The 56381-nt window shown below is 60.2% G+C and carries 55 protein-coding genes and 1 pseudogene (1 of these 56 running past the window's edge); 33 read left to right on the forward strand and 23 right to left on the reverse strand.

Annotated features, from left to right (window positions below; translation table 11 throughout):
• Positions 1–217 precede the first annotated feature (217 nt).
• A complete protein-coding gene (locus KGB21_RS18485; protein WP_034149776.1) occupies positions 218–1711 on the reverse strand; it encodes a CoA-acylating methylmalonate-semialdehyde dehydrogenase in 1494 nt (497 codons plus the stop codon).
• A 74-nt stretch (positions 1712–1785) separates the two neighbouring features.
• The gene (locus KGB21_RS18490) at positions 1786–3135 is read right to left on the reverse strand and encodes an aspartate aminotransferase family protein (RefSeq protein ID WP_034149775.1); all 1350 of its coding nucleotides are present in this window, start codon (positions 3133–3135) and stop codon (positions 1786–1788) included.
• A gap of 138 nt (positions 3136–3273) precedes the next feature.
• Here KGB21_RS18490 and KGB21_RS18495 point away from each other — a divergent pair, with 138 nt between their 5' ends.
• From KGB21_RS18495 to KGB21_RS18530, 8 genes are all read left to right on the forward strand, one after another.
• Positions 3274–4194, forward strand: a complete 921-nt coding sequence (locus KGB21_RS18495; RefSeq protein WP_034149774.1) for a LysR family transcriptional regulator — start codon at positions 3274–3276, stop codon at positions 4192–4194.
• A 168-nt stretch (positions 4195–4362) separates the two neighbouring features.
• On the forward strand, positions 4363–5013 hold the full coding sequence (locus tag KGB21_RS18500; RefSeq protein ID WP_034149773.1) for a TetR/AcrR family transcriptional regulator: 651 nt from the start codon (positions 4363–4365) through the stop codon (positions 5011–5013).
• A 7-nt stretch (positions 5014–5020) separates the two neighbouring features.
• A complete protein-coding gene (locus KGB21_RS18505; RefSeq protein WP_223506213.1) occupies positions 5021–5602 on the forward strand; it encodes an IMPACT family protein in 582 nt (193 codons plus the stop codon).
• Positions 5603–6182: 580 nt separating this feature from the next.
• Positions 6183–7748, forward strand: a complete 1566-nt coding sequence (locus tag KGB21_RS18510; RefSeq protein WP_223506215.1) for an ABC transporter ATP-binding protein — start codon at positions 6183–6185, stop codon at positions 7746–7748.
• Positions 7749–7759: 11 nt separating this feature from the next.
• Positions 7760–8866 (forward strand): ABC transporter permease, encoded by a 1107-nt coding sequence (locus KGB21_RS18515; protein ID WP_034149770.1) that lies wholly within the window; start codon positions 7760–7762, stop codon positions 8864–8866.
• A complete protein-coding gene (locus KGB21_RS18520; RefSeq protein WP_223506217.1) occupies positions 8866–9792 on the forward strand; it encodes an ABC transporter permease in 927 nt (308 codons plus the stop codon). Before KGB21_RS18515 ends, KGB21_RS18520 begins: the two co-directional genes overlap by 1 nt.
• 189 nt (positions 9793–9981) lie before the next feature.
• A complete protein-coding gene (locus KGB21_RS18525) occupies positions 9982–10671 on the forward strand; it encodes an SDR family oxidoreductase (RefSeq protein ID WP_223506219.1) in 690 nt (229 codons plus the stop codon).
• A gap of 233 nt (positions 10672–10904) precedes the next feature.
• Positions 10905–12263: an 8-oxoguanine deaminase gene (locus KGB21_RS18530; protein ID WP_034149767.1), complete on the forward strand. Its 1359-nt coding sequence runs from the start codon at positions 10905–10907 to the stop codon at positions 12261–12263.
• Between the two features lie 84 nt (positions 12264–12347).
• On the opposite strand, the gene KGB21_RS18535 is transcribed toward KGB21_RS18530, so the two are convergent.
• Positions 12348–13439: a calcium:proton antiporter gene (locus KGB21_RS18535; RefSeq protein ID WP_223506220.1), complete on the reverse strand. Its 1092-nt coding sequence runs from the start codon at positions 13437–13439 to the stop codon at positions 12348–12350.
• A gap of 63 nt (positions 13440–13502) precedes the next feature.
• Entirely contained in the window at positions 13503–13721 is a 219-nt protein-coding gene (locus tag KGB21_RS18540; RefSeq protein WP_155292767.1) for a hypothetical protein, read from the reverse strand.
• Between KGB21_RS18540 and KGB21_RS18545 the strand changes: the two genes are divergently transcribed.
• The 3 genes from KGB21_RS18545 to KGB21_RS18555 all read left to right on the forward strand — a co-directional run bounded on the left by KGB21_RS18545 (position 13716) and on the right by KGB21_RS18555 (position 16928).
• Positions 13716–14798: a BMP family ABC transporter substrate-binding protein gene (locus tag KGB21_RS18545; RefSeq protein WP_034149765.1), complete on the forward strand. Its 1083-nt coding sequence runs from the start codon at positions 13716–13718 to the stop codon at positions 14796–14798. The two genes, KGB21_RS18540 and KGB21_RS18545, sit on opposite strands and share 6 nt — an antisense overlap.
• Positions 14799–14926: 128 nt before the next feature.
• Positions 14927–15892, forward strand: a complete 966-nt coding sequence (locus tag KGB21_RS18550) for a 2-oxoglutarate and iron-dependent oxygenase domain-containing protein (RefSeq protein ID WP_223506222.1) — start codon at positions 14927–14929, stop codon at positions 15890–15892.
• 82 nt (positions 15893–15974) lie between these two features.
• Positions 15975–16928 (forward strand): adenosine deaminase, encoded by a 954-nt coding sequence (locus tag KGB21_RS18555; protein ID WP_034149763.1) that lies wholly within the window; start codon positions 15975–15977, stop codon positions 16926–16928.
• Positions 16929–17060: 132 nt separating this feature from the next.
• On the opposite strand, the gene KGB21_RS18560 is transcribed toward KGB21_RS18555, so the two are convergent.
• The gene (locus KGB21_RS18560; RefSeq protein ID WP_034149762.1) at positions 17061–17795 is read right to left on the reverse strand and encodes an ArsR/SmtB family transcription factor; all 735 of its coding nucleotides are present in this window, start codon (positions 17793–17795) and stop codon (positions 17061–17063) included.
• Positions 17796–18108: 313 nt separating this feature from the next.
• The gene (locus tag KGB21_RS18565; RefSeq protein WP_034149761.1) at positions 18109–19038 is read right to left on the reverse strand and encodes a LysR family transcriptional regulator; all 930 of its coding nucleotides are present in this window, start codon (positions 19036–19038) and stop codon (positions 18109–18111) included.
• 117 nt (positions 19039–19155) lie between these two features.
• On the opposite strand from KGB21_RS18565, the gene KGB21_RS18570 reads away from it, so the two are divergent.
• The 3 genes from KGB21_RS18570 to KGB21_RS18580 all read left to right on the forward strand — a co-directional run bounded on the left by KGB21_RS18570 (position 19156) and on the right by KGB21_RS18580 (position 20890).
• Positions 19156–19449, forward strand: a complete 294-nt coding sequence (locus tag KGB21_RS18570) for a putative quinol monooxygenase (RefSeq protein ID WP_034149760.1) — start codon at positions 19156–19158, stop codon at positions 19447–19449.
• 28 nt (positions 19450–19477) lie between these two features.
• Positions 19478–20491, forward strand: coding sequence for a zinc-binding alcohol dehydrogenase family protein (locus KGB21_RS18575; RefSeq protein WP_034149759.1), 1014 nt, complete (start codon positions 19478–19480; stop codon positions 20489–20491).
• Between the two features lie 228 nt (positions 20492–20719).
• Positions 20720–20890, forward strand: coding sequence for a hypothetical protein (locus KGB21_RS18580; protein ID WP_172668693.1), 171 nt, complete (start codon positions 20720–20722; stop codon positions 20888–20890).
• Positions 20891–20898: 8 nt separating this feature from the next.
• Here KGB21_RS18580 and KGB21_RS18585 read toward each other — a convergent pair whose 3' ends face one another.
• Positions 20899–22095, reverse strand: a complete 1197-nt coding sequence (locus tag KGB21_RS18585; RefSeq protein ID WP_223506224.1) for a multidrug effflux MFS transporter — start codon at positions 22093–22095, stop codon at positions 20899–20901.
• Positions 22096–22188: 93 nt separating this feature from the next.
• Complete coding sequence (locus KGB21_RS18590; RefSeq protein WP_223506226.1) at positions 22189–22386, reverse strand: heavy-metal-associated domain-containing protein; 198 nt, start codon at positions 22384–22386, stop codon at positions 22189–22191.
• Positions 22387–22547: 161 nt separating this feature from the next.
• On the opposite strand from KGB21_RS18590, the gene KGB21_RS18595 reads away from it, so the two are divergent.
• From KGB21_RS18595 to cueR, 3 genes are all read left to right on the forward strand, one after another.
• Entirely contained in the window at positions 22548–22931 is a 384-nt protein-coding gene (locus tag KGB21_RS18595; RefSeq protein WP_034149756.1) for a hypothetical protein, read from the forward strand.
• A gap of 163 nt (positions 22932–23094) precedes the next feature.
• Positions 23095–25488: a heavy metal translocating P-type ATPase gene (locus KGB21_RS18600; protein WP_223506228.1), complete on the forward strand. Its 2394-nt coding sequence runs from the start codon at positions 23095–23097 to the stop codon at positions 25486–25488.
• Positions 25485–25883, forward strand: coding sequence for a Cu(I)-responsive transcriptional regulator (gene cueR, locus KGB21_RS18605; RefSeq protein WP_034149754.1), 399 nt, complete (start codon positions 25485–25487; stop codon positions 25881–25883). The genes KGB21_RS18600 and cueR overlap by 4 nt, the downstream gene beginning before the upstream one ends.
• A 166-nt stretch (positions 25884–26049) precedes the next feature.
• On the opposite strand, the gene KGB21_RS18610 is transcribed toward cueR, so the two are convergent.
• On the reverse strand, positions 26050–26943 hold the full coding sequence (locus KGB21_RS18610) for a PA4780 family RIO1-like protein kinase (RefSeq protein WP_223506230.1): 894 nt from the start codon (positions 26941–26943) through the stop codon (positions 26050–26052).
• 445 nt (positions 26944–27388) lie between these two features.
• Between KGB21_RS18610 and KGB21_RS29645 the strand changes: the two are divergent.
• Positions 27389–28477 (forward strand): annotated as a pseudogene (locus KGB21_RS29645) (cache domain-containing protein); the annotation flags it as partial.
• Between the two features lie 129 nt (positions 28478–28606).
• Positions 28607–29335, forward strand: coding sequence for a methyl-accepting chemotaxis protein (locus KGB21_RS29650; protein WP_371917492.1), 729 nt, complete (start codon positions 28607–28609; stop codon positions 29333–29335).
• 149 nt (positions 29336–29484) lie between these two features.
• On the opposite strand, the gene KGB21_RS18620 is transcribed toward KGB21_RS29650, so the two are convergent.
• Positions 29485–30276 (reverse strand): AraC family transcriptional regulator, encoded by a 792-nt coding sequence (locus KGB21_RS18620; RefSeq protein ID WP_034149751.1) that lies wholly within the window; start codon positions 30274–30276, stop codon positions 29485–29487.
• A gap of 186 nt (positions 30277–30462) precedes the next feature.
• Positions 30463–31740, reverse strand: coding sequence for an acetyl-CoA C-acetyltransferase (locus KGB21_RS18625; RefSeq protein WP_223506233.1), 1278 nt, complete (start codon positions 31738–31740; stop codon positions 30463–30465).
• 205 nt (positions 31741–31945) lie between these two features.
• On the opposite strand from KGB21_RS18625, the gene KGB21_RS18630 reads away from it, so the two are divergent.
• Both KGB21_RS18630 and KGB21_RS18635 read left to right on the forward strand, forming a co-directional pair.
• Entirely contained in the window at positions 31946–33298 is a 1353-nt protein-coding gene (locus KGB21_RS18630) for a 3-oxoacyl-ACP reductase (protein WP_223506235.1), read from the forward strand.
• 2 nt (positions 33299–33300) lie between these two features.
• Positions 33301–34152 (forward strand): MaoC family dehydratase, encoded by an 852-nt coding sequence (locus tag KGB21_RS18635; protein WP_034149748.1) that lies wholly within the window; start codon positions 33301–33303, stop codon positions 34150–34152.
• Here KGB21_RS18635 and KGB21_RS18640 read toward each other — a convergent pair.
• Complete coding sequence (locus KGB21_RS18640) at positions 34149–34562, reverse strand: response regulator (RefSeq protein WP_223506237.1); 414 nt, start codon at positions 34560–34562, stop codon at positions 34149–34151. The two genes, KGB21_RS18635 and KGB21_RS18640, sit on opposite strands and share 4 nt — an antisense overlap.
• A gap of 85 nt (positions 34563–34647) precedes the next feature.
• Positions 34648–34845 carry a Flp family type IVb pilin gene (locus tag KGB21_RS18645; protein WP_223506239.1) on the reverse strand — a complete coding sequence of 66 codons (198 nt, stop codon included), beginning with the start codon at positions 34843–34845 and terminating at the stop codon, positions 34648–34650.
• 313 nt (positions 34846–35158) lie between these two features.
• Here KGB21_RS18645 and cpaB point away from each other — a divergent pair, with 313 nt between their 5' ends.
• The 8 genes from cpaB to KGB21_RS18685 are packed head-to-tail and all read left to right on the forward strand — an operon-like array spanning position 35159 to position 42644.
• Positions 35159–36112 carry a Flp pilus assembly protein CpaB gene (gene cpaB, locus KGB21_RS18650; RefSeq protein ID WP_223506241.1) on the forward strand — a complete coding sequence of 318 codons (954 nt, stop codon included), beginning with the start codon at positions 35159–35161 and terminating at the stop codon, positions 36110–36112.
• Positions 36113–36133: 21 nt separating this feature from the next.
• Positions 36134–37396 (forward strand): type II and III secretion system protein family protein, encoded by a 1263-nt coding sequence (locus KGB21_RS18655; RefSeq protein ID WP_034149744.1) that lies wholly within the window; start codon positions 36134–36136, stop codon positions 37394–37396.
• The gene (locus tag KGB21_RS18660; RefSeq protein ID WP_034149743.1) at positions 37393–38580 is read left to right on the forward strand and encodes a CpaE family protein; all 1188 of its coding nucleotides are present in this window, start codon (positions 37393–37395) and stop codon (positions 38578–38580) included. Before KGB21_RS18655 ends, KGB21_RS18660 begins: the two co-directional genes overlap by 4 nt.
• A complete protein-coding gene (locus KGB21_RS18665; protein WP_223506243.1) occupies positions 38577–39854 on the forward strand; it encodes a CpaF family protein in 1278 nt (425 codons plus the stop codon). Before KGB21_RS18660 ends, KGB21_RS18665 begins: the two co-directional genes overlap by 4 nt.
• Positions 39855–39864: 10 nt before the next feature.
• Positions 39865–40749, forward strand: a complete 885-nt coding sequence (locus KGB21_RS18670; protein ID WP_223506245.1) for a type II secretion system F family protein — start codon at positions 39865–39867, stop codon at positions 40747–40749.
• A complete protein-coding gene (locus KGB21_RS18675) occupies positions 40746–41636 on the forward strand; it encodes a type II secretion system F family protein (RefSeq protein ID WP_034149740.1) in 891 nt (296 codons plus the stop codon). Before KGB21_RS18670 ends, KGB21_RS18675 begins: the two co-directional genes overlap by 4 nt.
• Before the next feature lie 10 nt (positions 41637–41646).
• Entirely contained in the window at positions 41647–42357 is a 711-nt protein-coding gene (locus tag KGB21_RS18680) for a hypothetical protein (protein WP_223506247.1), read from the forward strand.
• 11 nt (positions 42358–42368) lie between these two features.
• A complete protein-coding gene (locus KGB21_RS18685; RefSeq protein ID WP_034149738.1) occupies positions 42369–42644 on the forward strand; it encodes a DUF3613 domain-containing protein in 276 nt (91 codons plus the stop codon).
• A gap of 3 nt (positions 42645–42647) precedes the next feature.
• Here KGB21_RS18685 and KGB21_RS18690 read toward each other — a convergent pair whose 3' ends face one another.
• Together KGB21_RS18690 and KGB21_RS18695 are read right to left on the reverse strand one after the other, a co-directional pair.
• Complete coding sequence (locus tag KGB21_RS18690; protein WP_223506249.1) at positions 42648–43430, reverse strand: response regulator transcription factor; 783 nt, start codon at positions 43428–43430, stop codon at positions 42648–42650.
• A 112-nt stretch (positions 43431–43542) separates the two neighbouring features.
• Complete coding sequence (locus KGB21_RS18695) at positions 43543–44013, reverse strand: prepilin peptidase (RefSeq protein ID WP_223506251.1); 471 nt, start codon at positions 44011–44013, stop codon at positions 43543–43545.
• Positions 44014–44088: 75 nt separating this feature from the next.
• Here KGB21_RS18695 and KGB21_RS18700 point away from each other — a divergent pair, with 75 nt between their 5' ends.
• Together KGB21_RS18700 and KGB21_RS18705 are read left to right on the forward strand one after the other, a co-directional pair.
• Entirely contained in the window at positions 44089–44529 is a 441-nt protein-coding gene (locus tag KGB21_RS18700; protein ID WP_223506253.1) for a TadE/TadG family type IV pilus assembly protein, read from the forward strand.
• Positions 44526–47276 (forward strand): ATP-binding protein, encoded by a 2751-nt coding sequence (locus KGB21_RS18705; protein ID WP_223506255.1) that lies wholly within the window; start codon positions 44526–44528, stop codon positions 47274–47276. Before KGB21_RS18700 ends, KGB21_RS18705 begins: the two co-directional genes overlap by 4 nt.
• Here KGB21_RS18705 and KGB21_RS18710 read toward each other — a convergent pair.
• The 5 genes from KGB21_RS18710 to KGB21_RS18730 all read right to left on the reverse strand — a co-directional run bounded on the left by KGB21_RS18710 (position 47261) and on the right by KGB21_RS18730 (position 51632).
• Positions 47261–49186: a pilus assembly protein TadG-related protein gene (locus KGB21_RS18710; protein ID WP_223506257.1), complete on the reverse strand. Its 1926-nt coding sequence runs from the start codon at positions 49184–49186 to the stop codon at positions 47261–47263. The two genes, KGB21_RS18705 and KGB21_RS18710, sit on opposite strands and share 16 nt — an antisense overlap.
• Positions 49187–49326: 140 nt before the next feature.
• Positions 49327–49890 (reverse strand): DUF4136 domain-containing protein, encoded by a 564-nt coding sequence (locus KGB21_RS18715; RefSeq protein WP_223506259.1) that lies wholly within the window; start codon positions 49888–49890, stop codon positions 49327–49329.
• Between the two features lie 54 nt (positions 49891–49944).
• Complete coding sequence (locus KGB21_RS18720) at positions 49945–50568, reverse strand: DUF4136 domain-containing protein (protein ID WP_223506261.1); 624 nt, start codon at positions 50566–50568, stop codon at positions 49945–49947.
• A 12-nt stretch (positions 50569–50580) separates the two neighbouring features.
• On the reverse strand, positions 50581–51330 hold the full coding sequence (locus KGB21_RS18725; protein ID WP_034149730.1) for a methyltransferase domain-containing protein: 750 nt from the start codon (positions 51328–51330) through the stop codon (positions 50581–50583).
• Positions 51330–51632, reverse strand: coding sequence for a MazG-like family protein (locus tag KGB21_RS18730; RefSeq protein WP_017336358.1), 303 nt, complete (start codon positions 51630–51632; stop codon positions 51330–51332). The genes KGB21_RS18725 and KGB21_RS18730 overlap by 1 nt, the downstream gene beginning before the upstream one ends.
• Before the next feature lie 174 nt (positions 51633–51806).
• Between KGB21_RS18730 and KGB21_RS18735 the strand changes: the two genes are divergently transcribed.
• Together KGB21_RS18735 and KGB21_RS18740 are read left to right on the forward strand one after the other, a co-directional pair.
• Entirely contained in the window at positions 51807–52100 is a 294-nt protein-coding gene (locus tag KGB21_RS18735; protein WP_034149729.1) for a hypothetical protein, read from the forward strand.
• Between the two features lie 162 nt (positions 52101–52262).
• The gene (locus KGB21_RS18740; protein WP_223506263.1) at positions 52263–53609 is read left to right on the forward strand and encodes an MATE family efflux transporter; all 1347 of its coding nucleotides are present in this window, start codon (positions 52263–52265) and stop codon (positions 53607–53609) included.
• A gap of 10 nt (positions 53610–53619) precedes the next feature.
• Here KGB21_RS18740 and KGB21_RS18745 read toward each other — a convergent pair whose 3' ends face one another.
• From KGB21_RS18745 to speA, 3 genes are all read right to left on the reverse strand, one after another.
• Positions 53620–54417 carry a DUF4123 domain-containing protein gene (locus tag KGB21_RS18745; protein WP_223506265.1) on the reverse strand — a complete coding sequence of 266 codons (798 nt, stop codon included), beginning with the start codon at positions 54415–54417 and terminating at the stop codon, positions 53620–53622.
• The gene (locus KGB21_RS18750) at positions 54414–55745 is read right to left on the reverse strand and encodes a type VI secretion system Vgr family protein (protein WP_223506267.1); all 1332 of its coding nucleotides are present in this window, start codon (positions 55743–55745) and stop codon (positions 54414–54416) included. Before KGB21_RS18750 ends, KGB21_RS18745 begins: the two co-directional genes overlap by 4 nt.
• Positions 55746–55977: 232 nt before the next feature.
• Positions 55978–56381: the final stretch of an arginine decarboxylase gene (speA, locus tag KGB21_RS18755; RefSeq protein ID WP_034149725.1), read on the reverse strand. 1510 nt of this gene lie beyond the right edge of the window; only the last 404 of its 1914 coding nucleotides appear in the window; its start codon lies beyond the right edge, outside the window; the stop codon is at positions 55978–55980.

Raw genomic sequence — 56381 nt, forward strand, 5'->3', positions numbered from 1 at the left:
TTTTGGCTTCGATGACCTGAAGCAACCTGCTGCCGAAAACTGCGTAACTCGTTGTTTACCAAGGAGTTTTCCGTTTCGACTGCGCCGGAAGTGGGGCGAATTATAGACACCTGAGATCTGCCGTCAACACCTATTTTCATAAATCTGTCATATAAGTCAAAAAGCCTCAAAAACAAAAAAGGCCGACCCCATGGGTCGGCCTTCTACGCCCTTCTACTTACAAGCTAGGGAACGCGAACTGCGAAGCCTCATGGCTCGCACGCTGCGGCCAGCGCTGGGTGATGGCCTTGCGACGGGTGTAGAAACGCACACCATCCGGACCGTATGCATGCAGGTCGCCAAACAGCGAGCGCTTCCAGCCACCAAAGCTGTGGTAAGCCACCGGCACCGGCAGCGGTACGTTCACACCGACCATGCCCACTTCGATCTCGTCGCAGAACAACCGAGCCGCTTCACCGTCACGGGTGAAGATGCAGGTGCCATTGCCGTATTCATGATCGTTGATCAACTGCATGGCTTCTTCCAGGCTGTTGACCCGAACAACGCACAACACCGGCCCGAAGATCTCTTCTTTATAGATGCGCATCTCCGGCGTGACGTTATCGAACAGGCAGCCACCCAGGAAGAAGCCTTCTTCATGACCGGCCACGGTCAGACCACGACCATCCACCACCAACTTGGCGCCAGCTGCTACGCCGTCTTCTACATAACCGCTGACCTTGTCACGGGCCTGACCGGTAACCAGAGGGCCCATGTCCAGACCACAATTAGTACCGGCACCAATTTTCAGCGCCTTGATTTGCGGAACCAGTTTGGCCACCAGCGCATCGGCAACCTGATCACCTACGCATACAGCCACCGAGATCGCCATGCAACGCTCGCCGCAAGAACCGTAAGCCGCGCCCATCAGTGCGCTGACGGCGTTGTCCAGGTCCGCGTCCGGCATCAACACCGCATGGTTCTTCGCACCGCCCAGGGCTTGAACGCGTTTGCCGCGCTTGGTGCCTTCGGAGTAGATGTACTCGGCAATCGGCGTCGAACCGACGAAGCTCAGCGCTTTGACTTCCGGCGCTTCGATCAATGCATCCACCGCAGTCTTGTCGCCATGCACCACGCTCAACACGCCTTTCGGCAAGCCTGCTTCCAGCAACAACTGGGCGATCAGCAGCGTCGAGCTCGGGTCACGCTCGGACGGCTTGAGGATGAAGCAGTTACCGCAGACGATTGCCAGCGGGTACATCCACAGCGGCACCATGGCCGGGAAGTTGAAAGGCGTGATGCCCGCCACCACACCCAGCGGCTGGAAGTCAGACCAGGCATCGATGTTCGGGCCGACGTTACGGCTGTACTCGCCTTTGAGGATTTCCGGTGCAGCACAGGCGAACTCGACGTTCTCGATGCCGCGCTTCAGTTCACCAGCCGCATCTTCCAGCGTCTTGCCGTGCTCTTCGCTGATCAATTGCGAAATGCGCGCTTCGTTCTGCTCCAGAAGTTGCTTGAAGCGGAACATCACTTGGGCACGCTTGGCCGGCGGCGTGTTGCGCCAGGCCGGGAATGCAGCCTTGGCCGCGTCGATGGCGCTCTGGATGGTTTCGCGGGTCGCCAGCGGCAACTTGTGAATAGCCTGACCCGTGGATGGGTTGAACACATCAACCGTGCGACCGTTCTCGGTCACCAGTTCGCCATTGATCAAATGCGGAATAACGCTCATGGAAGCTCCTGAAAAGTTGTCCACAGGCGCCCGTTTCCGAGCGCCCGTTGTTTATAGGTATATAGAAGGAGAAATCAGTCGATTTTGCTCAGCACTTCGCCGACCGCATCGAACAGGCGATCCAGGTCTTGCGGTTTGCTGTTGAAGGTTGGGCCGAACTGCAGGGTGTCGCCGCCGAAGCGTACGTAGAACCCGGCTTTCCACAGCGCCATGCCGGCTTCGAACGGACGCACGATAGCGTCGCCGTCACGCGGGGCGATCTGGATCGCACCGGCCAGGCCAAAGTTACGGATGTCGATGATGTTCTTGGTGCCCTTCAGGCCATGCAGTGCATTTTCGAAATGCGGCGCGACTTCGGCCACGCTCTGCACCAGGTTTTCCTTTTGCAGCAGGTCGAGGGCTGCCAGGCCCGCGGCGCAAGCCACCGGGTGCGCGGAATAGGTGTAGCCGTGCGGGAATTCGACTGCGTACTCAGGCGTCGCCTGGTTCATGAAGGTTTGGTAGATCTCGGAGCTGGCAATCACCGCGCCCATCGGGATCGCGCCGTTGGTGACTTGCTTGGCGATGCACATCAGGTCCGGGGTGACGCCAAAGGTGTCGGCACCGAACATGTTGCCGGTACGGCCAAAACCGGTGATCACTTCGTCGAACACCAGCAGGATGTTGTGCTGATCGCAGATCTCGCGCAGACGTTTCAGGTAGCCCTGTGGCGGAACCAGTACGCCAGCGGAACCGGCCAGAGGCTCGACGAATACTGCCGCGATGTTCGACGCGTCGTGTAGTTCGATCAGCTTCAGCAGTTCGTCAGCCAGGGCGATACCGCCCTGCTCCGGCATGCCACGGGAAAACGCATTGCTCGCCAGCAGCGTGTGCGGCAGATGATCGACGTCCATCATCGCCTGGCCGAACAGTTTGCGGTTGCCGTTCACGCCGCCCAGGCTGGTGCCGGCGATGTTCACGCCGTGATAGCCACGGGCACGGCCAATCATCTTGGTCTTGGTCGACTGGCCTTTCAGGCGCCAGTAAGCACGCACCATCTTCACGGCGGTGTCGGCACACTCGGAGCCCGAGTCGGTAAAGAACACGTGGTTCAGGTTACCCGGGGTCAGGTCGGTGATTTTTTCTGCCAGTTGGAACGACAGAGGATGGCCGTACTGGAAGCCTGGCGAGTAATCGAGGGTGCCCAGTTGCTTGGCAACCGCTTCCTGAATTTCCTTGCGGGTGTGCCCCGCGCCGCAGGTCCACAGACCGGACAGCGAGTCATAAACCTTGCGGCCCTTGTCGTCGATCAGCCAGCTGCCTTCGGCGCCAACGATCAGCCGTGGATCGCGCTGGAAGTTGCGGTTGGCGGTGTAAGGCATCCAGTGAGCATCGAGCTTGAGCTGGCTGGCCAGGGAAGTCGGTGCGTTTTCGGGCAAGTTCATGAGCGAAACCTCGCAAGGGCGATAAGCGGCGTAGGGATAAAATCCGTTCTTGCAGCTAAATTGCCACGGGGATAAAGTCGGTGAAATGCAACTCTTCTAACCTTCAGTCAGCCAATCACTAAACTATCGAGTAAGAGCATGAGCATTCGCCGCCCAGACCCATTGGCGCAAGTCAGCGACTTTGATATCCGCCTGCTGCGGATTTTCCGCAGCGTGGTCGAATGTGGCGGCTTCTCCGCAGCCGAAAGCGTGCTCGGCATTGGCCGTTCGGCCATCAGCCAACAGATGAGTGATCTGGAACAGCGCCTCGGTTTGCGTCTATGCCAACGCGGTCGCGCCGGGTTTTCCCTGACCGAGGAAGGTCGCGAGGTCTATCAATCGGCGTTGCAGCTATTAAGTGCCCTGGAAAGTTTTCGCACCGAGGTCAACGGCCTGCACCAACACTTGCGCGGCGAGTTGACCATCGGCCTGACCGACAACCTGGTCACCCTGCCCCACATGCGCATCACCCATGCCCTCGCGCAATTGAAGGAGCGCGGCCCGGACGTGCAGATTCAGATCCGCATGATCGCGCCCAATGAAGTGGAACAAGGCGTACTCGACGGTCGCCTGCATGTCGGCGTGGTGCCGCAGGCCAGCGCGCTGTCGGGGCTGGAGTATCAACCGCTGTACAGCGAACGCTCGTTGCTGTACTGCGCGGTGGGTCATCCGCTGTTTTACGTCGATGACAAGCAACTGGACGACGGGCGCCTGAATAGCCAGGACGCCATCGCCCCGACGTTTCGTTTGCCGGCGGAAATCCAGGCGCATTATCAGGCACTCAATTGCACTGCCAGTGCGTCGGACCGCGAAGGCATGGCGTTTCTGATCTTGACCGGGCGCTATATCGGTTACTTGCCGGACCATTACGCCAGCCTCTGGGTGCAGCAAGGTCGACTGCGGGCGCTGAAACCCAAGGCGCGTTTCTATGACTTGAGTCTGGCTTCGGTCACGCGCAAGGGTCGCCGTCCTCATCTGGTGCTGGAAAGCTTCCTCGAAAGCCTGGCTGCCACACGCTGAACAACCGCCCCCCTGTAGGAGCTGCCGAAGGCTGCGATCTTTTGATCTTGCTTTCAAAAATCAAAGTCAAAAGATCGCAGCCTTCGGCAGCTCCTACAGGGTTGTGGTGTATTGGGTTTTAAGCTATCAACGCACTGGATGCGCCCACTTATTTGTCCGGAAGTGCCTATGACCTTTGAAGTCCCAGCTCACGGCGGAAAACCCGCCAGCCGCATTCGTCAGAAGAACGAAGAGACCATCATCAAAGCCGCCGAAGACGAGTTCGCCCGTCACGGGTTCAAAGGCACCAGCATGAACACCATCGCCCTGAATGCAGGCTTGCCAAAAGCCAACCTTCATTACTACTTCACCAACAAACTCGGTTTGTATGTGGCGGTGCTGAGCAACATCATCGAGTTGTGGGACAGCACCTTCAACACCCTGACTGCCGAGGACGACCCGGCCGAAGCGCTGACTCGCTACATCCGCGCCAAGATGGAATTTTCCCGCCGCCAGCCGCAAGCCTCGCGCATATTCGCCATGGAAGTCATCAGCGGCGGCGAATGCCTGACCGAGTATTTCAATCAGGACTACCGCACCTGGTTCCAGGGTCGGGCGGCGGTGTTTCAAGCGTGGATCGACGCCGGTAAAATGGACCCGGTCGATCCGGTTAACCTGATCTTCCTGTTGTGGGGCAGCACCCAGCACTATGCCGATTTCGCCACGCAGATCTGCAGAGTCAGCGGTCGTACCAAGTTGACCAAGCAAGATATGGAAGACGCCGGCAACAACCTGATCCGCATCATTCTCAAAGGCTGCGGCCTGACGCCAACCATTTAAGACGCCTATGCCTTTTACCCTCAGCGACTTTTGCGAATACCGCGAAGAGATTCGCAAAAGCCGCTTCATCACCTTCGCCGTGCCGATCACCAGCCCTGCCGAAGCCCAGGCGTTCATCGAGCAGCACAGCGACCTCAATGCCACGCACAACTGCTGGGCATGGAAGCTTGGCGATCAATATCGCAGCACCGATGATGGCGAACCGGGCGGCACTGCGGGCCGACCGATTCTGGCGGCGATCGACGCGCAGGATTGCGATCAGGTCGCGGTGTTGGTGATCCGTTGGTATGGCGGTATTCAGCTCGGTACCGGCGGACTTGCCCGGGCGTATGGCGGTGGTGCAAACAAGTGTCTGCAAGCGGCGCCGAAGATCGAGTTGATCAGTCGGGTGCCGCTGCGGTGTGCCTGTGCGTTTGGGGAGTTGAATCTGGTGAAGCTGCGGGTGGCGGAGCTTGGAGGATTGATTGTGCAAGAGGATTTCACGGCTAATGGCGTGGAGTTGCAGTTGGCTGTCGGTGCGGGGCAGATTGATACGTTGCAATCGCAGCTTGCGGATTTGAGTCGCGGGCGGATTTTGTTGCAGCGTTAGAAGAGCAAAAGATCGCAGCCTTCGGCAGCTCCTACAGGGATCGCGCGGGGTGCGATCTTTTGGGGCGCGACCGTTTTTCACTTATTCCACACTTGCCCACATCAGCTGTGCACCCAACTGTGGATAACCTGAGCACATACCGCTGTAACCCTTCTGTCATGCGGCTTTGCGGGCTTTGCTCAATTTTTATCCAATTCGCCATCAAAACAGCTAAATCCACGTAAAAACAAATAGTTAGAGTGGTTTATCACCTTTAGAAGATAACCGCTGCTCGCTTATGCCCGACATTTGAGCTTGCACACAAATACTGTGGAGCAATCTGTGGATAACCCGTTCATGGCTGTCGCGGCACCATGCCGGATATGGTTTGCGTTCAACTGCTCATTTTTTGATCAAACGCTGACGCTTGAAACTGGAGCTTGGCCAACGATCCTGCCCCCAAGTGGTGCCGCCTTCGATACCGCTCCAGGCCAAGGGCCGCACTTAAGGCCTTGGCCTGTCTGACTTTTCAGTTTTCCTGACCTGATGGCCAGGAAATTGCTTTATCCACAGGCATAAATCCAAATCCCTTGAGCCTGTCATGCCCGATTCCGCGCCGATCCCCGATCAAACCCCGCGCCTGCAGCTGCGCAAAATCCGCAAACGTTATCCAGGCTGCCTGGCCAACGATGACATCGACCTGAGCATCGCCCACGGTGAAATCCACGCGCTGCTCGGCGAAAACGGTGCGGGCAAAAGTACGTTGATGAAGATCATCTACGGCGTCGTGCAGGCCGATGCCGGAGAACTGATCTGGCAGGGACAACGGGTGACCATGCGTAACCCGGCCCAGGCTCGCAGCCTGGGGATTGGCATGGTGTTCCAGCATTTCTCATTGTTCGAAACCCTGACCGTGGCGCAGAACATTGCACTGGCCATGGGCGCAGCGGCCGGCACACCGAAACAACTGGAACCGAAAATTCGTGAAGTGTCCCAACGTTATGGCATGGCGCTGGAGCCGGAGCGACTTGTCCACAGCCTGTCGATCGGCGAGCGGCAACGGGTCGAAATCATTCGCTGCCTGATGCAGGATATTCGCCTGCTGATCCTCGACGAACCGACCTCGGTGCTGACCCCGCAGGAGGCCGACGACTTGTTCGTCACCCTGCGCCGACTCGCCGCCGAGGGTTGCAGCATTCTGTTCATCAGCCACAAGCTCGGCGAGGTCCGCGCCCTGTGCCACAGCGCGACGGTGCTGCGTGGCGGCCGTGTGGCCGGGCATTGCGTGCCGGCCGAATGTTCGGATCAGCAACTGGCGCGGCTGATGGTTGGCGAAGCCGCGGAGCTGATCACTGACTATCCGAAGGTGCGCGGCGGTGAGACCTTTTTGCAGGTGAAAAACCTGTCCTGGCATAACCCGGACCCGTTCGGCTGTTCGCTCAAAGACATCGACCTTGAAGTGCGCAGCGGCGAAATCGTCGGCATCGCCGGCGTGGCCGGCAACGGTCAGGACGAATTGCTGGCCTTGCTCAGCGGCGAACAACGGCTAACCCGCGACGACGGTTCCACGATCAGTTTTGCCGTCGAACCGGTCGCGCATTTGCGCCCGGACGCCCGACGCCAACGCGGACTGGCATTCGTCCCCGCCGAACGCTTGGGCCACGGCGCGGTGCCGGAGCTGAGCCTGGCGGACAACGCCCTGCTCACGGCATTTCAGCAAGGACTGGTAAGTAACGGATTGGTGCAGCGCAGCAAAGTCGAAGCCTTGGCCGAAGAGATCATCCGCCGCTTCGGGGTGAAGACACCGGACAGCCAGGCGCCGGCCCGCAGCCTGTCCGGCGGCAACTTGCAGAAATTCATCCTCGGCCGGGAAATCCTTCAACAACCCAAACTGCTGGTGGCTGCGCACCCGACCTGGGGCGTGGACGTCGGCGCCGCCGCGACCATTCACCGGGCATTGATTGCCTTGCGCGATGCCGGTGCGGCGATCCTGGTGATCTCCGAAGACCTCGACGAATTGTTCCAGATCAGCGACCGCCTCGGCGCGCTGTGCGGCGGTCGGCTATCACCGCTGCGGGCCACCGCCGACACCCGTTTGATCGATGTCGGCGGCTGGATGGCCGGCCGCTTCGACGCCTCTCAATCATCCGCATCCGCAACGCTTTAACGGAGTGTCACATGCTGCTTTCTCTTGAACCGCGCGGCCAGCAATCGCGCCTGATGCTGTGGTGCTCGCCGTTGCTGGCGGCGGTCCTGACGCTGGGTTGCGGCTCGCTGCTGTTTATCGCACTGGGGCATGACCCGCTGCTGACCTTGCATACATTGCTGATCGCGCCGGTCAGCGATTGGTATGGCGTCTCTGAATTGTTGGTAAAAGCCTTGCCGATCCTGCTCTGCGCTTTGGGCCTGGCGGTGGCTTATCAGGCACGGATCTGGAACATCGGCGCCGAAGGTCAACTGCTACTCGGCGCGTTGGCCGGCAGTGCGTTGGCGGTGAACATCATCGACATGCAAAGCCGTTGGGCACTGGTGCTGATCCTGCTCACCGGCACCCTCGCCGGCGCCGCATGGGCGGGGCTGACGGCGTGGTTGCGCACGCGCTTCAACGCCAACGAAATCCTCACCAGCATCATGCTCAATTACATCGCCCTGAACCTGCTGCTGTACTGCGTCCACGGCCCGCTGAAAGACCCGGAAGGATTCAACTTCCCACAATCGGCGATGTTCGGCGACGCCAGCCGATTGCCGCTGCTGATGGAAGACGGACGCGTGCATGCAGGGGTGTATTTCGCTCTGCTCGCGCTGGTGGCGGTGTGGGTGTTGTTGCAGAAAAGTTTTGTCGGCTTCCAGATCAAAGTGCTTGGGCTGGACAAGCGCGCCGCCGGTTTCGTCGGTTTTCGCGAGAAGCGTCTGATCTGGCTGGCGCTGTTGATCAGCGGCGGTTTGGCAGGACTGGCCGGTGTCTGTGAAGTCACCGGGCCGATCGGCCAATTGGTGCCGCAAGTCTCGCCGGGATACGGTTACGCGGCGATCACCGTGGCGTTTCTGGGCCGGTTGAATCCCATCGGCATTCTGTTTTCCAGCCTGCTGATGGCGCTGCTGTACATCGGCGGCGAGAGCGCGCAGATGAGCATGAATTTGCCGCAGGCGATCACGCAACTGTTCCAGGGGATGATGCTGTTTTTCCTGCTGGCCAGTGATGTGTTGATTCTCTATCGCCCCCGTTTGAACCTGCGCTGGGCCCGCCGCGCACCCGCCACCGCTGTACATGCAGGAGCGCTGTGATGGATATCGATCTGCTGAGTAATATTTTCTTCGCCATGGTGCGTTGCGGTACGCCGTTGTTGCTGGTGGCGCTGGGTGAGCTGATCTGCGAGAAAAGCGGTGTGCTCAATCTCGGTCAGGAAGGGATGATGCTGTTTGGTGCGGTGATCGGTTTCATCGTCGCGTTCAAAAGCGGCAATCTGTGGCTGGGTGTGTTGCTGGCGATGCTCGCCGGGATGCTGTTGTCGTCGCTGTTTGCCGTGGTGGCGCTGGTGTTCAACGCCAACCAAGTGGCCACCGGATTGGCGCTGACGATTTTTGGTGTGGGCCTGTCGACCTTTGTCGGTGCAGCGTGGGTGGGTAAACCGTTGACGGGTTTCGAGCCGCTGGCGATCCCGTATTTGAGTGAGATTCCGCTGATCGGGCGAATGCTGTTTGCCCAGGACCTGCTGGTGTACTTGTCGTTCGCGCTGTTTGCACTGGTGGCTTGGGTGATTTTGAAAAGCCGCGTCGGTTTGATCATTCAGGCGGTCGGGGAAAATCCGGATGCGGCGAGCGCCATGGGCTTGCCGGTGTTGGGCGTGCGGGCATTGGCGGTGTTGTTTGGCGGGGCGATGGCCGGGTTGGCGGGCGCTTATCTGTCCCTGGCGTACACACCGATGTGGGCGGAAAACATGAGCGCCGGTCGTGGCTGGATCGCCCTGGCGCTGGTGGTGTTCGCCAGTTGGCGGGTGTGGCGTTTGCTGCTCGGGGCGTACCTGTTCGGGCTCGCCAGCATCCTGCATCTGGTGGCTCAGGGTTTGGGGTTGGCGATTCCGTCGAGTTTGCTGGCGATGCTGCCGTACGTGGCGACGATTGTGGTGTTGGTGCTGTTGTCCCGGGATGCGGTGCGCACGCGGTTGTATGCGCCGGTGTCGTTGGGACAGCCGTGGCAGGCTGGGCATTAAAGGTTGACTGGGCGGGCCTCATCGCGGGCAAGCCCGCTCCCACAAGGTTTGCGCAGATCCTGTGGGAGCCTGGCTTGCCAGCGATGGGGCCAAAACAGACAACAACGGACTCGACGCCTGACATCAGGCGTTGCAGCATAGGCCGCATCAACGTTGTCCACTGAACCTCTTTTACCAAGGAAGCCACTCATGTCTACGGCAAAAACCGCACTCATCATCGGCGCCTCCCGGGGGCTGGGCCTCGGTCTGGTGAAAACCCTGCTGGCCGATGGCTGGCAAGTCACCGCCACCGTGCGCAACCCGCAGAACGCCGAGGCCTTGCAGGCACTGGGCAAGGTGCGGATCGAGAAACTCGACATGGACGATCAGCAAGCGGTGATCGCGCTGAGCCAGCAACTCAAGGGCGAAATGTTTGACCTGCTGTTCGTCAATGCCGGGGTCAAAGGGCCTGACGTTCAGACACCCAATGGCGGCGCGACGCTGGCCGAGGTCGGTCAGTTGTTCTTCACCAACGCCGTGGCACCGATCAACCTGGCCCAGCGTTTTATCGGGCAGATCCGGCCGGACACCGGCGTGTTGGCCTTCATGAGTTCGGTGCTGGGCAGCGTGACCATGCCCGATGCGCCGGAACTGGCGCTGTACAAGGCCAGCAAGGCTGCGCTGAACTCCATGACCAACAGCTTCGTCAGCCAATTGGGCGAGCAGACACTCACCGTGCTGTCGCTGCATCCAGGCTGGGTGAAAACCGACATGGGCGGTGAAGGCGCCGATATCGATGTGCAAACCAGCACGCGCGGGTTGGTTGATCAGGTGAATGCGTATGTCGGCAAGGGTGGGCATCATTTTGTGAATTACAGGGGTGAAACCATTCCCTGGTAAGCCCTGTAGGAGCCGGCTGGCTGGCGATCCGAGCGCGGCGGTGTGTCAGGCATGCCCTCAATCGCCGGCAAGCCAGTTCCTCCAGGTTATGTGTTGTCTGGTCGTGCCGGGCTTGCCCACATCGCACTTTTGATCGACACTTCGCACCTCGCCTCCCCGGCGACCCTGGATCAGCAGACAGGGCATCACTGAGCTGGCAACCCTGAACCCCACTTTCAGAGGAGCCGGCCAACATGCCTGCGACCCGTACCTGGTTAAAAAATCCCCTCGCCATTTTCACGGCCAACGACCTCGATGCCCGTGGCGGCCTGGTGCTGCAAGACGGTGTGATCGTCGAAGTGCTCGGCCTTGGTCAACAGCCTTCTGCACCGTGCAATGAAGTGTTCGATGCCCGCGAGCACGTGATCCTGCCGGGCCTGATCAACACCCATCACCACTTCTATCAAACCCTGACCCGCGCCTGGGCGCCGGTGGTCAACCAGCCGTTGTTCCCGTGGCTGAAAACCCTGTACCCGGTCTGGGCCCGACTCACCCCGGAAAAACTCGCCCTTGCTACAAAAGTCGCGTTGGCCGAGTTGCTGTTGTCCGGCTGCACCACTGCCGCTGACCACCATTACTTGTTCCCGGAAGGCCTGGAAAATGCCATCGATGTGCAAGTCGAAAGCGTTCGCGAACTGGGAATGCGCGCCATGCTCACTCGCGGTTCCATGAGCCTCGGCGAAAAGGACGGTGGACTGCCGCCACAGCAGACCGTGCAGGAAGGCCAAGTAATTCTCGACGACAGCCAACGCCTGATCGCCGAGTACCACGAACGCGGTGCCGGCGCGCAAATCCAGATCGCCCTGGCGCCCTGCTCACCCTTCTCGGTGACCCCGGAAATCATGTCCGCCAGCGCCGAACTGGCGAACAAACTCGACGTGCGCCTGCACACTCACCTGGCCGAAACCCTCGACGAAGAAGACTTCTGCCTGCAGCGCTTTGGCCTGCGCACCGTGGATTATCTGGACAGCGTCGGTTGGCTCGGCCCGCGTACCTGGCTGGCCCACGGCATCCACTTCAACCCGGATGAAATCGTCCGCCTCGGCGCGGCCGGCACCGGTATTTGCCATTGCCCGAGTTCGAACATGCGCCTGGCCTCCGGCATCTGCCCGACCATCGAGTTGACCGATGCCGGCGCGTTGCTCGGCCTTGGCGTGGACGGCTCGGCGTCCAATGATGCCTCGAACATGATGCTGGAAACCCGTCAGGCGCTGTACATCCAGCGTCTGCGTTACGGCGCCGAGAAGATCACTCCGGAGCGCGTGCTGGGTTGGGCGACCAAAGGCTCGGCGAGTTTGCTGGGCCGCAGCGACATCGGTGAGATTGCTGTGGGCAAGCAGGCCGACCTGGCGCTGTTCAAACTCGATGAGCTGCGCTTCTCCGGCAGCCACGATCCGGTATCGGCGCTGCTGCTGTGCGGCGCGGATCGGGCGGATCGAGTGATGGTCGGCGGCAAGTGGCGGGTGATTGATGGACAGGTTGAAGGGCTGGATCTGAAGGGGTTGATTGCGGATCACAGTCAGGCCGCTCGGCAGTTGATCGCGGGCGTCTGACCGGACGTCATCGCCAGCAAGCCGGCTCCTGCAGGTTTGCGGTCCTCGCATAATCCGTAGGAGCCGGCTTGCTGGCGATGCTTTTTACAGGCCCAACAACGACAACATGATAAACGTCGCAAACAACACAAAATGGGTCATGCCTTCGATGGCGTTGGTTTCGCCATCGTTGAGGTTGATCGCGCTGACGATCAGGGTGATGAAGATCATCACGGTTTGCACCGGAGTCATGGCCATCTGGAACGGCTGGCCTGTGTAGAGCGCCATCGCTTCCATCACCGGCACCGTCAGGATCACCGTCGACAGCGACGCGCCCAAGGCGATGTTGACCACCGACTGCATGCGGTTGGCCAACGCCGCGCGCAATGCGGTCAAAATCTCCGGCGCCGCGGAAATCGCCGCTACCAGGATCGCCGTGATCACCGGCGGTGCGCCCGTTCCTTCCAGGCCCAGATCGAGGGTCTTGGACATCACTTCGGCCAGTGCGCCGATCACCACCACCCCGAACACCAACAGGCCGATGGACAGCGTCAGGTTGACGGGTTCTGGCTCCTGCTCGAGCGGTTCTTTCTTGCGGCGTTTGTCTGGATAGCTATAGCTGAAAAAGTAGCTGTGCGGCCCGACCTGCATGCGCAAGAACAAGGCGTAGAGCACGACCATCGCACCGATGGTGAACGCGGAATAGAGCTTCCAGTTGGCTTCGGGTATGAACTCCGGCACCACCATTGACACGCCCATGGCGGTGAGGATCATCACGCTGTAGCTGCGCGCCGAGTCATCGTTGTAGGACTGTTCGCCGTGCTTGAGCCCGCCCATCAATGCCGCCAAACCTAGGATGCCGTTGATGTCGAGCATGACAGCGGAATAGATCGTGTCCCGCACCAACGTCGCCGAGGCTTCGTTGCTCATCATGATCGCCAGGATCACCACCTCCACCAGCACCGCCGCCAGGGTCAGGATCATCGTGCCGTAGGGATCGCCGACTTTTTCCGCGAGCAATTCAGCCTGATGGGCGACACGCATTGAGGCGGCTACGATGAACGCGATCAGCACCAGCCCGGCGGTCAGCGCGACGATCTGGCCGCTGTGCAGCAACCAGTGCTCCAGCGGGAAGGCAACGATGGCGGCGAACAGGGCCAGCAGCAGAAAGGTTTCTTGCTTGAGGACGGTGAGCATGTCGGGCCTTTTACCGTGGGGGAGCGGATGAGGTACTGACTGCTAGGCGGCGCTAACGTTTCGTTACACCTTAGCGCACCAGCGGGTGGCGTGAGTTTGGTCAGTTGCACTGTGGTGGTTCTTGCCGAAAAGATCGCGGCCTTCGGCAGCTCCTACAGGAGTACGCGAAAAACCTGTTGGCGCTGTTGAAGGCTGCGATCTTTTGATTTTGTTGTCTTGTTGGTCAGCAATTTGCATTGCCCCTGCCAACCACACAACAAAATGGAGTTCGAATTCATGCACAAACGTCCTTTGAAGAAGCTGATTTGCGCTGTTGCGGCGGCCATCGGTCTGAGCGCCAGCCTGAGCGCCAGCGCCGCCGACCCGCTGAAAGTCGGCTTCGTCTATATCGGTCCGATCGGTGACCATGGCTGGACGTATCAGCATGAACAGGGACGCAAGGTGCTGGCGGAGAAATTCGGCTCGCAGATCACCACCAACTACGTGGAGAACGTCGCCGAGGGCGCCGACGCCGAGCGGGTGATCCGCAACATGGCCAAGGACAAATACGACCTGATCTTCACCACCTCTTTCGGCTACATGAACCCGACGCTGAAAGTCGCCAAGCAATTTCCCAACGTGATCTTCGAACACGCCACCGGCTACAAGCAGGACAAGAACCTCGGCACCTATTTGGCGCGTACTTACGAGGGCCGCTACGTCGGCGGCTTCCTCGCAGCGAAGATGACCAAGACCAAGAAGATCGGTTACGTGGCATCGTTCCCGATTCCGGAAGTGATCCGCGACATCAACGCCATTCAACTGGCCCTGAACAAGTACAACCCTGGTACGGAAATCAAAGTGGTGTGGGTCAATTCCTGGTTCGATCCGGGCAAGGAAGCCGATGCCGCGAACGCGCTGATCGACCAGGGCGTGGACGTGGTGTTCCAGCACACCGACAGCCCGGCGCCAATCCAGGCCGCCGAGCGTCGTGGTGTGTATGCCGTGGGCTACGCTTCGGACATGGCGCACTTCGGTCCGAAAGCGGTGCTGACCTCCATCGTCAACGACTGGGGTCCGCACTATGTTCAGGCGACCCAAGCCGTGATTGATCACACCTGGAAATCCCAGGACTATTGGGGCGGATTGAAGGAAGGCACGGTTGAACTGCCAATCAGCGACCTGGTGCCGGCACCGGTGAAAGCCGAGGCTGAGCAGATCATCGCCGACATCAAGAGCGGTGCGCTGCATCCGTTCACCGGGCCGATCAAGGATCAGGCCGGAGTCGAGAAAATCCCGGCCGGGGTGAGTGCGACGAATGCGCAATTGGCGTCGATGAATTACTACGTGGAAGGCATGAAGGCCGATATTCCGAAGTAAAACACCGCCCCCTGTAGGAGCTGCCGCAGGCTGCGATCTTTTGATCTTGATCTTCTAAAAACAAAGAGCAAAAGATCGCAGCCTGCGGCAGCTCCTACAGGGACTCTCAGCGTTTTCAAGGATTGTGTATGAACAGCCTTCCGATAATCGACATCTCCCCGCTCTACAGCGACGACCAAAACGCCTGGCCCGCCGTGGCAATGCAAATCGACCACGCCTGCCGCGAATGGGGCTTTTTCTACATCACGGGGCACCCGATTTCCGCCGCGCGTATCGACGCCGTGCTCGACAGTGCCAGACGCTTCTTCGCCCAGCCTGCCGCCGAGAAGCTGAAGATCGACATCACCCAGACCCGCCACCATCGCGGTTACGGGGCGATTGCCACCGAGCAACTCGACCCGAGCAAACCCAGTGACTTGAAAGAAACCTTCGACATGGGCCTGCACCTGCCGGCCGACCATCCCGAAGTGCTGGCGGAAAAACCCTTGCGTGGCCCTAACCGTCATCCGTCGATGCCAGGCTGGGAAACGCTGATGGAGCAGCATTACGTCGACATGCAGGCACTCGCACAAACGCTGTTGCGGGCGATGACTCTCGCACTGGGCATCGAGCGCGACTTTTTCGACTCACGCTTCAATGAGCCGGTCAGTGTGTTGCGCATGATTCATTACCCGCCGCGTCACACCGCCAGTTCCGCAGAGCAACAAGGTGCCGGTGCCCACACCGATTACGGCTGCATCACCCTGCTCTATCAGGATGCTGCCGGCGGTCTGCAAGTGCGCAACGTCAAAGGTGAATGGATCGATGCGCCGCCCATTGAGGGCACATTCGTGGTCAACCTCGGCGACATGATGGCGCGCTGGAGCAACGACCGTTATTTGTCTACTCCGCACCGTGTGATCAGTCCGCTGAGCGTGGATCGTTACTCGATGCCATTTTTTGCCGAACCGCACCCTGACACCCGCATCGAATGCCTGCCCGGCTGTCAGGATGAGTCGCGCCCGGCGAAATATCCGACCACCACCTGCGCTGAATTCCTGCTCTCACGCTTCGCCGACACCTACGCCTATCGTCGGGAGCAGGAAGCGGTGTGATGAACCTTCCGGTCAGGTTTTGCCAATTGTTTCTGCAAGCACCTGTAGAATGCCGGTCATCTGCACCTGATGAGAAAAGAATATGTACGATTGGCTGAACGCCCTGCCCAAGGCAGAACTGCACCTGCACCTGGAGGGCTCGCTTGAGCCTGAGCTACTGTTCGCCCTGGCCGAACGCAACAAGATCGCCCTGCCGTGGAGCGATGTCGAAACCCTGCGCAAGGCCTACGCCTTCAACAACCTGCAAGAGTTTCTCGACCTGTATTATCAGGGCGCCGACGTGTTGCGCACGTCCCAGGATTTTTACGACCTGACCTGGGCCTACCTGTTGCGCTGCAAGGCGCAGAATGTGATTCACACCGAACCGTTCTTCGATCCGCAGACCCACACCGACCGTGGTATCCCGTTTGAAGTGGTGCTCAACGGCATCGCCGCCGCGTTGAAGGACGGCGAGCAGCAGTTGGGCATCACCAGCGGTTTGATCCTGAGCTTCCTGCGTCACTTGAGCGAAGAACAAGCCGAGAAAACCCTCGACCAGGCGCTGCCGTTCCGTGATGCGTTCGTGGCCGTGGGCCTGGACAGTTCCGAGATGGGACACCCGCCGAGCAAGTTCCAGCGCGTATTCGATCGCGCCCGTGGCGAGGGTTTCCTGACCGTGGCCCACGCCGGTGAAGAAGGCCCGCCCGAGTACATCTGGGAAGCCCTCGACCTGCTGAAAATCCAGCGCATCGACCATGGCGTGCGCGCCATTGAAGACGAGCGTTTGATGCAGCGCATCATCGACGAGCAAATTCCGTTGACCGTGTGCCCGTTGTCGAACACCAAGCTCTGCGTGTTCGATCACATGTCCCAGCACAACATCCTCGACATGCTCGAGCGTGGCGTGAAAGTCACCGTGAACTCGGATGACCCGGCGTACTTCGGCGGCTACGTCACCGAGAACTTCCATGCCTTGTACACCGATCTGGGCATGACCCAGGATCAGGCCAAGCGTCTGGCGCAGAACAGCCTGGATGCGCGGTTGGTGAAACCGTAAGCATCCCGTATTCCCTGTAGGATCTGGCTTGCCAGCGATAGCGGACTCACATTCAACATCCGTGTTGAATGTGATGGCTTCATCGCTGGCAAGCCAGCTCCTACAGAGGTTTTTTGTTCAGACGCCTAAGCTTTAGAACGCCACCTCCAGCTCGGTCTGCTGGGCAAAACGATGGATTTCGCGCTGCCCCGCGGCCGTCAGTTGCAAGGCCCGCGATTCATTCGGCAGGCTCATCCAGCCGGACTGCATGAACAACTGCAACAACGCCGCGCCCAATGACCCGCCCATGTGCGGGCGTCTTTCGCTCCAGTCTGGACAAGCACATGCGACCCGGCCGTTGCGGTGAGCCAGTGCCTGAATGTATACACCACGCGCAGCCAGTTCTGTCGCGCCCTTGAGTGTGATCGTCACCCGCTGGTCGAACTGTTCGATCCAGCCCGCATCCAGTAAACGCTGGTACAAATCGGCCGCCAGGGTACCGCCCAGATGGTCGTCGCAAAGCCGTGCGCGCAGCAGTGATGAGCGAGTGGCCTGTGGTTTGGTGAGGGGTGAAGTACGTTTGAAAATGTCCGGGACTTCCCGGGGCGTGCTGGCCAGCGTGGCGCTGGCCAGTGCTTCGATTGCAGCCCCGACTTCCGGGGCCGCCAGGCGGAAAAATCGCTTGCGGCCGCGGGTTTCGACTTTCAACAAACCTCCGGCGGACAATCGCCCCAGATGTGCACTGGCCGAAGACGGTGACAGCCCGGCCAACAATCCCAGCTCTTCGGTCTGTCGCGCCGAGCCGTCCATCAAGGCCCACATCATTGCGCTGCGCTTTGGGTCAGCCAGCAACGTGGCGATCTGGCTGATGCAAGGTGCATGTTCCATGTATTCACTCCCTGTTGAATCGTTTCGTCTACTGCTCAGAGACATCTTGACCAGAAATTTGTCGTCGGCCAAGACGCGGACACCGCCATAAACCGGGCAACGCTATCGCTCACAGGCGCCATCGCATGACGGATGTTGCAGCGGTCAGGCCTAGGGCCATGGACAAGGGCTACACGTGCGTGGCCTCGCCATTGCAGGCGACGGTGCGTACATGAGGCGAGCGCTAGTATAGGCGGGTTGACCGCCGGTTCCTGCCGTCCGCAACGCGTTGGTGGTGATAGTTCCTGAGGGAAATTTCGCTTTTTTCCTGCGACTAATCATCAATACCCGCCAATCCCGGAAAATGACTGCTCAACCCGGCACATCGACTGGCAAGTTTTTCCCGCAAAAGGTTCACCGGCTTACTCAATTGTGCGCGATGGGCGCACAACAGATTCAGCGGTGCGCGCTCACAAAGCAGTTCCGGCATCAGCACTTTCAAGCGACCGGCGAGCACATCCGCAGCAACATCGAGCCAAGACTTGTAGGCGATCCCGGCACCCGCGATCGCCCACAGTCGGACGACATCGGCATCGTCACTGAAACGATCACCACTGACCGTCAGGCTCACTTCGCGTTTGCCGTCGTGAAAGCTCCAATGATCGTGAACCCGGCTGCCGAGCATGAACAGCAAGCAATTGTGCTGCGCCAATTGCTCCAGGTGCCGAGGCTCGCCGTGTCGGGCGAGGTAACTCGGTGCGGCACACAGCACGCGGCGATTCTGCGGGGCGATGGGCAGCGCCACCAGGCTCGAGTCTTCCGGTTCACCGTAGCGCAGGGCAATGTCCACCGGTTGCCGAAACAGATCGGCGATGCGGTCGCCCAATAGCAGGCGTACCGTGAGTTTCGGGTGCTCGCGCTGAAATTCGTCAAGCCAGGGCAACAGCAAGTTACGCCCGAAGTCCGACGGTGCCGACAACTGCAACACCCCGCTGACCTGATCCTGACCGCTGGCCAACAAGCGTCGGCCTTCATCGAGGTTGCTCAAGGCCGCCCGGGCATATTCGAGGAAGCCTTCACCTTCGGCAGTCAGGCGCAGGCTGCGGGTGGAACGGGCGAGCAATCGGGCGCCGAGTTGCTGCTCGATACGCTTCAACGCGGCGCTGGCCACTGCCGCCGACATGTCCATGCCGCGCGCGGCCGCCGAGAGACTGCCCAGGTCTGCCGCCCGAACAAACAACTGCAAGTCATCAAAACGCAGCATCTACAGCCTCGATTATCAAAAATTCATTGAAAGAGCCTGCTCTTTTAGCGGCTTTTATCTTCCGCAGAAATAGCCAATCATCTGGCCATCGAAATCATCCCGTTTCCGGAGTCGCCTATGTCCCAGCCATTCACCGCCATCGCCACCCTCATCGCCAAAGCCGGCCAGCAGGACGCCCTCGAACAACACCTGCGAGCACTGATCGAGCCGACCCGCGTCGAGGCCGGTTGCGGGCAGTACGACCTGCATCAGGACCTGGCCAATCCACTGGCGTTCTACATGATCGAACAGTGGAGCAGCGACGAAGCCCTGCAAGCCCACGATGCCAGCGCGCACGTTCAGAACTTCCGAGCCAAGGCTCCTGAGTTTCTTGAACACTTCGAACTCAAGCGCCTGCGCACTCTTGCCTGATTTCTTCCATTAATTCGCGGAGCCCTTCATGAAAGCTATTGCCTACTACGCCTCGCTGCCGATCAGCGACGAAAAATCCCTGCAAGACATCGAACTGCCAGAACCGGTCGCCGGGCCTCGTGACCTGTTGGTGGAGGTCAAAGCCATTTCGGTCAACCCGGTGGACACCAAGGTCCGCCAGAACGTCCAGCCCGAAGGTGGCGCAGCGAAAGTGCTGGGCTGGGATGTGGCGGGTGTGGTCAAAGCTGTGGGCAGTGAAGTGACCCTGTTCAAGGCCGGCGACAAGGTGTTCTATGCTGGCTCCATCGCCCGCGCCGGCGGCAATAGTGAACTGCACGTGGTGGATGAGCGGATCGTTGGCCACATGCCGAAAACGCTCGGTTTCGCCGAAGCCGCCGCCCTGCCCTTGACCGCCATCACGGCGTGGGAACTGCTCTTCGAACGCCTGCAAGTGCGCGAAGGCAAAACCGATGAAGGCCAGAGCCTGCTGATCGTCGGCGCGGCGGGTGGTGTGGGTTCGATCCTGACGCAACTGGCCAAACAACTGACCGGCCTGAACGTCATCGGCACTGCTTCACGCCCGCAAACCCAGAGCTGGGTGAAAGAACTCGGCGCCGATCAGGTGATCGATCACAGCCAACCGCTGAGCGAAGAGCTCAAGCGCGCCGGCCTCAATCACGTCACCCATGTCGCCAGCCTGACCCAGACCGATCATCACCTGGATCAACTGGTCGAGGCGTTGGCCCCCCAAGGCAAACTGGCCCTGATCGATGATCCGAAATCCCTCGACGTGACCAAACTCAAACGCAAGAGCCTGTCGCTGCACTGGGAGTTCATGTACACCCGCTCACTGTTCGAGACCCCGGACATGATCGAGCAGCACAAACTGCTTAACCGCGTGGCGCAACTGATCGATGCCGGGACGCTTAAGACCACCGTTGGCGAGCACTTTGGCACCATCAACGCGGCCAACCTGCGTCGCGCCCATGCACTGCTGGAAAGCGGAAAATCCAAGGGCAAGATCGTGCTGGAAGGTTTCTAGGATTTAAAGATCGCACGCAGCTGTAGGAGCTGCCGCAGGCTGCGATCTTTTGATTTTGATTTTTTAAGATCAAAAGATCGCAGCCTTCGGCAGCTCCTACAGAAGGCGCAATCCCATGACCGGTAAACCGTCAGTCCGAAGGTTGACCCTTGTCATAATTGCCATCCAATTCGGGTCTACAATCGAAACCTCTGCGGGACAATCTTTTACTTGAGGAGGTCGGCGGCAATGAAGATCCTGATAAAAGAATTGGCAAAATCCCAGTGGCAGGTCCGTCTGGACCAACACGCCGTTACCTTTCGCAGCGAAGCGGAAGCGCGCGCCTTCACCAATACCCTCGAAGCGCGATTGCACGCGCCCCATCAGTTTCCCGACCGCCAGCAGCGTGCCGCTGGCTGAGTCCGTCCTCAGACCTGGGCTTGCGCCAGTGCCCGGGCATTTTGCAAACGCCGGGTGAGCATCGCGGCGCACACCACCAGAATTCCACACAGGCTGATGACCATGGCCATCGGCATGGCGCTGCCGTCGTGCAAAACCCCCACCAGCGCGGCAGCACCGGCAGCGACACTGAATTGCAGGCAACCGAGCATCGCCGAAGCACTGCCGGCCCGCGCGCCCTGACCGTTCATCGCGCAGGCCGAAGCGTTGGGAAGGATGCAACCCAGGCTGGCGATGCAGACAAACAACGGGATCAACAACGGCCACAGTTGTTCGGTGCGCAACGCACTGACGGCGAGCAAGGCCAGGCCGGCGCCCAGGTAAATCCACACCGTGCGCGTCAGCAGGAAGGCCGGACCACGCTTGGCCAACAGTCGCGCGTTGACCTGGGCCACCAGAATGAACCCCGCCGCATTGACGCCGAAGAACCAGCCAAAATGCTCGGCCGGGATGCCATAAAGTTTGATGATGACGAATGGCGACCCGGCAATGTAGGAAAACATCCCGGCGATGGCGATACCGCCGGTCAGCGCGTGACCGAGGTACACCGGATCCTTCAATAGACGTCCGTACTGATGCAGCGCACCGGACAAGGGTTGGCGTGGCAAATGGGCCGGCATGCTTTCCGGCAAGCCGAGCGCCACGGCCAGACCTGCCAAGGCACTGAAACCGGTCAGCGCCAGGAAGATCGACTGCCAACCGGTGGTGTTCACCAGCAAGCCGCCGAGCATCGGCGCAAGAATCGGCGCCAGCCCCATGACCAGCATCAACTGTGAAAAGACTTTCGCCGAACCCACCGCATCGCATTTGTCGCTGACCACCGCCCGCGAGATCACCATCCCTGCGCAACCGCCCAGCGCCTGGATGAAACGTGCACCGATCAGCCAGTCGAGGTTCGGCGCGTAGGCGCACAACAACGAGGCAGCGGTGAATAACCCGACACCGATCAACAAGGGTATGCGTCGACCAAAACGGTCCGCCACCGGGCCGTAGGCCAGTTGTCCGATGGACAAGCCGAGAAAATACGCCGCGAGTGTCAGCTGAACGTGTTGTTCATCGGTACCAAAGGCCAGCGCCATCGCCGGGAACGCCGGTAAATAGAAGTCGATCGCCAGCGGACCGAACGCGCTCAAGGCGCCAAGAATCAGGATTGTGCGGAAGTTCATCAGGCATCCAGTGGGACAGAAGTCAGCAGCCCGACAGTCTAGCCGCGCCCGGACGCCTTGAACATTAAGATAGCTCGCTAACTATTAAAAAGATCAGGCCAGTTTGACGCCGTATCCTTCCTCGCTGATCGCCGCGATCACTTGATCAGCGGTCAACGCAGTCTCGACGCCGACTTCTTTCGAGGCCAGGTCGACGCGCACGCTGGCGGCCGGGTCTTTGGCCTGAACGGCTTGCGTGATGGCCCTGACGCAGTGGCCGCAGGACATGCCTTCAACATTGAACACTTGCATGGAATGACTCCTTTAATGAGGCTGTTTGATAAGGCTGCGTGCAGTGTCGAGCTTGCCACCATGGCAAGGTCAAGTTCTTAAGAGATCTGCCGGGCTGGCAATCGGCGCCGCGCTCGGCCAAGCTGCGTCCATCTATGACTCGATCTCAGGAGATTCAGCCCATGCGCTGGTCAGCTTTCAGCCTGTTTGGCTTCCTCAGCCTTTTCGCCGCCGCGCCATCGGTCAATGCCGCCGGGGAGGATTATGGCGTACTGGTCATTTCCCGCGAGCGGCTGGAAGTGTCGACCAGTTGCGAGATCGGCGTGTACATCCAGGATCAGCTGTCGGCGCGGTTGTTCCAGGAAGAAAGCACCTCTTTCAATCTGCCGCCGGGTATTGTATCGCTGCGACTGAAACTGTTGCCGGGCCAGGCTCCGGGGTGCAATCCGGGGATGCTGGCGCCGGGGTCGCAGAACATCACGCTTAAGGCCGGTGATGTGTTGAAGTTCCGGATTGCGATGACGCAGGAAGGAATGTATTTGAAGCCTGCGGCTTTGGGATATTGAGTCGCCTTTAAAAAGATCGCAGCCTTCGGCAGCTCCTACAAGGTCATGTGTCCCCCTGTAGGAGCTGCCGCAGGCTGCGATCTTTTGATCCAAGACATATCGCTTGACCTTGCCAGCATGGCAAGGTTGATCCTGTAGGCATCTTCTACAGGGAGCGTGACCCATGTCCGAATCCACCACCTTCGATCTGCCGATTGCCGGCATGACCTGCGCCAGTTGCGCCGGGCGTGTCGAGCGCGCCTTGAGCAAAGTCCTCGGTGCCAGTGCCGTCAGCGTCAACCTGGCCACTGAGCAGGCACGGGTTCAAGCGCCTGTCGACAGCCTGCCGGCCTTGATGGAAGCGGTGAAAAAGGCCGGTTACAGCGTGCCGCAGCAAAGCCTGGAATTGAGCATTGACGGCATGACCTGCGCGTCCTGTGTCGGTCGCGTTGAACGGGCGCTGAACAAAATGCCGGGTGTGAAGAGCGTCAGCGTCAACCTGGCCAACGAACGGGCGCACCTGGAACTGCTCGGCCAAGTCGATCCGCAAATCCTGATCGGCGCCGTGACCAAGGCGGGCTACAGCGCCAGCGTCTGGGAAGCCGAACACCCCAAAACCGACCTCCAACAAACTCGCCTGCACCGCGAACGCTGGGCCTTGATTGCGGCCATCGCCCTCGCCTTGCCGTTGGTCCTGCCCATGCTGTTGCAACCGTTCGGCGTGCATTGGATGCTGCCGGCCTGGGCGCAATTCGCATTGGCTACGCCGGTGCAATTTATCTTCGGCGCGCGGTTTTATGTGGCGGCATGGAAAGCCGTGCGCGCCGGTGCAGGCAACATGGATTTGCTGGTCGCCCTGGGCACCAGCGCTGGTTATGGCTTGAGCCTCTACGAATGGGCGACCGCCGACGGGCGTATGCCGCATCTTTATTTTGAAGCGTCAGCGGTGGTAATCGCCCTGGTTTTGCTGGGCAAATACCTCGAAAGTCGCGCCAAACGCCAGACCGCCAGCGCCATTCGCGCCCTCGAGGCTTTGCGCCCTGAGCGGGCGATTCAGGTAATCGATGGCCGTGAACAGGACGTCGCTATCAGCGCCTTACACCTCAATGACCTGGTGCTGGTCAAACCCGGCGAACGCTTCCCGGTTGACGGTGAAGTGGTCGAAGGCCAGAGCCATGCCGACGAAGCGCTGATCAGCGGCGAAAGCCTGCCGGTACCGAAACAACCGGGCGACAAGGTCACCGGCGGCGCGATCAACGGTGAAGGCCGGTTGCTCGTGCGCACTCTAGCCCTCGGTGCGGAAACCGTGCTGGCGCGGATCATTCGTCTGGTCGAGGACGCCCAAGCGGCAAAGGCACCGATCCAGAAACTGGTAGATAAAGTCAGCCAGATCTTCGTGCCGGTGGTTTTGCTGCTGGCCTTGGCGACCTTGATTGGCTGGTGGCTGTACGGCGCGCCAATCGAAACAGCGCTGATCAACGCTGTTGCGGTGTTGGTGATTGCCTGCCCTTGTGCACTGGGCCTGGCCACGCCGACGGCGATCATGGCCGGCACTGGCGTGGCGGCGCGCCACGGGATTCTGATCAAGGACGCCGAAGCGCTGGAGCGTGCCCATGAAGTCAGCGCGGTGGTGTTCGACAAGACCGGCACCTTGACCTCGGGCGCACCGCGCATCGCCCATTTAAGCGCCATCGACGGAAATGAAGCCGGCCTGCTGCAAATGGCCGGTGCGCTGCAACGCGGCAGTGAACACCCGCTGGCCAAGGCTGTGCTGGACACTTGCACCGAACGCGGGTTGATCGTCGCCGATGTCACCGACAGCCAGTCCCTGACCGGACGTGGCATCGCCGGCAATCTCGACGGTCGGCGTCTGGCCCTGGGCAATCGTCGCTTGCTGGAGGAAAGCGGCTTGAATGCCGGCTCACTGGCAGAATCGGCCACCGCTTGGGAAAACGAAGGCCGGACCCTGTCCTGGTTGATCGTACAAAGCCCGGAGCCAACGGTGCTGGGGCTGTTCGCCTTCGGTGACACCCTCAAGCCCGGCGCGCTGCAAGCGGTGCAACAGCTGAGCGCGCGCCACATCAGCAGCCATCTGCTGACCGGCGACAACAGAGGCAGCGCCAAAGTGGTTGCCGAAGCGCTCGGGATCAGCGACGTACACGCCGAAGTGTTGCCAGCGGACAAAGCCGCCACGGTCGTCGCGCTGAAAAAAACCGGCGTGGTGGCGATGGTCGGCGACGGCATCAACGACGCCCCGGCACTGGCCGCCGCCGACATCGGCATCGCCATGGGCGGCGGCACCGACGTGGCCATGCACGCCGCCGGGATTACCCTGATGCGCGGCGATCCGCGACTGGTGCCGGCGGCGCTGGAGATCAGCCGCAAGACCTACGCGAAGATCCGCCAGAACCTGTTCTGGGCCTTCGTCTATAACTTGATCGGCATTCCGTTGGCGGCCTTCGGCTTCCTCAACCCGGTGCTGGCGGGTGCGGCGATGGCGCTGTCGAGCGTCAGCGTGGTGAGCAATGCGTTACTGTTGAAAACCTGGAAACCCGAGGACCTGGAGGACAACCGATGAACATCGGCCAAGCAGCTAACCACAGCGGCCTGAGTGCGAAGATGATCCGTTATTACGAATCCATCGGTTTGCTCAAGGCTGCCCATCGCACTGATAGCGGTTACCGGGTTTACGGCGACGATGACTTGCATACCCTGGCGTTTATCAAGCGCTCACGGGATTTGGGGTTTTCCCTGGAAGAGGTCGGCAAACTGCTGACCCTCTGGCAAGACCGCCAGCGTGCCAGTGCCGATGTGAAGGCATTGGCCCGTCAGCATATTGATGAGCTGAACCAGAAAATCCGGGAGCTGGGGCAACTGCGCGATACATTGCAAGACCTGGTTGAGCATTGTCAGGGCGATCACCGGCCGGATTGTCCGATTCTCAAGAATCTTGAGTCGGGGTGCTGTACCTGAACGAACACCAGCTGTAGGAGCTGCCGCAGGCTCGGGCCGCGTTCGGACGATCTTTTGATTTTGGATATTAAGATCAAGATCAAAAGATCGCAGCCTGCGGCAGCTCCTACAGGGATTTGTGTTGCACATAAAAAACCCGGCCGAAGCCGGGTTTTTCTTTAGCCGATCACTGCATCCACGGCGGAGGCGGTTCTTCGGCCTTGCTTGGGGGGGCGTCGTCAGCGGCACGGACCGCTTGCTTGCGCTCTTCATCCAGGCGTGCGGCCTCGATCTCGCGCATGATGCCGCCCACGTCGGCCAACTCTTCCGGCTCGTCGAACTCACCGGTCAAGACACTGGCCGGGTGCAAGGTACCGGCCTCGTACAGGGCCCACATTTCCTTGGCGAAGCGGGTCTTTTTCAACTCCGGCGCAAACCGTCCGAAGTAGGACGCCATGTTGCCCACGTCCCGCTCCAGCATGCTGAACGCGTGGTTGTTGCCCGCCGCGTCCACCGCCTGCGGCAGGTCGATGATCACAGGACCAGTCGGCGTCAGCAGCACGTTGAACTCGGACAGGTCACCGTGCACCAGACCGGTACACAGCATCAGCACGATCTGCGAAATCAGGTACGCGTGATATTCGCGCGCCTGATCCGGCTCCAGCACCACGTCATTCAGACGCGGCGCGGCATCACCGTACTCGTCGGCCACCAGTTCCATGAGCAGCACGCCTTCGAGGAAGTCATACGGCTTGGGCACTCGCACACCGGCGCTGGCCAGACGGAACAGCGCCGCCACTTCAGCGTTCTGCCAGGCGTCTTCGGTTTCCTTGCGGCCAAACTTGGAACCCTTGGCCATGGCCCGGGCTTGACGGCTGTTGCGTACCTTGCGGCCTTCCTGATACTCGGCCGCCTGGCGGAAACTGCGTTTATTCGCCTCCTTGTAGACCTTCGCGCAACGTAACTCGTTGCCGCAGCGCACCACATAAACAGCTGCTTCTTTACCACTCATGAGTGGGCGCAGCACCTCGTCGACCAGACCGTCCTCGATCAGGGGTTCAATGCGTTTTGGAGTCTTCATCAGCTTTTATTGTGGGTCCTTTATTACCAAACACGCGAAAGTCATTCGTTATACGGCAATCCACTCAATCGGGGGAGGGGGTGCCGACCTATGAACATTGCCGATGCACACAATGTGCCGTTTTCATCACGAAAACCTGCGGTCCATCACCGGCCGCTCTGGATCATAGCCGAGGCCGCAGCACTTGTAGTCTGCGGGCTGCAAGGGCATTTGTGACAGAAGCTGACATCCGGATTCATACCCTGCGCAGGATTTTTCAAAACAGTCCTCAATTTCCTCCGACCGCCGCCGAAGTCCTAAGTGACAAACTGATTTGTCCGACAATCGTTCCGACAACAATAACGATGCCGCACTCACGGATCCGGGTTCACAAGAACGTTTACGGCTGCCAATAAACCGCGAGTCATCTGCACTGCGTGGGCCTACAAGAAAATCTGGAGCGCGGATGAACATCAAACAGAAGTTGACCTGGGCGTTTGCAATCATCGCCTGCTTGCCCGTGGTGCTGGTCGCCACCCTCGTTGTGCTGAACTTGCGCAGTGACGCCAAGGACGGATTCGTCGACAGCAGCGGTCGTGAAATCCGTCAGGTCAGCAATGCCATGCAACTGTTTTTCGACGGCATCAGCCAGAACGTCGAGTATCTGGCCAAGCAACCGCTGATCACCAACTCCGACGACAGCCTCAAGACCTACATGAGCGCCAACGCCGCGAGTGTTCCTCAGGGTGAGGCGGACAAGAAACTCTTCGGCTTCCTGCAGGACCTGGGCAACGCCCACCCGTCCTATGCCTACGCGATTCTGGGCACCGCCGCCGGCGGTTACGTGTCGTGGCCGGACGATGCCAAGCTGGCCAACTACGACCCGCGCCAGCGTCCGTGGTACAAGGCGGCCCAGGCCAAACCGGGCAAGCCGTTCCGTACCGAGGCCTATTACTGGGCCGAAAACGATACGTCCTACGTCAGCACCGTGCGCACCATCGACAATAAACTGGGCACCAACGGCGGCGTGGTCAGTATCGACGTGTCGCTCAAGCAGCTGACCGAACTGGTCAAACAGATCAAGCTCGGCGAAACCGGTTACCTGATGCTGCTGGAAAACAACGGCACCGTACTGGTCGACCCGAAACAACCGGAACACAACTTCAAGGCCCTGAGCAGCCTCGGTGAGGGTTATGCACAACTGGCCAAGGCCGGCAAAGGCCTGGTTGAAGTCGAACTCAACGGCGAACGCTACATGGCCAACGTCTGGCCATCGGAGCAGCTGGGCTGGACCTTCATCGGCCTGATCAAACAAAGCGACGTGATGAGCACGGCGACCCAACTGACCTGGTTGATCGCGATCATCGCGGCGGTACTGGCGGTGATCTTCGCCGTGGTCGGCGCCAGTTTCGCCAGCGTCATCGTGCGTCCGATCCGCAGCGTGGCCGATGGCCTCGAAGGCATTGCCCAGGGTGAAGGCGACCTGACGAAAAACCTGCAAATACGTGGCAGCGACGAAACCGCGCAACTGGCCAGCTGGTTCAACCAGTTCCTGACCGCGATTCGCAACCTGATCCAGAGCATTGGCGGTGCCGCGACGAAAATTCTCGCCACGTCCAAAAGCTCGACCCAAGTGTCCAGCGACATGGCCGAAGCCGCCGGTCGCCAGCGTGAGGCCGTGGACATGGTGTCCACCGCGTTCCATGAAATGGTCGCTACCGCCAATGAAGTAGCGCGCTCTTGCAGTCAGGCCGCCGAATCGGCCGACAGTGGTCAGCGCCAGGCGCGCGAAGGTCAGCAGCAGATCGACGCGGCGGTGAGCAGCGTCGATCGCCTGAGCCAGGAAATCGAACAGTCGGCGCAGTCGATGCAACAACTGGAGCGCGACAGCAATGACATTCAGTCGATCCTCGGCACCATTCGCTCGATCGCCGAGCAAACCAACCTGCTGGCACTGAACGCGGCCATTGAGGCAGCACGGGCCGGCGAACAAGGTCGGGGTTTTGCGGTGGTGGCGGACGAAGTGCGGGCGCTAGCCAAACGCACGGCAGACTCCACGGCGGAAATCGACGGGTTGCTGGGCAACCTCGCCAAGCGCACCAGCCAGGTCACTCAGCAGATGCATGCGAGCCTGGAAGTGTCGCAGCAATCGGTCACGCGCATTGGCGAAGCACGCAGCAGTTTCGGGCAGATTCGTGAGTCGGTGGATGTGATTCGCGACATGAACACGCAGATCGCCACAGCTGCTGAGCAACAGCATCAAGTGGCCGAAGATATTAATCGGCACATCAGCCAGATCCATGGCGATGCGCAGCTGGTGGCGGAACTGGCGAACTCGGCGCGACTGGACTCGCAGAGTCTGGCGGGGCTGTCGAATGAGCTGGATGGGTTGGTTCGACGCTTCCGCACCTGACAACCAGTACAGATATCTGTGGCGAGGGAGCTTGCTCCCGCTCGGCTGCGAAGCAGTCGTAATCCTGCCAACGCGGGCCATCTGGTACGCCGCGCGGGCTGAATTGGGAGCGCTTCGCGCTCCAGCGGGAGCAAGCTCCCTCGCCACAATTATTGCCGAAACAACTCCCCCGGGGTAAACCCGAACAGACTTTTGAACGCCGCAATAAACGCCGACGTCGAGTCATACCCACACGCCAGCGCGGCATTGGTCACGCTGTCGCCCTCCTCCAGCAAACTCAACGACGACAGCAACCGCGCACGTTGCCGCCAGCCCCGGAAGCTCAACCCGGTTTCACGCTGGAACAGGCGCATCAGGGTTTTTTCCGAGGTCCCCAGTCGCTCTGCCCACTCTTGCAACGTCACGTTGCGATCGGGATTTCCAATCAGCTCGTTGCATAGCCCCAGCAACCGTACGTGGCGGGGTAACGGCAGGGAAAAACCGACTTCCGGCAACCCGGCCAGTTGATCCAGCAACACGCTCACCAGCCGCGCTTCCTGGCTGTCGCCCTGCGGATACTCCACCGGCAGCAAACAGAAACTCTTGATCAGCTCCCGCGCCAACGGTGTCACTTCCAGCACCCGGCAACGTCCGTCCGCCCACTGGCAATCCTCGCGTCGCACGTACAGGCTGCGCATCTCGGCGCGCATCGACGTCACCACTTGATGTTCAAGATCCGCCGGAATCCAGATGCCCCACTGCGGCGGCGCAAAGAAACTGCCTTCAGCGGTGTGCACACCGAGAACGCCGCTGATGGCATAGGAAAACTGCACCCAGTCGTGGCGATGGGACGGGGTCCAGGAACCCGCGTTGAGACTCTCCACCCGCGCATACAGCGGACGCGGCAGCACGGTGATGGGAGGAATGCTTCGCTCGAGGGAGACTTGTCCGCTAGTCGACATTGATTGGCCTTATGTTGCGAGACGGCTGATGGGGCCGACGTTAGGCCATGCCGAAGGTCTATTCAACACCGGTGATACCTGTGTGGCTTGCCAGCGATAGCGGTGTGTCAGGCAACAGAGATGTCGAATGTGCAATCCCCATCGCTGGCAAGCCAGCTCCCACAGGACGCCATTCCACATCAGAAATCAGCGTTCGATGATGGCGGTAACGCCCTGCCCTCCCGCCGCACAGATCGAGATCAAGCCACGGCCCTTCCCAGCAGCATCAAGCAGTTTCGCCAGATTGGCGACGATGCGCCCGCCCGTGGCAGCAAACGGATGCCCCGCTGCCAGCGAACTGCCCTTGACGTTGAGCCGGCTGCGATCGATGGAGCCCAGTGCAGCGTCCAGGCCGAGACGGGTTTTGCAGTACTCCGCGTCTTCCCAGGCCTTCAACGTGCAAAGCACTTGCGCAGCGAAGGCTTCGTGAATTTCGTAGTAATCGAAGTCCTGCAGCGTCAGGCCGTTGCGTGCCAGCAAACGCGGTACCGCGTACACCGGGGCCATCAGCAGCCCTTCGGCGCCATTGACGAAATCAACCGCCGCCGCCTCGCCATCGCGCAGGTAAGCGAGAATCGGCAAGCCGCGTTCCCGTGCCCACGCTTCACTGCCCAACAGCACCAGCGACGCACCATCGGTCAACGGTGTGGAGTTGCCCGCCGTCAGGGTACCTTTGGCACTTTTTTCATAGGCCGGTTTGAGTGCGGCAAGTTTTTCCAGCGTCGAGTCCGGGCGCAGGTTGTTGTCGCGGGTAAGGCCGAGAAACGGCGTCATCAAATCGTTGTGCCAGCCTTCGGCATAGGACGCGGCCAGTTTTTGATGACTCTCCAGTGCCAGCCGATCCTGTTCTTCGCGGGGGATGTTCCAGGTCTGCGCCATCAGTTCGCAATGTTGGCCCATGGACAAACCGGTGCGCGGCTCGCCGTTGCGCGGGAACTCGGGGATCAAATGCCGGGGCCGTAATTGCAGGAAAGTTTTCAGTTTGTCGCCGGAGCTCTTGGCGCGATTGGCTTGCAGCAAAATCTTGCGTAGCCCTTCACTGACGCTGATTGGCGCATCGGAGGTGGTGTCGACGCCACCGGCAATGCCGCACTCGATCTGGCCGAGGGCAATCTTGTTCGCCACCAGCAATGCCGCTTCCAGCCCGGTGCCGCAGGCCTGCTGGATGTCATAGGCCGGAGTGGCCGGCGACAGCCGCGAACCGAGCACGCACTCGCGCGTCAAGTTCATGTCCCGCGACAGCTTGAGCACCGCCCCCGCGACCACTTCGCCGATGCGCAAGCCGTGCAGGTTGTAGCGTTCGATCAACCCTTCGAGCGCGGCGGTGAGCATGACCTGATTACTGGCGGTGGCGTACGGCCCGTTGGAACGGGCGAAGGGAATCCGGTTACCGCCGATGATCGCGACGCGGCGCAGTTGAGTCATGAAAAGCTCCTGATGAAATATCTGATCTGAACACCGTCCTCTGTAGGAGCTGCCGCAGGCTGCGATCTTTTGATCTTGATTCTGAAAAAGATCGCAGCCTGCGGCAGCTCCTACAATGATCAAGCGTAGGCCTTATCTCGTGGATCGAACGACTGATCGCCATTCGTGGTCCACACTTTGAACCCCAGCTGCCGGAGCGCGTTCCATGTCTGACCGCTATATCGACTTCGCCAATTCGTCCATCGGCCATCGTCTGGTCGGGGCCATGGGCCTGCCTTCGCCGGTACGCCTGGAACGCTGGCAAGCAGGCCGGTTGCGCCCGGTCGAAGGCGCATTGCTGATCGGCGGCGGGCCGCTGGCGGAAAAAGTCAGCGCCTTCGCCAACCGCCTGACCGACGCGATCTACAGCTACGGCACCGAACCCTCCATGGCGACCGCATGGATTCCCGGCCACGGTCCGAAACTCAAGGCTATGGTATTCGATGCCAGTCACCTGGTGCAGACCGATCAGCTCAAACAGTTGCGCGAGTTCTTCCAGCCGTTGATGAAGAACCTCGATCACTGCGCGCACTTGGTGATTCTCGGGCGTGACCCGCTGACCTTGAGCGATCCGTTCGCCGCCAGTGCCCAGCGTGCGATTGAAGGTTTCAGTCGCTCGCTGGCCAAGGAACTGCGCAGCGGTGGCACCTTGCAGTTGATCCACGTCGGTGAAGGTGCCGAAGATCAACTGGAAGGTCCGTTGCGGTTTTTCCTCTCGCCGAAAAGCGCTTTCGTGTCCGGACAAGTCATTCGCCTGAACGCCTGTGCAACCCAAGTGACGGACTGGACTCGCCCACTGGCAGGGCGCAAGGCATTGGTCACTGGCGCCGCACGCGGTATCGGTGCATCCATCGCCGAAACCCTGGCCCGGGACGGCGCCGAGGTCATCCTGCTTGACGTGCCACCGGCCAAAACCGATCTCGAAGCCCTCGCCGCACGTCTCGGCGGGCGCAGCATCACCCTCGACATCTGTGCGGAAGACGCCGCCACGCAACTGGTCGAACAGTTGCCCGACGGCATCGATATTGTGGTGCACAACGCCGGTATCACCCGCGACAAAACCCTGGCCAACATGACCCCGGAATTCTGGGATGCGGTGCTCGCGGTCAATCTCAACGCCCCGCAAGTGCTGACCAAGGCCCTGCTCGACAGCGGCAGCCTGCAAGACAACGGCCGCGTGATTCTGCTGGCGTCGATCAGCGGCATTGCCGGCAACCGCGGGCAAACCAACTACGCGGCGAGCAAGGCCGGACTCATTGGACTGGCGCAATCCTGGGCGCCGTTGCTGCAAGAACGGGGCATCAGCATCAACGCCGTGGCGCCGGGGTTCATCGAAACCCAGATGACTGCGCACATTCCCTTCGGCCTGCGCGAAGCCGGGCGACGCATGAGTTCACTGGGCCAGGGCGGCTTGCCGCAAGACGTCGCCGAAGCGGTGGCCTGGCTCGCGCAACCGGGCACCGGCGCGTTCACTGGGCAGGCCTTGCGCGTCTGCGGGCAAAGTGTGCTGGGGGCATGAGCATGATCACCGACTGGCACACCCTCAACCGCGAGCCCAGCCTGCCGGGTCTATACGTGCAAGCGGCGACACGACGAAAAATCACTGGCACCACGCTGCCCGATTCGGGTTTGCGTTGCTGGGTCGATGTCGATCCGAAGCGGCTGGATGCGTATCGCAAGGTTTGCGGCTTCGCCGACAACGGTCTGCTGCCGCCGACTTATCCACATGTGCTGGCGTTTGCATTGCAGATGCAATTGCTCACGGCGAAAGCGTTTCCATTTCCGCTGCTGGGGTTGATTCATCTGAGCAATCGCATTCGCGTGCTACGCCCCATGGGCGGGGTCAATCGGGTTCGGGTCAGCGTACAAGTGCAAAACCTGCAACCTCACGCCAAGGGGGCGACGTTCGACGTGGTGACGACCCTGGACGATCAATTGGGGCCGTTGTGGGAAGCCGAAAGCCAGATGCTCTGTCGTGGCGTCAAACTCGACGGCGAGCCCGTAGAAGAGGTGTTGGACTCGACACTGCCGCTGACCGAAGTCACCCACTGGAAGGCGCCTTCGGACATCGGCCGGCAATACGCCAAAGTGTCCGGCGACTACAACCCGATTCACCTCAGTGCGGCCAGCGCCAAGTTGTTCGGTTTTCCCTCGGCCATTGCCCATGGCTTATGGAACAAGGCGCGCACGCTCGCCGCACTGGCCGATCACCTACCGGCGGCGAATGTCGAGATCCATGTGCAATTCAAGAAACCGGTGCGTCTGCCCAGCGAGGTGGCGTTGCTTGCCAGTGCGGCGGGCTCCAGCGGGGATTTGCAATTGCTCGGTACAGGGGATCTTGAGCATATGAAAGGGCATTGGCGGCCGCTTTAACAGGCAGCCAGCGCTCCATACGGTTGCGGGAACAGGTTGTTCAACGTTTCCAGCAACCGCACGTGATAGATCGGTTTGCGAAACAGATCCAGCACCTGCAACCGCAGCATTCTGCTGACATCCTCCATATCCGCATGCCCGGATATCACGATTACCGGCAAATGCTGACGCGACGTATGCTCGCGCAAGCGCTTGATCAACGACATGCCACTCTCTTCCGGCATGCGCAAATCGGTGATGACCAGCGCAATGTCCGGGTGCTGGGTCAGATGCTGCAACGCCTTTTTGACCGACGTCGCGGTAAAACAATTAAAACCTTCCCCGTCCAGCAACTCCGCTAACTCCAGTAACGCGTCCTCCTCGTCATCGACCAGAAGAAGTTGTTGGCGCAAAAGTGCGGGAGCGTTCATAGGCAACAACCGTAATGGACTAAGCGCTGACATTAGAACCCACCTGAAGCTTTGGCAAGTTGCCGACAAGACCTTGCGTTTTTAATTAAAGGGCGTCTTTTATTTTGGTGAATACCGCGGTGAGGTCAGTCCCGATACCGCCACTCAACCCTGCAATTACCACCGCGACCATCGCAGCTACAACCGCGTATTCGATACCCGAAGCCCCCTCGGTATCTTTGGCCAGCCCTTTGTAGAACGCGATCTCTGACTTGACCTTCTGAACCAGCGTGGCGATAGACATGACGTGCTCCTCAATGACCTCGGGTGTTGCACAGGCGCAACATGATTCCCCTTTGCCACCATCAGCATTGTCGGCATTTCCTTGCCCAACAACTGTAAGAAGGTATTAATCAGAAAGTATTAGTCTTTTTATTGGCGTCAAAAAAACATCGATTATTTATTTTAGAAAGATATTTATCAAACCGTGATGGCGTTTTGCTTTTGCTGCGCTACGTTCAATTAGCGAAATCGTTTTATGTTCATAGCTTCCTGATTGCGAAGTTGTCTCGTGAGGAAAACGAGTTCTTTACGCAGCAGGGAAAGGGAGAGCCGTCATGAACAGCCGTATCACTCTGGTCCTTGCCGGGTTTTCTCTGGTGGGTGCTGTCATTGCCGGTTACACGGGGCTGACGCTGAGCCGTCAACCGGCCGTTTCTCCCGTGACCCAATCCGCGGCCAGCGACTTGGTTTCATCCGTTTCGGTACCTGTTGCGCAACCAGAAAATGACACCCGCCAACCCGTCGTGGTGCTGCTGCACGACATCGCGCCGTTTGTGGAAATCACCGCTGCTGACGTTGCCCTGGAAAAACTGCGAGCCGTCCCGGCCGGCAGCCTCAGCCGTCTGGATCAAGCGATCGGCCGCACGCCCTGGCGCGCGCTCGGTGCTGGCAGCTGGCTCAGTGACGACAGCTTCGAAGCCGGCAGCAAAGTGGCGCGAATGATTCGTCCCGATGAACGCGCGCTCGCCGTCGCCGTCGATGAAGTGATCAATGCCGGTGGGCAATTGGCCCCCGGCGACTATGTCGATGTGCTGCTGTTTTTGCGCATGGACACCAACAACCCGCAGCCCTCGGCCCAACTGGTGATCCCGGCGTTGCGCGTGCTTGGAGTGGGCGAACAAATGGGCCTGACCAACGACGGCCAGCCCTCCAGCCCGACACGCGGCAGCGATGAAAAACTCCGCCAGGAACAACAACGCGCCATGGTTCGCACCGTGCTGCTGGCCGTTCCCGAACAACTGCTGAGTCGGCTGATGCTTGCGGCGCAAGCCGGTGTGCTGCGCCTGGCCGTACGCAGCGCAGAAGAAAAACGCCTGGCGCGCTACTGGGCTGGTGAAAGCGATTCCCCGGCCAACCTCGCCAACGCCAGCCGCGATTTGATCCAGTTCAATCAACTGGCCATGACACCGCCACCCAAACCTGTACTTGCCATTGGCGCGTCCACGCTGGCGCGCAAGACGGGTGTGGAAGTCATACGTGGCAATGCACTCACGCAACAGAATCCCTGAATCGAGCAAGGACGCCTTTTAATGCGCAGACGTTTTATGCCGTTGTTCAACGGCTTGATCTGGGCCACTTTGCTGGGCGGCGCACCGCTCACGTCGGTCATCGCGGCAGCCGGCAATTGCGCGGCGCTAGGCCAAATGCCGGCGGTACTGGAAGTCGGCGAAGGCCAGCAACAGGAACTGCAATCGCCCGTGGCAATCACTCGAATTGCCGTGGGCGACCCGAAAATCGCCGATGTGCGGGTGAACGGTGACCAGGCGTTCTTGCTCACCGGCATGGCCCCGGGCGCTACCAGTCTGATGGTCTGGTCCGCCTGTGCCAGCGCACCGCGGCAAAGCATGGTGTTCGTTCAGGGCCGCGCCACTGCTGCGATGACCAGCGCCTCCCGATTGCCCTCCGATGATCCGTTGCTGCCCTCCCAGGTACAGACCGATATCCGTTTCGTCGAAGTCAGCCGGACCAAACTGAAAGAGGCCAGCACGTCGATCTACGGCAAAAACTCGAACTTCCTGTTTGGCTCTCCCGGCACAGTCCCCAACACTGGCGTGACACCGCGGGTGTTTCCGCTGCGCAACATCGACCCGCGAATTGCCGTGCCGAGCATTCCTTTGGCCAACGACGTGTTCAACATCGTCGCCGGTGGCGGTAACTTCCTCGCCATCATCAACGCCATGGAAAGCAGCGGCTTCGCCTACACGCTTGCTCGCCCCAGCCTGGTCGCCCTCAGCGGCCAGAGCGCAAGCTTCCTCGCTGGCGGTGAAATCCCGATCCCGATCCCCAGCGCCAACAGCAACAGTTACTCCATCGAATACAAGGAATTCGGCATCCGCCTGACGCTCACTCCGACGGTGGTCAGTAACGACCAGATCGCCCTCAAGGTCGCCCCCGAGGTCAGCGAACTGGACTACAACAACGCCGTGACCATTGGCGGGACTACGGTGCCGGCGTTCACCATTCGCCGCACCGATACCAGCATTTCCCTGGCCGATGGTGAAAGTTTTGTCATCAGTGGTTTGATCAGCACGCAAAACGGCTCGCAAGTCAGCAAGTTTCCGGGGCTGGGCGACATTCCGATTCTCGGAGCGTTTTTCCGCAGTTCTTCGGTCAGCCGCGAAGAGCGTGAACTGCTGATGATCGTCACTCCACACCTGGTCCAGCCGTTGGCCGCCAACGCACAGTTACCGTCGCTGCCCGGTGAAAGACTGCGCAACTACGACCCGAACTGGTATCGCCTGTATTTCCTCGAAAATGGCGACTTCGATAAACGCAGCGGGTTATCGCAATGAGCCAGAACCTGAGCCAGACCTTTCTTGCGATCACCCGTAACAACACTGACCTTGAGTGGTTGCAAGGCGCCCTCGCGCCATTGGGCCAAGTCGTCAGTGCCGGTGCCGGCAGCCTCGACGAGTTACTCGCACTGGCGGACGTGACCTTGACCAGCCTGGTGTTTGTCGGGCTCGACCGTGAGCACCTGGTGGCCCAATGCGCGTTGATCGAAGGCGCCCTGGAGGCCAAGCCGATGCTCGCCATCATCGCCCTGGGCGACGGCATGGACAATCAATTGGTGCTCAATGCCATGCGCGCCGGCGCACGGGATTTCGTGGCTTATGGTTCACGGTCCAGTGAAGTCGCAGGGCTGGTCCGGCGCCTGAGCAAACGCCTGCCACCGGTGACGCCGAATACTCATCTGGGTGGCCTGACCGTGCTGTACGGTGCGCAGAGCAACGGCGATGGCGCGCTACTCGCCAACCATATGGCGCAGGTGGTGCAGAAGTGCGGCCAGCAAACCCTGCTGCTTGACCTCGGGCTGCCGCGCGGCGACAGCCTGGCGTTGCTGGGCCTGGAAAGTTCGTTTCATTTCGGCGATGCCCTGCGGCACTTGCGTCGGCTCGACGCAACGCTGATCGACAGCGCCTTCACCCGCTGCGACGTCGGACTGCGCATCCTCGCCTACGCCAGCAATGACGCGCCGCTGGAACACACCAGCGCCGCCGAGCTGTACATGCTGCTCAGCGCTCTGCGCCAACACTTCCAGCACATTGTGGTGAACCTCACCGGCCAGCCCGACAGTGAAGCCTTGCGCACTTTCGTCAGTCATTGCGACAAGCTGTTGTGGTACACCGACCAGAACGTGCTCGATTGCCGCCGCAACCTCGCGGTCCTGAACCTGTGGCGCGAAAAAGGCATGAAGCTCGATCACGCCAAGCTGTTGGTGGACCGCTACCTGCGCAGCGTCGCGCCGGATTCGGATGCGCTGGGCAAAAGCTTTGACATGGAGATCATTGCCACCCTCGCCTACAGCCCCGAGGTACGCCTGAATGCCAAAAACCAGGGTGTGACCCTGTTCGAACTGGCGCCCCGGGAAGCGCTCACCCAAAGCCTGCGCAGCCTCGGCGAACGTTTGGCCAAGCGCTCCGAAAGCCTGGCCAAACCCAAATCCTGGTTCAGCCGCTTGCGGGGTGCGCAATGAGCGAAAAACTATTCGGAGCCGCGCAACGCGGGTTCGCCGGCAATACTGATCACGACGGCCTCAAACTGGTGCTGCACCGTTACACCATCGACGCCATCGAAGAGTCCGGGAAAAACCTGCTCGAAGGTTCGCGGCAAGTATTGTCGCAGTTCGTCATCGATAAAGTGGCCGAGTACATCGGGCGCCTGCACCTGGCGATTTCCCGGTACGAGATGGAGCGGCTGGCCGAAGAGATCGTCGACGAACTCACCGGGTTCGGCCCGCTGGAAGTGCTGCTGCGTGATCCGGCCGTGACCGAGATTCTGGTCAACGGCCCGCACCGGGTGTTCATTGAGCGTGATGGCGTGCTGCATCAAAGTGACTTGCGCTTCATCGATGCGCATCACGTCGAACGCGTGATTCAGCGCATCCTTGCGCCGCTCGGACGGCGGCTCGATGAGTCGTCGCCCATGGTCGATGCGCGCCTGCCGGACGGCAGCCGGGTCAATGCGATCATTCCGCCGATAGCCCTCGACGGCCCGTGCCTGTCGATTCGAAAGTTCCGTCAGGACATGCTTAACAGCACCGATCTGATGGCCATGCAAACCATCGATCAGGCCATCTACGAGTTCCTCCAGGAAGCCGTAGGCAAGCGCTGCAACATTCTGATCAGCGGCGGCACCGGCACCGGCAAGACCACGTTGCTGAACATTCTCAGCCAGTTGATCAACCCCAACGAACGGCTGGTGACCATCGAGGACGTCGCCGAACTGCAATTGGGCCACCCCCACGTCGTGCGCCTGGAAACCCGCCCGCCGAATGCCGAGGGCCACGGCGAAGTGAAGGCCAGCGATTTGATTCGCAACGCCCTGCGGATGCGCCCGGACCGAATCATCCTCGGCGAGATCCGCGGCGTCGAAGTGGTCGACGTGCTCACCGCGATGAACACCGGCCACGATGGTTCGATGAGTACCGTGCACGCCAACAACGCCCAGGATGCGTTGCTGCGCCTGGAAACGCTGGTCGGGTTGACGGGCCGCAGCATCGCCGAACGAACTCTGCGGCAGATGGTCTGCGCGGCGCTGGACGTGGTCATCCAATTGACCCGAATGCCCGATGGCCGGCGTTGCGTCAGCGAAGTGGTGGAGGTGATCGGCATCCGCGAAGACGTGTATGTCACCAATACTCTGTTCCGCCTCGACCGCCGCAGCGGCTTCGGTTTCATGCGCGAGGCGGCCAACCCCGCCGGTGACAAATTGCGCCGCGAGTCGGCGCTCTCCCCCTCGTTTTATTAAAGGCCACGGCATGCTCAAATCGCTGCTGCTTATCTTCCTGTGCCTGGCCTTGCTCGGTCTGTCGGTGCGTTTGCTTGTTCGCGGCATGCGCCAGCCCGGCACGCAGCGTGCGCTGGCGCGCTTGAGCCAAGGGCAGCCGGAGCGCGTGGTACAGAAAGCCTCGTGGATAGCGCTGGATCGTGCCTTTTTGCGCGCGGGCCTCGGTCGTCCGACGGAGCATCTGGGCTTATGGCTGGCGCTTTGGGGGCTGGGTGTTCTGTCCGGCTTCGTGGTGGGCGGCTGGTTCGGATTGCTCGCCCTGTTGCTTTTGCCGCCCTTGCTTCTGCGGCTGTATGTGCATTGGCGTTATCAGCGCCGCCTCAAGCGCATGATCGAACAATTGCCGCCGCTGCTGGACCACACGGTGCGCAGCCTGAAGTCCGGGCGAACCCTTGCCGATGCGGTGCTGGGCGCCATCGATGCCGCCGAAGACCCACTGAAAAACGCTATGGGCCGGGTGCAACGCAACGTGCAGTTGGGCGTCAGCCTGCCGGACGCTACCTCGGACTTCGCCGAACTCTACGACAAAGACGAATTGCGCTTGTTCGCCCTCGGCTTAAAGGTCAATCACCGTTATGGCGGTAATGCCAGTGAGCTGCTGGAAAACCTGATCAAGCTGATTCGCGAACGGGAACAGGCGGCCCGCCAATTGAGCGCCATGACCGGCGAAACCCGGGTGACGGCGGTGGTCCTTGCGGTACTGCCCGTCGCCCTCGCCGGTTACTTCCTGATAGCCAATCCGAAGTACCTGATGAACATGTGGAACGACAGCTCGGGCCAGGCGATGCTGGTGGGCGCGCTCGGCTTGCAGGTGATTGGCTGCCTGGTGCTGTGGCGAATGTTGCGCAGCCTATGAACCTGCCGATGCTGCTGAGCTCGCTGCTGTTTCTCCTGGCTTCGCTGTTGCTGCTGAGCGTCGTGCTGCAATGGCGTCGACGTGCACGGCAAGTGGTGCAACGGCTCGACGGCAGAATCCCGAGCGAATATCGACTCAGTCAATGGCTGCATGCGCTGGGTAGCAGCCAGATTGGCCAGCGCTTGGTCAACCTCGACATCGAAACCCAGACGCTGCTTAACGGCCTCGGCTGGCGAAGTGCGCGCAAACGCGCGTTGTTTGCCGCCCTCCAGGTCGGCGTTCCGGTCTTGGCAGTGGCCTTGAGCTTTGTGATTCAGGGCTTGTTTTTCCCGCAGGTGAACAACCACTGGATAGCTCCGGCATTCGCCCTCGGTTTCGGCTACCTGTTGCCCAAGCGCCTGCTGGCGGCGGCGGCGAAACATCGGCAAAAAAAACTGGCGATCGAGATTTCCACTTTCATTCCGCTGCTGCGCATCCTCTTCGAATCGGGCATGGCCGTGGAGCAATCGCTGCGGGTGTTGAGCATCGACGGCAAACAGTTGTTGCCCACCCTCACGCATGAATTGCGCCTGATTCTGGCCCGGGTCGATTCCGGCCTGGAACTGGGCGACGAATTGAACAAGGCCAGCCGCTTGCTGGCGGTAGACGAATTCACAGACACCTGCGTGATCCTGCAACAGCTAATTCATCAGGGCGGCGGTGCGATGAAGTCGCTGCTGGCGCTCAAGCTGTTGCTGGATGACCGACGCCTGACGCGCCTGCAGGAATACGTCTCGAAGATGTCCGCCAAAATGTCCGCCGTGATGATGGTGTTTCTGTTCCCGGCGTTGTTGATCGTGTTGGCCGGGCCGGGTTTGACTGCCTTGGCCAAGGCTTTTGCTTCTTAGAGGGATCGTGATGAAAGCATTGATTGCCGGTTTGAGTCTGTTGATGTTGGGCGGCTGTGCGAGCAACGGCCAGACACCGTGGAGCGCGCTGAGCGAGTCCGCCAGTTGCGGCAAGCTGAATTCTGAACAACAACTGTCGCTGAACCTCGCCGACGACATGGCCAAGGAGGGCAAACTGCACGCCAGCCTGGCCAACTTACAGGGCATGCCAGACAACCTCGCCGAAGTGCGCCTGCGCAAGGCCAAGGTCTATCGACTGCTGGGCCGCAGCGAGGCCGAGCCGCTATACCGAGGCCTGCTCGGTGGCTGCATGGCCGCCGAAGCTGAACATGGCCTCGGCCAACTCGCCGCCGCCCGCGATGATAACGGGCTGGCTCAGGCCCATTTGCTGCGGGCTGTGCGACTGGCGCCCACCGACGAAAAAATCCGCAACGACCTCGGCGTGGTGTACCTCAATCAATTGCGCGTGGAAGACGCCCGTTTCGAATTCCTCACGGCCCTTGAACTCAAGCAAAACAATTCACTGGCGGCGCGGAACCTGGTGACCTTGCTGATTTTTCAGGACGACTGGAGCCGCGCCGCCGAACTGGTCAGCCGCCTGGGCTTGAGCCCGGCCGAGGTCACCGAAGCCCAGGCCCGCGCGCAAAGACTCAAGTCTGCGGCCAAGCCCGGCCGTACCGCCGCCGCGCAAGTCGCCGCCGTCACTTCGAACTTTCAGTAGGGAGACACGACATGAAACCGACCACCCTCTGCTGCCTCGGCCTGCTGGCCCTGCCTTTCACGAGCCAGGCCATCGACGCCGGCCCCGCCTCGCCACAACAACAGGAAACCGAAGGCTGGCTGCAATTGCAAAGCAGCAACAGCGCCGCCTCGGCAAAACTCCAGAGCGCCAGCGCGACCGAACGCGAACTAACGATGCAGCGCTGGCTGAAGAGTTATCAGCATGAGATCCCGCCGTTCTTTGATCAGTACGAAGGGGGGAAAGTGGACAGTGGGTCGGGGGAATAGGACCTAGTGAGCACTGTGTCTTTGACGCAACCCGGAACTACCGGGCGAAAGCGCCAACGCCAACTGCGTCCGGTTATGCATACGCATCAACCGCAACACCTGGGACACATACAATTTCACTGTGTTCTCGGTAATCCCTAACTCACAGGCGATCTGATAATTGGTCTGGCCCTTGCCCACCAATCGCGCCACATCCAACTGCCGGGGCGACAGCTGATTGAAAATCGCCGGAATCTCTTCACGGTCGTTATCACTGGCAGTTTCCTCACCTGACTCCGATGAACATGGAGCACGCAGCGCCTTGTCCAGGTTCTGGTACAAATCATCAATCGACTCGGACAGATACTGCAGTTTCTGATTCAACTGCCCCAGTTGCAGGGTCTTGTGCCGCTCTTGTAATACCACTTCCTGACGTTGCAGACCTTCAAGCAATTCACTCGGATTAATCGGCTTCTGATAGTAATCGGCGAAGCCGGCGCGCAACGCCTTGATCACATCCTGCTTGTCGGAACACCCGGTCAGCATGATCGCTTCAAATGCACGATGTTTGCCGGACAGGCGTTGAAGTTCCTGGACCAGTTGAATCCCGTCCAGGCGCGGCATGTGCAGATCGCACAACACCAGGCCGATGTCGGTGTCTTCGTTGAAGCGTTTGATCGCTTTATGACTGGAATCGCAGGGCACACAACGGTAACCACTGTTCTCGAGAAATTCGCAGAGTTCTTCAACAACTATTGGCTGGTCGTCGACCACAAGAACTTTTACTGCCGAGGTACGCTTGTTCACATGCAACTCCCTGCCGAGTCAAAGACTGACTGTTCCTTTAACTGCCGCCAATAGCTGTACAACTCATGTAAGAAAGTAGACGCACTTTCAGAGTCTGTACAAGAATGGGTGGCTAGCGAAGCCAGGCCAGCGTCAGCAAAAAACCCACCAGCAAGAACGGTGCAAAGGGCTGTTTTTTTGACATTCCTGGTGCCAGATAACGAAGATGTTCTCTAAGTCCTTGGCCAATATAAAGCCAGACTTTTGGCGCTATTAGCAGCCAACACACGCTGGCCAATCCCGCGCCAATAAACACACCCAACACGTGCCGACCGTCCGTCGCGAACCCCAAGGCGACCATGAGTTTGACATCCCCGGCACCCAGCCGGCGCATGGCGAAACCGGGCAACGTGAAGGCCAGCGCCAACAATGCAGCCCAACCACCCTGCGCTGCCGGCGCGCCCAGCCAAGTGCTGTCGCTCCAAAGCAAAAAGGTCAGGGCCAGGGCCCCGACACCCAGGGTCAGGCCATTCGCGATGTGCCGCTCCCGGGCATCCTGTGCTGCGCATAGCGTCAGCCAGATAAGTAGGACAAAGCTCTGCATCCGGTAAAAAACGTCCGTTTTGGCTGAATGATTCTATGCTGACATTACGCAGTAACGGTCAGGGTAGACGCCATCATGAAAAGCAACCTCCCCCATAAGCAAAAAGGTGCCGCCGCGATTGAATTCGCCTTGGTCTTCGTCATCTTTTTCGCTGTGTTTTACGCCATTGTCACTTACAGCCTGCCGCTGTTGCTGATGCAGTCGTTCAACCAGTCGACGGCCGAAGCCGTGCGCCGCAGCGTGGCCCTGGATCCGAACACACCCGGCTATGAGGCCGCGTTGAAAACCGTGGTCAAGGACGAGTTGAACCGGCAGTTGGCGTGGATTCCCGCCGGACTGAATTTCAACGTCGACACCGACGCGACCACGACATTTACAGCCGGCGTGCTGAAGGTCAGCATTAACTATCCCTCCAATAAGTTGAGTGCGGTCATCCCGTTCCTGAACCTGCCAGGGATTGGCCCGGTACCGAACTTGCCGGCGACGATGACCGCCAGTTCGAGCCTGCAATTTTGAGTGCGGGGGATAAACTCTTCGGGCGTCTCCTTAACCGCCACCCAACACCGCTGGCCTCTCTGGAGCCCCCCAACGTGCTCGGTGTGGGCTTACAGATGCATCTGGATCGCGAGGGTCACGTGCTGCACTTCAGCGGTCCTTTGCGCAACCTGCTGGCACAGCAGACACCCGCAGCGCGAGCACCGCATCTGCTCGATTTCCTGTTGCCCGACTGCAGCCTCAGTGTCGACGGGCCGCCCGCCGAATGGCAGGGCCAGACGCTGGACCTGGACTTCTACAGCCTCAGCGGCCAGCCCTTGCATTTGCGCGGATGGGTCCAGCCGCTGGCCGATGCCTGGATGCTGCAATTACTGGACATCGGCGACCTGTTGCTCGAACGCCGGCAAGCGCGCCAGCGCGAGCAATGTCAGTTGCTGACCGTGCACATCAGCGAACAGTTGCGCCTGTGCAGCCTGACGCGATTGCCCGAGGTACTGAGCGACCAATTGCAGAACCTGGCCCAGCGTTTTCACATCCCCTGCATCGCGCTCGCGTTGCTCGACGAGCAGGATCAGGGTTGGCAGATTCACCAGCACTACGCCAGCTACGACGCGCCCCGACTGTGGCAAACCGGGCAACGCCTGGGCACCGGGCTCGACAGTTTGAGCGGCTCCGCGCCCCAGCATCTGCTCCCCGGCCAACACCCGCGCCTGCAAGGCACATTCGGCAATGCCGAGGGTTTCGCCGTGCCTTATCACGATGCTCAAGGCGTGGTGGCGTGGCTGCTCTGTGGGTTTTACCCGGTGCAGCAACGAGCATTCGACGTCTGCGAACGCGATTGGCTGCAGCTGGCTGCCGCACTCGGCGGCCCGGTGCTGGAGCGCCTGCGTGAGCATCGCCATCAATTGCAACTGGAACGCCTGGAGGCGTTGCAGGCCTTGCTCGGCACGGGTTGGTGGGAAGTGCTCAGCGACAGTGCCGAGGTGCAACTGGCGCCCTCGCTGGCCAGCAGCCTGAACCTGGCGAGTGCGCGGTTGCCCTTGATCGACTGGCTCGACCGGGTGCATCCGGCCGATCGCGACGAGCTGCGCAGTCGCCTGCAAACATTGCAGGACGACAGCACCCCGCTGCTGCTGTGTGTGCGCTTGCATCAGACCGACGCCAGCCCTTCACCGACCTGGTATCGCCTGCAAGGCCAGGCCGTGGGTACCGGAAGAAACCGCCGACTGGTGGGTTTCATGCTCGACATCAGCGACATCAAGAATCAGCAGCAACACGCGGCGGCGGCCCATGCACGACTGGACAATCTGATCGCCAGCTCACCCGCCGTCATTTACGTGCAGCGCTATGTCGAAGGTGCATTGCATCCGACCTTCTTCAGCGAAAGCCTGCTGCCACTGCTTGGCTGGACCCTTGCCGATTGCACGGGTGCTGCATTGATCGAACGGCTTCACCCCGAGGATCGCGACGGCTATTTCGAGCGCACCCGGCAGTTGTTGCGCGAAGGTTCGGTGCGCGCCCGTTATCGCCTTCGCGACAATCGCGGCGACTATCACTGGTTGCTCGACGAGGCCAGGTTGCTGCGAGATGACCTCGGCCTGCCGGTAGAAGCCGTAGGCCTGTGGCTCGACGTGACTGAAGCCACCCTGGCTGCCGAGCAAGTCAAACTGAGTGAGGAGCGCTATCGGATTCTGGTGGAGGATTCACCGGCGATGATCTGTCGCTACCGCCCGGACCTGACCCTGACGTTCGGCAACCGGCCGCTGGCGACTTACCTGGAGTGCTCGTCCGAACAACTGCCTGGGGTCAACCTGGGTAGCTGGATGTCGCCGGAACAACGTGACTCCTTCCTTCAGCGCCTGAGCCAGTTGAGCCCGGAGTTCCCGGTCAGTACGGCGGAAGTCAATCTACAACTGCCCGGCCGTGAACACGCCTGGTGGGTCTGGTCGGATCGCGGCGTGTTCGACGAGAAAGGCCAGTTGCTGGAGATTCAGGCCGTAGGCCGCGACAACACCGAAGTCCGGCGTTCCCAGCAGCAGCTCACACAAAGCGCAAAAATGGCTACCCTCGGTGAAATGGCCACCGGTCTGGCGCACGAACTCAATCAGCCGTTGAACGTGATGCGCATGGTGATCGTCAATGTGCTCAAGCGCCTGGGCAATGGCGAGGCGCAGACTGATTACCTGGCCGACAAGCTCAACCGCATTGATGCGCAGATTCAACGCGCCGCGCGGGTGGTGGATCACATGCGGGTATTTGGCCGTCGCTCGGAGATCGAGCAACAGCCGTTCAATCCAGCGCGGGCCATCGAGGGCACGCTGTCGCTGCTGGCCGAAGGCATGCGTGGCAAAGGGCTCGAATTGCGCATCAGCGAAACCCATTTTGAGGTGCAGGTGCGCGGGCACGTCGATCAGTTGGAACAGGTGCTGATCAACTTGATGGTCAACGCCCGGGATGCGTTGCTCGGCAAGCGCGAAGCCAATCCCGAATTCAATCCGTGGATCTCGGTGTATGCCGAGCAGGTCGGGCAGGTGGTACGTCTGTGGGTCGAGGACAACGGCGGTGGTATCGACCCACGCCTGCTGGAGCGTATTTTCGAGCCGTTCTTCACCACCAAACCGGTGGGGGTCGGCACTGGCCTGGGGTTATCGGTGAGCTACGGTATCGTCGAAAACATGGGCGGCAAATTAAGCGTGCGCAATTCGGTCGAGGGGGCACGGTTTTGCATCGAGTTGCCGGTTGTGGAGGCAGATCAGATCACCAGATAGGCTTTGCCTTTTTCACCGCAAGTGAGGTTGAAACCGACGTCGACCTTGTTGACGTCAATCCCCAGGTTAACCAGCAGACTGTCGACGATCGGGTCCACCAACGGCGCGAGCAGCCCGCTAATGGCAGAGGCCAGGAGCGAGAGGACGTCCGACAGCGTTGACGACAAGGTACTCAGCAAGCCGCCCAACAGGCTGCCGATGGAGGGCGAATGTTTGATCAATGTGATACCGCCGAGCGTGCCCCTCAGGCTGCCCACCACACCTGACACTTCGACCGGGTGCGTGGGTTGCGGAGCCACATTGACGTCATGGGGATTGGCGAAGGTGTAATTGGGCTCGCTTTTGCCGGCAATCGGGCTGTCGATCATGATTTGGCTGCCGCCACCTGCGAAGGGCGTCCGCGCGCCACAATGGGACAAGTCGGTGCAGACTTTCGAGCCGATATCGACCAGCGTCAGCGGTGAAAGGCTCGGCGCCGGCGAGGACGAAAGCCAGACCGCTGCGTCGATCTGTCCGACTTTAACTTGCACGGCCGAGATGTTGGTGGTGGCGGTCAGGCTCTTGTTGGTCGGGCTGGCGCAAGAATAATCCGTCACATAACTACTGCCCGTACCGGCTTCGAGACCGAGATCGAGGCTCAGGCCATTGGGTAAAATTTTCAGGTCCGTCTGGGTGCAGCTGCCGAAAATGCAACCCGGCGCCAGCAGGGTGTTGATCAGCTCTATCACCGGGCTCAATAGCGCGTTGACCAACTGCAAGACGCTATCGATCAGCGACAGGTTGACTGACACCAGAATGCGAACCTGAGCAGTACTCACAAAAATCCTGTTTACGCCCAGCGGCGCCAGCTTCGCCAGCGCCGGGTCACCCACCGCCGAAAACTGCGGTGGCTGAATGACTTTTATGCGGGTGTTCACGCCAGCCAACCCCAACACATTCACCGGCAGGACCGCGCTCACTGCGCTGTTCTTGTTCACCAGCTGGATAAAACACTGGAGCAGCTGAAACAGCTGCATTGAAGCGTCAAGCCCCGCCGCTTGCGTCCCGGTTTGCAAGGTCAGCAAATCACCCAGTCTGATCGGCGAGGCGTTGGTCGCCGACACCTGCAAACTGGCCAGCGCAGCTTTTACATCCACCGAAGCCCCGTTCACCGTCACGACGTTTGCGGCGACCTTGATGAACCTGGAAACACTGCCTTGAGTGTTCAGCAACGCCGTGTAGTTACCGGCCGTAACGCCCAGCTCAATGGCCAATTGATCCATGAACTCAAGCAGATTGATATCGGTTTTGATTAACCCGTCCCAAGCACCGGCGGTCAGGTTCACGTTGCCGCCAAGCAGTGTCGAGAACAACGGGTTCAAGAGGTTGGAGCGGGCCGTGTCGGCTCCAGCCAACGTGCTGCGGATACTGAGTTGCGCCAAGGTGATTTTCGGTTCGGCGGCGACGGCGGTGGCGCTGAGCCGGGTGGTGAGGCCGACCGGCCCACCGGACAGCAACGCGCCAATGCCGGCGGCCACGCTCGTGACGACAGTGGCGCTCGCGACGACTTGTACGGCGGCGGACTTTGTCGAATCGGCGGAGAACGCTCGCAGGTGATCAGCGCCAACCTGCAAGGTGCCGCAACTGACCGCCAGCGTGTTGTCGGCGTTAACGGTAAAACCATTGCGCGTGGCGCTCTGCGCGGCGTAGGTGGCAGCACTTGCACCGGACAGGCAGTTGCCATCGCGGGTCACGGCTTCGAGTGCAGCGGTATCCGCCACCCGCTGCAATTTGCGTTGTTCCAGGTACAACCTGCCGGTATCGATCACCAGCAACATGAACCCCAATGCGAGGGCCAGGGTCCCGGCGGCCATCAGGCCGATAGCCCCCCGTTGGCGGCTCGGGCCTCGAAATTGCTGGCGGGGGGACATGGTGCACTCCTTTGCCGACGCGCTGCCGGGCGCAACCTCCGTTGGTGTGATGCAGTGTAGACAAGGGTTGAACAGACTGCTGGCAACTTGCCACCGACGGACAAAAATCTCTGTGGGTGCAGGCTTGCGTCAACAGGAATTTATCCGTGTTTGGGTGGGTAGTTGGCCAATATCCGGGTCACCGTATCGTGTATCGCGCTACTGCGATCCGAAGGGTTCGGCGTGCGGCTGAGGATTTGTTCATCACTGCCGCGCCACACCAATTTACCGTCCTTGCCGTCGAGCAAGTCGATCTGGATGGTCGCCACCTTGTAGTTGACCAGGCGGGTTTCGTTGTACATCGGCGCGCCCCAGTAGCCGTTCCACGGGTTGCCCCAACCGCCGCCGTAGTTGGTCGTCACTTGCTGCTGGCGCTCTTCGACAACCAGATAGGTCTGCACATTCAAATCAGCCTTGGCACCCGGTGCCGCCTGACGCAGGCCGCGCTGATCCAGTTGATCTTCAACCGATTGACGAATGCGTTGTTCGGTCAAATCGCTTTTGATCCGTGGGTCATCGGGGCGATATTGCAGGGCGGGTTCTTTCCAGCTCCAGCTGCGATAGGCGGCGAAGTCGCGGCTGGCATCGAAGTCATGATTGACCTGGTTGGCGGCGCAGGCACTGAGCAACGCGGCCACTGCCAGTAAAGCGAAACGGCGGAACATGGTGATTCTCCGGTTGAAGACATGAACCTGCGAAATGCTTCTTATCCATAGAAGCTAACTGGGAGGATACGCCGACATGGCCTTTTCTACAGCCTTGCGAATCGCATCAGCCTGCTGACTCTGACTGCCGCTCTGGCTGGTTTCGGCGCTGGAACTCCACACTGGCTGACCGCTTTGTGCATCGAACATGTCCACCTGCACCACCACGACTTGTTCCTGATACGTGCGGACGATCGGCACGCTGCCGTACACGCCATACCCATTATTGTAGTGGTTGTAGCCGCCATAACCGCCGTAGTAGGCACCGCCGTAGCCATAGTCATCGCGGTACTGACGCAAGCGCGTTTCCACGCGCAGGTCGGCGCTGACGAACAGGTCTGCCGGGCGATTGTCATGCAACGGGCGCAACCCGCGTTGATCAAGGGCGTTGCTGACCGCTTCGGCGACTTGCGCCGAGTCCGCCCATGCCGTGCCTGGCGGCAGGTGTCCGTCGAGCCAGGCCCAGCTGCGGTAGCGGCCATAATCACGCGGTGGCGCCGGATAAGCGCTGCGGTCGAAGGTGTTGGCCGCTTGCGGTGGCGCCGGCGGGATGGGATTGGAAGACGCCACATACGGGTTACTGCCCTGACACGCAGTCAAACCCAGGCACATCGCCAACAACCCCGAACGAATGTTCATTTCGCGCTCCAATCAGACTGGCCGGCAGATCCAGTGCAAGTAACGCCCAAGCCCGGCAAAGCTCGGATGGCGACGGTGCGCCAGCTCCATTTCGAGCAAGTCCACCAGCTCGGCGCGGGCCTGGAATTCCACCGGCATGTAATCGTGAAAAACCCGCACGCCGCTCTGTGTTTCGACCTTCCACATACCCTCAAGTTGCGCCGCCAATTCCCGTGGATCAAGGGGTTGTTGCGGGGTCAGGCTCTGCTTTTCACCGGCCATGTCGTTCTTGCGCATCTTGCGGAAATGGCCTTTGAGCAAGTTGCGGTAGATCAGCGCATCGCGGTTGTAAAAGGCCAGGGACAACCAGCCGTCCGCCTTGGTCAGCTGATGCAATACCGGCAGGATCGCGTGAGGTTCGGCCAGCCATTCCAGCACGGCGTGGCACAGCACCAGATCGTAGGGTTCAGTCAGCTGGCCGAGCAGTTCCTGCCATGGCGCCTGGATGAACGTCGCGCTCTGCCCGGCCTCGGCGAAACGCTGGCGGGCGCCTTCGAGCATCGGTTCAGCGGGTTCGGCCAAAGTAACTTGATGCCCGCGCTGGGCCAGCCACAGCGACATGTGACCCAGCCCCGCGCCGATGTCGAGGACGCGCAACGGCCGGTCCGGCAAGGTTTCGGCCAGGTCGGCCTGCAACACCGCCAGGCGGATTGCGCCTTTGGCACCGCCGTAGATTTTTTCCGCGAAGCGGGTCGCCAGTTGATCGAAATGACGGTCGCTCATCAGCTGAACCTCCGTTCGCTGTCGGCCAGTTTGCTGCGTACCACTTCATTCATGTCCAGACCCAGTTCGCTGCACAACAGCAATAGATAAAGCACGATATCGCCGACTTCCTGCCCGGCGTGGGCGAGTTTGTCCGCCGGCAATTGACGTGACTGGTCCTCGCTCAACCACTGGAAAATCTCCACCAGCTCGGACATTTCAACGCTGGCGGCCATGGCCAGGTTTTTCGGGCTGTGAAATTGCCGCCAGTCATTACGGTCGCGGATGGCGTGCAGGCGTTCGGTCAGTTCAACAAGGTTCATCGGGCTCTCCTGAAGGCGTATAGCTTCGGGGGGATGGCGAGTGAAGGCAAGTGCCCAAGTGCACCGAAGATCTTTACGCCATAATCAAAAGATCGCAGCCTTCGGCAGCTCCTGCAGGGAACTCGCCACCGCGATCAATGGCCCAACGCTCGAACTTATCAGGACGATCATTCCATGCAGGTAGAAGGTTTTTTCGAATGGCTCGGTCAAGCCCTTGGCTCCGTCATCCGTTTCATCGTTGACGCCCTCAGTGGCCTGTTCCAGTTGGTAAGCCGCGCCAGCAGCAACTTCGTCGAAGGCTTGTCTCGCGCATTGGGCATGGACACCTCGATCATCAGCATCGCTATCTTGATCCTGGGGCTGGTGCTGCTGTGGTCGGCGATCCGCGCGTTCATGAATGCGTCGATCATCATGGGGATCATCTGGTTGATGCTGGGGTTGTGGTTGCTTAGCTGGATCATGCACTGACACCCCCACCTCCTGTAGGAGTGAGCCTGCTCGCGATAGCGTCCGAACAGTCGAAATCACTGTCGCCTGACACGCCGTCATCGCGAGCAGGCTCGCTCCTGCAATGAATCGCGGCAGATTCCACATGTCTCGCTACAATGCCCGCTCCCCCAAGGAGCCTGCATGTCCAACCTGATTGCCGATTGGCGCGACCGCCCTACCCATCGTCGGGTCTGGGCACTGGCTGCGCCGATGATTTTGTCGAACATTTCCGTACCGCTGGTGGCGCTGGTGGACAGCACCGTCATCGGTCACTTGCCCCATGCCCATCAACTCGGCGCCGTCGCGGTCGGGGCCAGTCTGTATACCTTTCTCGCCTGGGCCATGGGCTTTCTGCGCATGGGTTCCACCGGTTTCGCCGCCCAGGCCGCCGGGCGCGGGGATGGTGCGGCGTTACGGCAGATCCTGCTGCAAGGCTTGCTATTGGCCATGGGCCTGGCCGTTGTGCTGGGCGCACTGGGCGTACCGTTAAGCGGAGTCGCGCTGCACTTGATGCAGCCCTCGGCGGAACTGGACCAGATGACCCGCGAGTTCTTCCACACGCGGCTGTTCGGATTACCGGCGGCGCTGGCCAGTTATGCGCTGGTCGGCTGGTTTCTCGGCACGCAGAACGCCCGCGCGCCGCTGGTGATTCTGCTGAGCACCAATCTGGTCAACATTGCCCTCAATCTGTGGTTTGTCCTCGGTTTGGAGTGGGGTGTGGTCGGCGCCGCCCGGGCTTCGGTGATCGCCGAGTGGACCGGCGCGCTGATCGGCCTGCTGATGACCCGCCGCGCCCTGCGCGCCTATCCTGGCCACATCGCCTGGGCGGCCCTGGCACTGTGGCAGAGCTGGCGACCACTGCTGGCGGTCAACCGTGACATCTTCATCCGCAGTCTGGCGCTGCAATCGGTGTTTTTCCTGATCACTGTGCAAGGCGCGCGGCTGGGTGATGCGACGGTCGCTGCCAACGCCTTGCTGCTCAACGGCCTGCTGCTGACCGCCCATGCGCTCGACGGTCTGGCCCACGCCGTGGAAGCCCTGTGCGGGCATGCGATCGGTGCCCGCGACCGCGATGCCTTGCGCCGTTCGTTGGTGGTGGCCTGTGGATGGTCGCTGCTGGCGAGCCTCGGTTTTGCCGTTTTGTTCCTGTTCGCAGGCCACCTGTTTATCGCGATGCAGACCGACATTGTGAGCGTGCGCGACACCGCATTCATCTACCTGCCCTACCTCGCCGCACTGCCGCTGATCGCGGTCTGGAGCTACCTGCTCGACGGGCTGTTCATCGGTGCCACGCGCGCCCGGGAAATGCGCAACGGCATGTTGCTGACGGTGATATTGCTGGTGCCATTCGGCTGGGCGTTGCAAGGTTTCGGCAACCATGGCTTGTGGATAACTTTTCTGCTGTTCATGTTGCTGCGCAGCCTGACCCTCGGCGCCATTGCCTGGCGATTGCGTCAGAACGACGGCTGGTTCACCCGCGCCCATTGAACGGGAGCCTTCAGGGCTGGCCGTTCTGCCAGCGGTTGCGCAGGCTATCAAGGCGCTCCTGCTGGGTTCGTCCCGCCAACGGCTGCGTTGGCGTGGCATTGGGGTACTGCAGGCGCAACCATAGCCAGCCATCGAGCACCGCGCGTTCGCTGAAACCGAGCGCCAAGCCTTCCTGCAAATGCGACCACAGGCGGGTGAAGTCCGTGCCGGTGGATTGGCTCCAGTGCCAGGCATGCTGTTCCAGCAGGCACGTTTGCAGTTTTTCCCGCTGCAAAGGGCTGAGATTTTCTTCCTCGGACAAAGGTCTGACGGCAAGCCCGGGATTGTGCAACTGCTGCCAGCCCTGACTGCCGATGGCGCGATCAGCCCAGGTCCCGCCAAACCAGCGCAACTGACTGATCGGCCCGAGCCAGCGACTCAACTCCCCGGCGTCGCAACCATCGAAAAAGTAACTGGCCGTGAACGGGTTGTAATAACTCAGCAAGGCCCGGTGGTGCAGGCCGACCGAAACGGTGAGCATGCGGCGCAAGTGCCCCAGCAAGGTCGACTCCGACGCCTCACTGACCAGCAACAGGCCCCGCCAATGCCGTGTATCACGCAGGCACTCAGCAGCCAGCACCGGACACGCCCGCAAATCGACCAGCGCGGGACCTTGCTCGTACAACGCATTCCATTCCGTGTCTTCGAACAAGCAAAATCGGCGGGCATGGGCAAACCTGTGTTGCAGGCTTGCAGCTGCCTGCGGCGCGCCCGGCACATCCAGCAACAACCATTGCGGCATCGCATCGGGCGTCAGCATGGCGATCATGCCGCACCACTCTGACCAAGCCGCGTCGCCGCACGGCAAGTGCACAGGGTTTGCGCGCAATGATTGTAACTGCCACCGCCAGGCAGCAGACACAGCAACAACAGAGGCTCGCCCGAGCGCAACCAACCCTCCACGCCTTCAGGAGGGCAATCGTCAACTGCGGATTGGGACGACACATCCGCCGCCTCGATCGCTTCGTCGGGATTGAGGCTGTGCAATAACCCGGTGATCAACGGCTGATCCGGATCACCTTCGATGAAACTGACCACCACCTCAGTACCTTCACTCAGCTGCGCGCCCCTTGCCGCTTGCAGTTCTGGCGCCAACGGCAACCAACAGTGGCTGGGGGTGGCGCCTTCGCCCTGATAGAGCCAGTCAAACTGCACCGCCACTGGTCTACGCGGATCAGGCCGGGGCTCATCGACGTCGACCACCCATGCCCGTTGCAGACTGTTCATATTGGGTTTCACCGCACGATGAGGCGATTCAAAGGGCACGTCCCAACGAATTGCACGTACTCGATTGCAGTAGGGCGAGTCAGGATCCTGACTGCCCTGATGTTCAATATGGGTCAGCAGCCATGGCTGATTCGATCCGGAAACCGGGTGGCCGGACAGCGGCAATAGCTGACCACTGCGCAATGTGGCCAGGTCGGTGCGACTTTCAGCACTCTGCGTCGTTTTATCCACACATCGCTGAACCTCGAAACGACGCACTGCCGGTTGCTCACCCTCAGCCTGGAAAACCGCCGCTTCACCCATACGAAACGCTCCCTGACCATCACCAAACACTACGCAGTGCCCCTGCGCCCGGTGTTCGAAGTGGTAGTGCAGCCGTTCCTGGGCACACAGGCGTTGCACGAATTGCAGGTCCGATTCCCGATACTGCGTGCAGAAATCCCGGGGCGCGTAATCGTCATCCAGATCAAAGCGTCGATCCTGGCCGGTGATGCCATGCTCCTTGAGCACCTGATCAAGAATCTGTGGCACCGAGCGCGAACTGAAAATCCGCTGGCTGAAGCGCTGGGAAAGGCAAGACAGCCTCGGCCCGATACGAACCTTGCAGAGCCTGATTGGCGAGCCATGGTCACGCTGTACCAACTCATGCAACTGACCGTGGACACTGTTTCCTGCCGGCCCGAAGTGCAAGGAAGCCGAACGGTACAACAGGCTGGCGAGATCGAGCGTCGGGTCCTCGATCAGCAGATCCACGTCGAACACGAAAGGCTCGCTGATGGCTTCTCTACCGGTAAAGGCCAGGACCTCGAAGGCGTCGGACAGACCTGCTACGTCCAGACGAAATGAAGGTTCGTTGACTGGATCGAACATCGGCGATTCTCTACAGGAGGGGCGGCCGGGGATTCTCGCCGAGAGCCATGGCCGAGTAGAGAGGCGAAGTACAACTTAGGAAATGACCTACGCGAAAAGAAGACGAATTACCTTGGATAGCCGAGGACGTAGGTCGTTACGCTTGGAAAAAGAGAGTCGTCGCACCAGGTCATCTGAAATTTCTGCAACTTGCAGTACATTTTCAGACAACCTGGTGAGAGCGGGACTTACCTCAAGAGGAGAGGTAAGACGAACGGGTCAGGCCCAGACGCAGAGCGTCGAGAAACTGGGTGCGCTCGCTGGCGCTGATGCGCGCGTTGGCGCACTTGTCGCGGTAGTGAGTCATCAGCTCTTCCGGCGACAGATGCACGTAACGCAGCATGTCTTCGATGGTGTCGTGGGTTTCGATACCGGCGTGGTACACACTGCCGTCGGCGTTCTGGTAGATGTTCACCGAATCGGTGTCACCGAACAGGTTGTGCATGTCACCGAGAATTTCCTGATAGGCGCCGACCAGGAACACGCCCAACAGGTAATCCTCGCCTTCGTTCAGCGCGTGCACCGGCAAACTGGTCTCGATGCTCTGCTCGTCGACGTACTGGTTGATCTTGCCGTCGGAGTCACAGGTCAGGTCCT

Source organism: Pseudomonas sp. GL-RE-29 (assembly GCF_019947275.1).
Classification (GTDB): Bacteria; Pseudomonadota; Gammaproteobacteria; order Pseudomonadales; family Pseudomonadaceae; genus Aquipseudomonas; species Aquipseudomonas fluorescens_A.

Coding starts and splice junctions, on each gene's coding strand:
- KGB21_RS18505 (WP_223506213.1), top strand. CDS start 5,021: ATGCCTTTTACCCTCAGCGACTTTTGCGAATACCGCGAAGAGATTCGC.
- KGB21_RS18730 (WP_017336358.1), bottom strand. CDS start 51,632: ATGAACCTTGTTGAACTGACCGAACGCCTGCACGCCATCCGCGACCGT.
- KGB21_RS18725 (WP_034149730.1), bottom strand. CDS start 51,330: ATGAGCGACCGTCATTTCGATCAACTGGCGACCCGCTTCGCGGAAAAA.
- KGB21_RS18490 (WP_034149775.1), bottom strand. CDS start 3,135: ATGAACTTGCCCGAAAACGCACCGACTTCCCTGGCCAGCCAGCTCAAG.
- KGB21_RS18610 (WP_223506230.1), bottom strand. CDS start 26,943: ATGAAGACTCCAAAACGCATTGAACCCCTGATCGAGGACGGTCTGGTC.
- KGB21_RS18595 (WP_034149756.1), top strand. CDS start 22,548: ATGCGCTGGTCAGCTTTCAGCCTGTTTGGCTTCCTCAGCCTTTTCGCC.
- KGB21_RS18580 (WP_172668693.1), top strand. CDS start 20,720: ATGAAGATCCTGATAAAAGAATTGGCAAAATCCCAGTGGCAGGTCCGT.
- KGB21_RS18485 (WP_034149776.1), bottom strand. CDS start 1,711: ATGAGCGTTATTCCGCATTTGATCAATGGCGAACTGGTGACCGAGAAC.
- KGB21_RS18515 (WP_034149770.1), top strand. CDS start 7,760: ATGCTGCTTTCTCTTGAACCGCGCGGCCAGCAATCGCGCCTGATGCTG.
- KGB21_RS18675 (WP_034149740.1), top strand. CDS start 40,746: ATGAACCTGCCGATGCTGCTGAGCTCGCTGCTGTTTCTCCTGGCTTCG.
- cueR (WP_034149754.1), top strand. CDS start 25,485: ATGAACATCGGCCAAGCAGCTAACCACAGCGGCCTGAGTGCGAAGATG.
- KGB21_RS18560 (WP_034149762.1), bottom strand. CDS start 17,795: ATGGAACATGCACCTTGCATCAGCCAGATCGCCACGTTGCTGGCTGAC.
- KGB21_RS18575 (WP_034149759.1), top strand. CDS start 19,478: ATGAAAGCTATTGCCTACTACGCCTCGCTGCCGATCAGCGACGAAAAA.
- KGB21_RS18570 (WP_034149760.1), top strand. CDS start 19,156: ATGTCCCAGCCATTCACCGCCATCGCCACCCTCATCGCCAAAGCCGGC.
- KGB21_RS18670 (WP_223506245.1), top strand. CDS start 39,865: ATGCTCAAATCGCTGCTGCTTATCTTCCTGTGCCTGGCCTTGCTCGGT.
- KGB21_RS18685 (WP_034149738.1), top strand. CDS start 42,369: ATGAAACCGACCACCCTCTGCTGCCTCGGCCTGCTGGCCCTGCCTTTC.
- KGB21_RS18750 (WP_223506267.1), bottom strand. CDS start 55,745: ATGTTCGATCCAGTCAACGAACCTTCATTTCGTCTGGACGTAGCAGGT.
- KGB21_RS18660 (WP_034149743.1), top strand. CDS start 37,393: ATGAGCCAGAACCTGAGCCAGACCTTTCTTGCGATCACCCGTAACAAC.
- KGB21_RS18525 (WP_223506219.1), top strand. CDS start 9,982: ATGTCTACGGCAAAAACCGCACTCATCATCGGCGCCTCCCGGGGGCTG.
- KGB21_RS18680 (WP_223506247.1), top strand. CDS start 41,647: ATGAAAGCATTGATTGCCGGTTTGAGTCTGTTGATGTTGGGCGGCTGT.
- cpaB (WP_223506241.1), top strand. CDS start 35,159: ATGAACAGCCGTATCACTCTGGTCCTTGCCGGGTTTTCTCTGGTGGGT.
- KGB21_RS18710 (WP_223506257.1), bottom strand. CDS start 49,186: ATGTCCCCCCGCCAGCAATTTCGAGGCCCGAGCCGCCAACGGGGGGCT.
- KGB21_RS18555 (WP_034149763.1), top strand. CDS start 15,975: ATGTACGATTGGCTGAACGCCCTGCCCAAGGCAGAACTGCACCTGCAC.
- KGB21_RS18600 (WP_223506228.1), top strand. CDS start 23,095: ATGTCCGAATCCACCACCTTCGATCTGCCGATTGCCGGCATGACCTGC.
- KGB21_RS18630 (WP_223506235.1), top strand. CDS start 31,946: ATGTCTGACCGCTATATCGACTTCGCCAATTCGTCCATCGGCCATCGT.
- KGB21_RS18695 (WP_223506251.1), bottom strand. CDS start 44,013: ATGCAGAGCTTTGTCCTACTTATCTGGCTGACGCTATGCGCAGCACAG.
- KGB21_RS18530 (WP_034149767.1), top strand. CDS start 10,905: ATGCCTGCGACCCGTACCTGGTTAAAAAATCCCCTCGCCATTTTCACG.
- KGB21_RS18745 (WP_223506265.1), bottom strand. CDS start 54,417: ATGATCGCCATGCTGACGCCCGATGCGATGCCGCAATGGTTGTTGCTG.
- KGB21_RS18510 (WP_223506215.1), top strand. CDS start 6,183: ATGCCCGATTCCGCGCCGATCCCCGATCAAACCCCGCGCCTGCAGCTG.
- KGB21_RS18720 (WP_223506261.1), bottom strand. CDS start 50,568: ATGAACATTCGTTCGGGGTTGTTGGCGATGTGCCTGGGTTTGACTGCG.
- KGB21_RS18550 (WP_223506222.1), top strand. CDS start 14,927: ATGAACAGCCTTCCGATAATCGACATCTCCCCGCTCTACAGCGACGAC.
- KGB21_RS18655 (WP_034149744.1), top strand. CDS start 36,134: ATGCGCAGACGTTTTATGCCGTTGTTCAACGGCTTGATCTGGGCCACT.
- KGB21_RS18640 (WP_223506237.1), bottom strand. CDS start 34,562: ATGAACGCTCCCGCACTTTTGCGCCAACAACTTCTTCTGGTCGATGAC.
- KGB21_RS18740 (WP_223506263.1), top strand. CDS start 52,263: ATGTCCAACCTGATTGCCGATTGGCGCGACCGCCCTACCCATCGTCGG.
- KGB21_RS18545 (WP_034149765.1), top strand. CDS start 13,716: ATGCACAAACGTCCTTTGAAGAAGCTGATTTGCGCTGTTGCGGCGGCC.
- KGB21_RS18590 (WP_223506226.1), bottom strand. CDS start 22,386: ATGCAAGTGTTCAATGTTGAAGGCATGTCCTGCGGCCACTGCGTCAGG.
- KGB21_RS18620 (WP_034149751.1), bottom strand. CDS start 30,276: ATGTCGACTAGCGGACAAGTCTCCCTCGAGCGAAGCATTCCTCCCATC.
- KGB21_RS18635 (WP_034149748.1), top strand. CDS start 33,301: ATGATCACCGACTGGCACACCCTCAACCGCGAGCCCAGCCTGCCGGGT.
- KGB21_RS18565 (WP_034149761.1), bottom strand. CDS start 19,038: ATGCTGCGTTTTGATGACTTGCAGTTGTTTGTTCGGGCGGCAGACCTG.
- KGB21_RS18715 (WP_223506259.1), bottom strand. CDS start 49,890: ATGTTCCGCCGTTTCGCTTTACTGGCAGTGGCCGCGTTGCTCAGTGCC.
- KGB21_RS18585 (WP_223506224.1), bottom strand. CDS start 22,095: ATGAACTTCCGCACAATCCTGATTCTTGGCGCCTTGAGCGCGTTCGGT.
- KGB21_RS18520 (WP_223506217.1), top strand. CDS start 8,866: ATGGATATCGATCTGCTGAGTAATATTTTCTTCGCCATGGTGCGTTGC.
- KGB21_RS18735 (WP_034149729.1), top strand. CDS start 51,807: ATGCAGGTAGAAGGTTTTTTCGAATGGCTCGGTCAAGCCCTTGGCTCC.
- KGB21_RS18645 (WP_223506239.1), bottom strand. CDS start 34,845: ATGTCTATCGCCACGCTGGTTCAGAAGGTCAAGTCAGAGATCGCGTTC.
- KGB21_RS29650 (WP_371917492.1), top strand. CDS start 28,607: ATGGTGTCCACCGCGTTCCATGAAATGGTCGCTACCGCCAATGAAGTA.
- KGB21_RS18535 (WP_223506220.1), bottom strand. CDS start 13,439: ATGCTCACCGTCCTCAAGCAAGAAACCTTTCTGCTGCTGGCCCTGTTC.
- KGB21_RS18495 (WP_034149774.1), top strand. CDS start 3,274: ATGAGCATTCGCCGCCCAGACCCATTGGCGCAAGTCAGCGACTTTGAT.
- KGB21_RS18500 (WP_034149773.1), top strand. CDS start 4,363: ATGACCTTTGAAGTCCCAGCTCACGGCGGAAAACCCGCCAGCCGCATT.
- KGB21_RS18700 (WP_223506253.1), top strand. CDS start 44,089: ATGAAAAGCAACCTCCCCCATAAGCAAAAAGGTGCCGCCGCGATTGAA.
- KGB21_RS18625 (WP_223506233.1), bottom strand. CDS start 31,740: ATGACTCAACTGCGCCGCGTCGCGATCATCGGCGGTAACCGGATTCCC.
- KGB21_RS18665 (WP_223506243.1), top strand. CDS start 38,577: ATGAGCGAAAAACTATTCGGAGCCGCGCAACGCGGGTTCGCCGGCAAT.